This is a genomic window from Phenylobacterium sp. P4_E10 (genome assembly GCF_056401675.1).
In genome coordinates, this window is sequence record NZ_JBFUIW010000009.1 from 112,941 (window position 1) to 169,480 (window position 56,540).

Here is a 56,540-nt window from a genome sequence, read left to right on the forward strand (position 1 = left end):
CCCAGCGATCAAGGTCGACTACGAGAACGACGCCACGACCGGGCGCGTCAACGCCACCTGGTCGCCGGAGCTGAGCTTCACCGAGCAGTCGATGTTCTACGCCAGCTACTCGCGCGGCTATAAGGCGGGCGGCTTCAACACCCCCTGCGACACCACCACGCCAGGCTGCGGCGCAGTGACCAGCAGCTTCGATCCAGAACAGGTCGACGCCTTCGAAGTCGGCACGAAGAACACGCTGCTGAACGGCAGCCTGATCCTCAACCTGACCGGCTTCTACTACAATTATAAGGGCTATCAGATCTCCAAGATCGTGAATAAGTCCTCGCAGAACGAGAACGTCGACGCGAAGATCAAGGGCCTGGAACTGGAGTCCATCTGGGAACCGGTCACCAACCTGCGCTTCAACATGCAGGCCGGCTGGCTGGACACCGAGATCGAGACCGGAACATCGATCGACCTGCTCAACCGGACCCAAGGCGATCCCACCCTGACCTTGGTGAAGGCTTCGGACGGCTCCAATTGTGTCGCCAACACAGCCGGTGTCGCCGCGCTGCTGGTGGTGGCCCCGTCGGCGGTGCTGGGGATCTGCTCGGGCCTGCCGGCCGCTCTGGCCGGTCCGCTAGGCATTTACAACTACGGCGCCGGGGTCGAAACCGCCCCGGCCTTCGTGAACAACGCGCCGGGCGTAAACACCGTGGCCAATATCGGCCAGGGCCACGCGGTGTCGCTGGAAGGCAAGCAACTTCCGAACGCCCCGGAATGGACCTTCGCGTTCGGCGCCCAGTACACCTTCGAGTTCGACAACGGCTGGGAGGCGATCCTGCGCGGCGACTACTACCGCCAGGCCGACAGCTACTCCCGGATCTTCAACACCGAGAGCGACGAGCTTGAGGGCTATCAGAACATCAACGCGACCCTGACCTTCACCAACAAGGACTGGGACATGGATATTCAGATCTACGGCAAGAACCTCAGCGATGAGATGCCGATCACCGACCTCTACCTGACCGACGACTCGTCGGGCCTGTTCACCAACACCTTCACGACCGAGCCCCGCCAGTACGGGATCGGGATCACGAAGCGGTTCTAGTAGTAGCAGTACAGCCAGACGTACCCACTGAAAGGGGCGGCAGGATCACCTGCCGCCCCATTTTTGTGCGCGATCGTCAAAATCGCGGCCAAGATTTCTGCGGAGCCGGTATGACGGCGGCCAGCCGGCCCAACATTGGAAAACCCCTTATTTCATTTTGATTCACGATTGCGTCAAAGAACGCCGATCACTTTTGCGCCTTGAATTTGAAAACGCGGTATTTCCGCCACAGATGGCCGAAAGCTGGCGGCGTCCCGGGCGAGATCCCAAGACGTCACATTGACGGCGCGCCAGCGGACGCAGAGTTTCCGCCGCCTAGGCGCCTCCCCGCGCCCTGAACCCCTGCACATCATGCGGGCGGAGAGGACGCAGCGCCTCCCGTCCTGGAAGGATACTTGATGTCTACCAACGCACCGCGTCTGCGGACGCTGCTGGCGCTCAGCGCCTCGGTTCTGACGCTCTCGGCGATTTCCGCCCCGGCCGCCATGGCCCAGGAAGACGACGACTTCCAGATCGAAGAACTGGTCGTCACCGCCGAAAAGCGGGAACAGGCTCTGCAGGACGTGCCGGTGGCCGTCTCGGCCTACACGGCCGAGCAGCGCGACGTGCGCGGCATGACCGGCATCCAGGACTTCGTGAACTTCACGCCCGGAATGAACTATTCGGGCACCGACCGCGTGTCGCTGCGCGGCGCCGGCCGCAACACCTTCTACATCGGCAACGACCCGGGCGTAGCCGCCTACACCGATGGCTTCTACTCGGCCTCCTCGTCGGAACTCTTCAAGAGCTCGCTGTTCGTCGAGCGCACCGAGATCCTGCGCGGTCCGCAGGGCACCCTCTATGGCCGCAACGCCATGGGCGGCGCGCTGAACACCATCTCCAAGCGCCCCTCGCACGACTTCTCGGGCGAGATCCGCGCCGGCTGGGGCAACTTCGAACGCTCGAAGATCGAAGGCGCCGTCTCGATCCCGGTGACCGACAACCTGCGCTTCAAGGTCGGCGGCTCCCAGGACTGGCAGCGCGAAGGCTTCATCGACAACATCGGCGGGGCCAATGACGGCGGCACCATCAAGCGCACCTATTTCGAGGTCCAGGCCGAAGCCGAATTGGGCGACAATCTCGAGGTCTGGGCCCGCTACTCGCGCTCGAACTGGGATGACACCACGGGCGTGGGCGACCGCCTGGCCAACCTGATCACCCCCTACGACACGACCCGCACGTTCCAGCCGATCGGCGGCCTGGTTCCGAACCCGCAGTTCGGCATGCCGACCGCCAATCCGGGCGTTTCGGACCCCTACGTCCAGTCCACGAACCGCGACGGCTACGGCCAGCTGCGCGGCAACAACCTGTTCACGACCACGATCACTTACGACCTCGGCTGGGCTGATCTGAAGTACATCGGCGGTTTCCAGCAGTACAACTACCAGACTGGCGGAGACTACGACTCCACCAACCGCACCAACGCCTTCTTCGTGCCGGGCTCGTTTGTGCCTGTCTACGGCGACCAGACCACCGACTTCGACGAGCACAAGAAGTACTATTCGAACGAGATCAACCTGTCGTCGAATGGCGACGGGGCGCTGAGCTGGATCCTGGGTCTCTACCAGTACAAGGAACAGTACCGTCAGCGCATCCAGCTGGGCAGCCCGCAACAGACCCAGCTCGGCCTGCCGTCCTTCTATTACGGCTCGATCAACGGCGCGGCTCCCGCCGTCGCCAGCCTGGCCGCCGCGGGCCTGGCCTCGACCAACCCGTCGCGCGACTTCGCCGACAACCAGGCGGAGCTGGAATCCAAGGCTTGGGCGGTGTTCGGCCAGAGCACCTACAAGCTCAGCGACGCCTTCGCGCTGACCGCCGGCCTGCGCTACACCAAGGATGAGAAGGACGGCTACGAGTACCAGCGCCTGGTCCTCTTCAATCCGGCCGGCTCGTTCGGCCCTGCCGCGGTGGACGTCTCCAGCGACATGGACCCGACCCGAGCGGGCGTGCAGAACTTCCGCAACCTGTCGGACAGCTGGTCGGCCGTCACCGGCACGCTGAACCTGGACTGGACCCCGAACGACGACACCCTGGTCTACGCCAAGTACAGCCGCGGCTATAAGTCGGGCGGCTTCCTGCTCGGCACCCTGGCGCCGAAGCCGACCGCCGACGAGGAAACGGTCAACGCCTATGAAATCGGCCTGAAGGAGACCATCGGCGGGCGCCTGATCCTGAACGCCTCGGCCTTCTACAACGACTTCGGTGGCCTGCAGCTGAACCTGTCGCAGCTGAATGCGGCCGGCACCTCGGCCTCGAACAACTTCGTCAACGTCGACGCCGAAGCCTACGGCCTGGAACTGGAAGCCATGTGGCAACCGATCCAGCCGCTGCAGATCTCGGCCTCCTACGGCTACCTGCACACCGAGATCACCAAGGGTTGCTGCTTCTACGATCCGGCGGATCCGAGCGCGCTGAAGTCGACGGCCCGTCCGTCGGGCGGCACGGCGACGACCAACGGCGTGCTGCTGGTCTTCCAGGACCTGGCCGGTTCGAAGATCTACCAGTCGCCGGAGAACAAGTTCGCGCTCAACGCCAACTACACGTTCGACTTCTCCCCGGGCTCGCTGATCCTCTCGGGCAGCTACACCTGGACCGACGAGACTACCTACCAGCCCTTCGACAACCCCGACTTCGCGGTGCCGTCCTACGGCACGGCCGACCTGCGGGTGCTGTGGAAGGACGCGGGAGAGCGCTACTCGCTCATCGGCTACGTGAAGAACGTGACCGAGGAAGAGGGCTTCACCTCGACATCCTCGACCAACCCGACCGCGGTGTTCGCCAACCCGAACCCGGGCCTGGCGGTCGGCGGCACGACCTATCTGCGCCAGACCAGCACCGCGATCACCCGCGGCCTGATCCAGCCGCGCACATACGGCGTGGAACTGCAGTACCGCTTCTAAACCGGCGGCTACGACCTGGAAACGAAGGGCGGCGGAAGCGATTCCGCCGCCCTTTCGTGTTTGCGGGGGCCAGACGCGGCTTTTTCGCCAAATCGCCAGTTAGTGCGCACCCAGAGTGGAATTTAACGTCTCCGCAAGCGCTTAGGCCCATGCTGAGCATAAGTTCCCCCCAGGACGCCGGCGTTCATGTCTCTGCCCGAGTTCTTCTACGAGCGCGTAACGAGCGAAATCCATCAGCAGATGGAGGGCGTGCTCGCCTTGGCTGAACGACTGGCTCGCCAGCCGATGGGCGTAGACGCTCAGGCCTGCGTGGCCGGCGTCGCAGAAGCGGCCCGCGCCGTCCGTCAGATCCTTGCGTCCGCCGCCGACCTCAGGTCCGCCACCACCGACGGACTGTCCTTCGACCCGCACCCCAAGCGCGCCGCCGACCTGGCCGACGAGGTTCAGGCCCGCTGGCAGGAGCGCGCCACCGACAGCGGCGTCACCCTGCTGGTGTCGTATGACGGCGCCCCCGACGCCATGGTGATCGTGGATGGCGGCCGCATGCATCAGGTGTTCGACGCCTTCATCGCCCAGACCCTGGCCGGGGTGCGGCGCGGCGCGGTTGAAGCCACCTTGAAGGCGACCCGCCACGACGGCCTGACCCGCCTGGAAGGCCGAATTCGTGGTGGCGCCGACCGCGTCATCGGCGACCGCACCCTGGACATCCGCGAGATCGAGGCCCTGTTCGGGCTGGAGACCGCGCTGGGCGTGGCCCTGGGCCGCCGGATCGTCGACGCCATGGGCGGCGAGGTCCATTCGGAAGCCAATGTCGGCGCCGGCGAGACCCTGGTGTTCGCGATCGACGTACCGAGCGCCGAAGAGGAAGCTCCGGCCGAGGAAACCTTGGGCCAGGCGGAACGCGCCGCGCACATTCTGGTCGTCGACGACAACGCGACCAACCGCATGGTCGCCGAGACCCTCTGCGAGATGTTCGACTGCACGTCGGAATCGGCCACGGACGGCGTCGAGGCGGTCGAAGCCGCGCGCACCGGCCGCTTCGACCTGATCCTGATGGACATCAAGATGCCGCGGATGGACGGGGTCACCGCCACCCGCGAGATCCGCGCCCTGCCCGGCGCGGCCGGCCGCGTGCCGATCATCGCGCTGACCGCCAACGCCGATCCCGAAGACGCCGCCGGCTATCTGAAGGCCGGCATGAACGGCGTCGTCGAAAAGCCGATGAAGCCCGAGAACCTGCTGCGCGCCCTGCAGGAGAACCTGGGCAGCGGCGAGGACGAGTCCGCCGCGGCCTAGCTCGCGCACTAGCCGCGCGCCCCAGGCTGGGCCATCGTCGCGGCCATGGCCTCACTCTACGACCGTCTCATCCTGCCTCGGCTGCTGACCTGCGCCTGCGCCTCGCCGCCGATGATGAAGCAGCGCGCCAAGATCGTGCCGCTGGCCAGCGGCCGGGTGCTCGAACTGGGCGTCGGCATGGGCCTCAACCTCAGCTTCTATGACCTGGCGAAGGTGACCCGGGTCGATGGGGTCGATCCCTCGTTCGAACTGCGCGCGCAGGCCCAGGCGGCGCCGCACGACCCGCGATTGTCGGTGGAGATCCGCGAGGGAACAGCCGAGGCCCTGCCCTACGAGGACGCCTCCTTCGACACCGTGGTCTGCACCTTCACGCTTTGCTCGGTCCACACACCGACGGCTGCGCTGCAGGAGGCGAGGCGGGTGTTGAAGCCCAGCGGCCGGTTCCTCTTCTGCGAACACGGTCTGGCCCCGGACGCAGACGTCGCCAAATGGCAACGGCGCATCGAGCCGCTGTGGAAGCGGATCGCCGGCGGTTGCCATCTCAGCCGCCCCATCGCGCGCGCCATCGAGACGCAAGGTTTCGAGGTCGAATGGATGGACTCGATGTACCTGCCCGGAACGCCGCGGTTCGCGGGCTGGAACGAGTGGGGTGGGGCAAAACCCGCATAGGCGTCTAAGCAAACCCTAATTGGCCAGCGAAGCGCGCAGGCGTAGATTTTCCTCGTCGGGGGGCCGGATGGCCCCATGTTCGTCGAGCGTGACACCAGCCCGCTGTACTACCTGAACGCAGACGCACGTGGCGGCGTCGTCGGCGCTAAGAACAGCTATACGGTCGCTGAAGCGGCCAATCAGCTGATCCGGGGCGATCCCGGCTGGTCCGGCTCGCTCGGCGCGCCGGCGACCATCAGCTACGGATTCCGCGCCAACGCCCCCTCCCCCATGCCGGAGGACACCGCCGGCTTCTCGCGCTTCAACACCGCCCAAATCGTCCAGGCGGAGCTGGCCCTGGGCGGCTGGAGCGACGTGGCCAACATCAAGTTCCAGCGGGTCGGCTCCGGAACGTCCGGCGAGGGCGCCTATTCCGACCAGGCGACGATCCTGTTCTCGAACTATGCGGGCGGACAGGCGTCGGCCACCGCCTTCGCCTACTATCCCGGCTCGACCGCCAGCACCGCGCTCGCCGGCGACGTTTGGGTCAACGGCGCCCAGGGCACCAACGCCACCCCCGTCCAGGGCAATTACGGCGCCTCGGTGCTGCTGCACGAGATCGGCCACGCCATCGGCCTGGCCCATCCGGCCGACTATGACGCCAGCGGCGGCGCCAGCTACGCATCGAGCGCGATCTATTACGAGGACTCCCGCCAGTACACGGTGATGAGCTACTTCAACGAGTCCAACACGGGCGCCTATTTCGCCGGACGCTATTCGGCCTCGCCCCTGCTGGACGACATCGCGGCAGCGCAGCTGGCCTATGGGGCCAACATGTCGACCCGCCTGGGTGACACGACTTACGGCTACAACTCCACCGCCGGGCGGCCTTGGTTCGACGTGGTGGCTTCCGGCTCGCGGCTGATCTTCGCGGTGTGGGACGCCGGCGGAGTCGACACCTTCGATTTTTCCGGATTTGGCGTCAGCCAGAAGATCGACCTGCGGCCCGGCTTCTTCTCCGACGTCGGGGGCCTGACCGGCAATGTGGCGGTGGCGGTCGGCGCGATCATCGAGAACGCGATCGGCGGCGGCGCCAACGACACCATCAACGGCAACGACGCGGCGAACTCCCTCGCTGGAGCGGTCGGCGACGACGCCCTCTATGGCGGCGCGGGCGCCGACACGCTCACCGGCGCGGGCGGGCGCGACTTCATCCGCGGCGAGGCGGGCGACGATCTGCTGAACGGCGGCGCGGACTTCGACGACCTGCAGGGCAATATGGGTCGCGACACGGTCTATGGCGGCCAAGGCGACGACTGGGTGGTCGGCGGCCAGGACAACGACCAACTGTTCGGCGAGGACGGCGCCGACACCATGTACGGCAACATGGGCGACGATACGATTACCGCCAGCATCGGCGCTGACCTGATCCGCGGCGGCCAGCACAACGACATCATCCGTGGCGAGGATGGCGACGACTGGATCTCGGGCGACCGCGGCGACGACACCATTTGGGGCGGCGCTGGTGCAGACAGTTTCCACACCTGGGGTGACGCCGGGCGGGACCAGGTGATGGACTTTAACCGCGGCGAGGGCGACAGGGTGCTGGTGAGCGAAGGCGCGACCTGGAGCTTGGCCCAGACCGGAGCCGATACGGTGATAACGCTCAGCGGCGGCGCCCAGATGACCTTGATGGGCGTCAACGCAGGCGCCTTGAGCGCGGGCTGGATCATCGCGATCTAGGTCCGCGTTTCGCGCGCTCGCCCTCCAAGTCGCCCGATCGCGGCTGCAACGAGCGGGGCGAACTCCGTAATTCTTTCGCAAGCTTGCCGCCGGATATGTGAGCGGGCCAGGACGGCGTTGCTCGCCCCCTCCGCTGGCCTGCGATTTCCGTTGGGGCTTCCGGAAGAAGCGTATGCTTGCCGATCGCGACATCACTCCGCAGCACTTCCTGAATGCCGACGAACGCGGCGGCGTGGCCGGCTCCAAGACCAGCTACACGGTCGCGCAGGCCGCTGATCAGCTGATCCGGGGCGAGCCCGGCTGGTCCGGCTCACTCGGCGCGCCGGCGACCATCAGCTACGGCTTTCGGGCCAATGCGCCGCTGAGCATGCCCGACGACACCACCGGGTTCTCGCGCTTCAACGAAGCCCAGATCGCGCAGGCCGAATTGGCCCTGGCCGGCTGGAGCGACGTGGCCAACATCAAATTCATACGGGTAGGCTTCGCGACCTTCGGCGAAGGCGCCTATTCCGACCAGGCGACGATCCTGTTCGCCAACTATTCGGGCGGGCAGTCCTCGGCGAGCGCCTTCGCCTACTTCCCGGGCTCACAATCGAGCAATTCCCTGGCCGGCGACGTCTGGGTGAACGTCAGCCAGGGGACCAACGCCAACCCTTCCCAAGGCAATTATGGCGCGCAAGTCCTGGTCCACGAGATCGGCCACGCCATCGGCCTCGACCATCCGGCCGACTACGATTCCGACAGCGCCGCGACCTATGCGACCAGCGCGATCTACTACGAGGATTCCCGTCAGTTCACGGTGATGAGCTACTTCGGCGAGAGCAACACCGGCGGCTACTTCGGCGGGCGCTACGCCGCCGCGCCGATGCTCGACGACATAGCCGCCGCCCAGATGGAGTACGGGGCCAACATGTCGACCCGCACGGGCGACACGACCTACGGCTTCAATTCGACGGCTGCACGGCCCTGGTTCGACGTGGTCGCCTCGGGCTCGAAGCTGATCTTCGCGGTCTGGGACGCCGGCGGCGTCGATACGTTTGATTTTTCCGGCTTCTCGAACGACCAGCTAATCGACCTGCGGGCCGGCTACTTCTCCAATGTCGGCGGTTTGACCGGAAACGTGGCGGTGGCGGCCGGCGCGACCATTGAGAACGCCATCGGCGGCCTGGCTAACGACACCATCAACGGCAATGCAGCGGCCAACAGCCTGACCGGCGCGGTCGGCGACGACGATCTATATGGCGGCGCGGGCAATGACAGCGTGAACGGCGGCGACGGACAGGATTTCATCCGCGGCGAAGCCGGCGCCGACTACCTGGTCGGCGGCGCGGCCTTCGACGACATGCACGGCAACATGGGCGCGGACACGGTCTATGGCGGCCAGGGCGACGATTGGGTGGTCGGCGGTCAGGACAACGACCAGCTGTTCGGCGAGGACGGAGCCGACATCATGTACGGCAACATGGGCGACGACACGATGACGGCGTCCATCGGCGCCGACCTGATGCGCGGCGGCCAGCACAACGACATCATGTACGGTGACGCTGGCGACGACTGGATGTCCGGCGACCGCGGCGCCGACACCATGTGGGGCGGGACCGGCGCAGACAGCTTCCACACCTGGGGCGACGCCGAGCTCGACCGGGTGATGGATTTCGACCGTGCCGAGAGCGATCGTGTGCTGGTCAGCGAAGGCGCGACCTGGACGGTCGCCCAGGTCGGCGCGGACACGGTGATATCGCTCAGCGGCGGCGCCCAGATGGTTCTGGTCGGCGTCAGCGCGGCGTCTCTTGGCCCCGGCTGGATCGTCGCGATCTAACCGGGCGGCTCAAAAAGGCTAGAGCTGGTTGTACTCGCCGCAGCGGCACTTCACGACGACGTCGCGCATGGCGCCGTTATCCTTGCCAGTCATCACGACTTCTTCGCAGGCGCCGCAGAGAAAGGCCGAGCCGGGCTGATCGGCGTCGATCGCGGCGGTTTCCACCGCTTGAATCACTTCACGCCGTCCGATGAACAGGCTGGGGAAAACTCGAAGTGACGTCATGATCATCGGAACTGCCTCATTCTGACCCGCAGGGGCCGTACGCTACTGAGCACCTGCAAAAGCGACGTACCGTTATTCTGCTGCGGCGCAATGACGGAATGATGTCGCCCACTAGAAAAACACGCTGAGTGGCCCGCAAGCCGCCGGCGCCGTTTCCGAAGGCGGACCGGAACCCTCGGGCCGCGGCCTCGTTTCAAGGGTTCCATCCCAAGGAGACGTGGGCGCTGCGGCGCACCCCAACAGTGGAGAGCCAGATGACCAACGCCTATGGCACCAACGGCGAGGCCCGCGCGGCCGTGCGTGAAGCCGCCGATAGCTTCAAGGACGCCGCTGGCGACGTCCGCGACACCCGGCGGGCGGCCAAGGACGCGCGCAAGAGTGCGGTCGCAGCCTCCGGCGCCCTGGCCGAAGCCGCCACCAGCTTCGCCCGCGACGCCCGCTCGGTCGTGGAAGAAAAGGCGGCCCAGGCCCGCACCGAGGCCGAACGCCAGTACGGCAAGCTGAAGGTCCAAGCCAAGCAGCGCGCCGAAGAGGCCGACGTCTTCGTACATGAGCGTCCCTATGTGGCCCTCGGGGCGGCGGCGCTCGCCGGGTTCCTCATCGGCCACCTGATCAGCGCGAGCCGATCGAGCTACGTGGTGCTGCGCGAAGATCACTAGGGGCGTCCTGGCGCCGATCCTGCTCCCGGGGCGTCTATCGCTCCGGGTGAGGATCAAACATGGACACCCTCCTGCCGCCCTATGAACTGGACATCGCTCCGGACGGCGAGCGCTGGCGCTATCGCAAGCGCTGGACCAAGGGCCTGCGCCGCTTCCTCCCGGCGCTCTGGCACGCCACAGACGAGGCCGGCGTGCAGCTCTTGAAGCAGGACGCCGGCCACCTGGACCAGGCCCCGCACTAGGCCACGGCGCGGCTCGGCGCCATCGCGGTTCGGGATCGGATCGGTTCGTGATATGGTGCGGCGATTGACGACGCCCTGAATTGCGCCGCCGTCGACTGTTCCGGGTATGGCTTTCGCTCCGCGAGCCTCCGGTCACCTGGAAGGGCCGCCTGTGCCCGCCCGCCACATACTGCAGCCGATCGACCCCGGGCTGAGTCTGGCCTTAGCCATGGTCGCGGCCTCCGCTGCGCCGCTGCTCCTCATCGATGGCGACCTTAAGATCATCGCCGCGAGCGACTCATTCAGCCGCGCCTTTGGCGTCGACGCGCCGGTCGGCCGTCTGCTGACCGAGGTTGGGGCTGGGGAATGGCGCCTGCCCCAGCTGCAGATGCTGCTGGAGGCCACCGCCGACGGCATCGCCGCCATCGACGCCTACGAGATTGACCTGAAACGTCCAGGCCGGCCAGATCGCCGCCTGGTGATCAACGTCCAGAAGCTCGCCTACGGCGACCCGGACCAGCTGCGGCTGCTCGTGGCGATCGCCGATGTGACCGACGCCAGGCTGGCCACCAAGAAGGACCAGGACCAGTTGCAGGAAAGCGCCGCCCGTCACGAGGAGCTGGCCAACAAGAATGAGGCCCTGATGCAGGAGATCAGCCATCGGGTCGCCAACAGCCTGCAGATCATCGCCAGCGTGCTCATGCAGAACGCCCGCTCCGCCCAGTCGCCGGAAGCCCGCGACCACCTGCGCGACGCCCATGCCCGGGTGATGTCCATCGCCGACCTCCAGCAACAACTGGCGGGCGCCACCACGGGCTCGGTGGAACTGCGCGCCTATCTCACCAAGCTCTGCGCCACCATCGCCGCGTCTATGATCCCTGATCCCGCCAGGCTCGAACTGGAAGTGGTCGCCGACGAGGTCACCGTCGACGCTGGCGTGTCGGTCAGCATCGGTCTGGTCGTCACCGAACTGGTGATCAACGCCCTGAAACACGCCTTTCCCAGCAACCGAGCCGGCAAGATCACGGTCGACTATCAGACCGACGGGCCGATCTGGACGCTCTCGGTGGCCGACACCGGGATCGGCATGTCGAAGGACGCCCCCGCCTCCTCAGGCCTCGGCACAAGCATCATTCAGGCTCTCGCCCGCCAATTGAAGGCGCGGATAGATCTTGAGGACATGACCCCTGGGACCCGGGTCTCGCTCATCCATACGCCCGTCGCGTTGGCAACCGCCGATGATGTGGATCCGGTGACCGAAGAGGCTGCCTAGACCCCACGTGCCTGGCTGCGACGCCCGAGGTCGCGCAGCCCGCCCTCGGAACGGCCAGGGTATCCGCGCGTTCGAAATTCAACACGGTTCCTGTAACGCTCCAAATATAGAGCACCTGCCGTTGCGTTCGAGTCACCCAATTGATCTGGCTTTAGTGTAAGGCAATGCATAAGTCTTAATGTTTTGTAATTTGTGAGCCTTCCACTTCGCGCCAGGCATCGCCCAAGACCGCATCTCCGCTTGTCCGCGAGGCATCGATGACTGACGAAATCTCGACTCCTTCCCTTCACGCCTCGGCCTCAGACCCCTTGAAGCTGCCCCAAGCGAAGGACGATTGCATTGTCCTCTACGCCAGCGACGAGGTCCTGGGCGCGTTCCGGCTTGATAGTCTTCAGCTATTGGACAACGACCTCGGCGGAAACGCGAAGCACCTCGTCTCTGTCGACGGCCGTCAGGTCACGCTCAACGACAACGGCACGATCATCGTCGACAGCGACGCCTTCGCAGGTTCGGGGTCGTACGCCTTCGCCTACACCATCCAAATGGGGAACGGCGCTCTCAGCACGGCACGGGTCGATCTACACCTCCGCAACGACCTGAACCTGCTCGTAAACGGCTCCTTCGAAACGCCGGATCAGGGGGCCGCCCAGAACTGGTTCCAGCTTCCCGAAGCTACTGTACCGGGTTGGACCAACCTTGGCGGCAATAGCATCGAACTTTGGGCCAATGGCTACGGAGGCGTGACGGCGGCGGACGGCCACCAGGTCGCCGAACTGGACTGGGCAGGCGATGTCGACACGCTGACCCAGACAGTGGATGCGGTCGAGGGCGCGAAGTACGCGCTCAGGTTTTCGCTTGCGGCGCGCGCGGACGCTCCACTTCCGACCAGCACCGTCCTCGTGTTCTGGAACGGAACGCTGGTGGACACCATCGCGCCGCACAGCGTCGATTTCACAAATTACGTCCGCGAGGTGACCGGCGCGGCGGGCGCGGACGTGCTGACGTTTCGCGAGCTCGCGGCGGACAACGACGGCCAGGGCGCGCTAGTCGATCGGGTTTCGCTCAACGCCTTCGACTGGACCTACGCGGTCGAGGGCTGGACCTGCCCCCCTGAGGACCAGCACGGCAACGGCGGCCACGGCGGAATTCACGGATCAAGCGGCGACGACGACATCGTCTGCGGGCCAGGCGACCACTTCTTGCGGGGAGAACTTGGCAACGACGCCATCCGCGGCGGCGCCGGATTCGACGACATGAATGGCAACCAGGGCAACGACACGTTGTCTGGCGGCTCGGGAAACGACTGGGTGGTCGGAGGAAAGGACGCTGATCTGCTCAGCGGTGAGGCAGGCAACGACATCGTCTACGGGAACATCGGAAACGACACCCTCCATGGGGGCGACAACAACGACGTCATGCGGGGCGGCCAGGATGACGATTTCGTTTTCGGGGGACCAGGCGATGACTGGCTGGCTGGCGACAGGGGAAACGACACCCTGATGGGCGGCGCCGGCGCCGATATTTTCCATACGCATGGGGCCGCAGGACTAGATCTCGTGACCGACTTCCATCTAGCCGAGGGCGACAGGGTGAATGTTCTGTCCGGCGCACCTTACGCCGTCAGCCAGATCGAGGGCGACACCGTGATCGACATCAGCGGCGGCGGACGAATGATCCTGGTCGGAGTACAGATGTCGAGCCTCACCAGCGACTGGATCTTCAGCAGCTAGTCCGGGCGGCGTGCAGACTTCGCTATAGCGCGACCATGGTTGGGATGCGATGTCGGTCCCGGCCAACTGGCCGACTGCGACCGCGTCCCTTGAAGTGGTAGCTGGGGGCGGGATCGAACCGCCGACCTGTGGGTTATGAATCCACCGCTCTAACCATCTGAGCTACCCAGCCGCCGGGCCTTTCGGCGAGGCGCGGTTTATAGGGTGGGTTTTTCGCATCTTCAAGCGGGTTGGATGCGACGTCTCGACCAAAAGCGGATTCCGTTTTCGACCGGCCCACTCTAGGGTCTGGCCCGCATGAGCGTCCTGCATCTTCTCGGAACGGCCGGCGAAGGCGGCGCGGAGACCTACTTCCTCGACCTGGTCGCGGCTTTGGCCGGCGACGGGGTGAGGCAGTCGGCGGGCATCCGCGCCAATCCTAACCGCCAGGCGGCCTTGGATCGCCTGAACGTGCCGACCGGAATCTTCCGCTTCGGCGGCCCCATCGACCTGCTGACCAAGCCCAAGCTGAACGGCTTCGCCCAAAAGCACGACGTGAAGCTGGCCCTGGCCTGGATGAACCGCGCCGCGCGCCATACGCCGACGGGGCCCTGGGCGCGGGTCGGCCGGTTGGGGGGCTACTACAACCTCAAATACTACAAGGGTTTCGACGAGCTGGTCGCCAATACCGAGGACATCGCCGAGTGGGTGGTCGGCCAGGGTTGGCCGGCCGGCAAGGTCCGCTACATCCCCAATTTTGCGCTGGCGCCGCCCGACGCGGCCCCCGCCGACCGCGCCGCGCTGACCACGCCCGAGGACGTGCCGCTGCTGCTGGCCATGGGCCGGCTGCACGATTCGAAGGCGCATGACGTGGCGTTGGAAGCCCTGACCAAGGTCCCCGAGGCCTATCTGTGGATCGCTGGGGCCGGGGCGCTGGAGGGCAAGCTGCGGGCCATGGCCGACGCGCTCGGCGTTGGCCGTCGGGTGCGGTTCCTGGGCTGGCGCAACGATCCGTCCGCCCTCTATCGCGCGGCCGACATCTGCGTCTTCCCATCGCGCTACGAGCCGCTGGGCAATGTGGTGATCCAGTCCTGGGCCCATGGTCTGCCGGTAGTCGCCGCCGCCAGCCAAGGCCCCGCCGCCCTGATCAAGAACGAAGAGGACGGTTTGCTGGTCCCGATCGACGCGGCCGACGCTCTGGCCGAGGCGATCAACCGGCTGATCGCCGACCCGATGCTGTGCATCCGCATGGTGCAGAACGGTTCGGAACGGGTGGAGGCCGAGTTCTCGCCCAGCGCGGTGGTCGCCCAATGGCGCGAGTTGTTCGCCGACTACGGGGCCGGTTGATGTGCGGCATCGCGGGGATCCTCGGACCGGGCGGCTCGGCTCGGCCGATGATCGAGGCTCTGACCCATCGCGGGCCCAACGGCGTGTTCGTCGAGGAGGCGCCCGGCCGCTCGCTGGCCCATGCGCGGCTCTCGATCATCGATCTGGAAGGCGGCTGGCAGCCGCTGCACGGGGCCGGATCGACGGTGATCGGCAACGGCGAGATCTACAACTATGTCGAACTGGCCGAAGAATTCGGACTGAAGGACCAGCTCGGAACCGGCTCCGACTTCGAGCCGCTGCTGCACATCTACGCCAAGGAGGGCCACGCAGCGTTCGCACGGCTTCGGGGCATGTACGCCTTCTGCCTGGTCGGGACCGACGGCCGCACCTGGCTGGTGCGCGATCCGTTCGGGATCAAGCCGCTCTATCTGCTCGAGCATGATGGCCAGGTGGCCTTCGCTTCGGAACCGCGCGCCTTCCTGGCCGCAGGCCTGATCGGCGCTGAGCTGTCGGAAGACCGGGCGCGCGAGCTGCTGGCCTTCAACTACACCCTGACCGAGGAGACGATCTTCAAGGGCCTGCGCCGACTGGCGCCGGGCGAGATCGTCGAAGTGGTCGATGGCAAGATCACGCCGCGCGAGCACCGCCCGGCCATCGCCGCGCCCCCTGCCCGCAGCGGCGGTTCGGAAGACGAGCTCATCCGCCGCCTGGACGGGGTGTTGGAGGACAGCGTCAAGGTCCACCAGCGCTCGGACGTTCCCTACGGCCTATTCCTGTCCGGCGGCATCGACTCGGCGGCCATCGCCACCCTGATGGCGCGGCTGAACGCGCGGCCGGTGACCGCCTTCACCTGCGGTTTCGACGCGCCAGGCGCCCGTGACGAGCGGGCCGCGGCCGAAAAGGTGGCCAGCGCCCTGAAGCTCGACTGGCGCGAGACCAGCTTCGACGAGGCCGACTTCTGGCGGATCCTGCCACAGGTCGCCTGGGCGATGGACGATCCCACCGCCGACTACGCCACGCTGCCGACCTACAAGCTGGCCGAGGCCGCCAAGGGCACGCTGACCGTGGTGCTGACCGGCGAAGGCGGCGACGAGTTGTTCGGCGGTTATGGCCGCTACCGGCGCGCCCTGCGCCCGGCCTGGCTGGGCGGCCGTGCGGCCGAGCCGCGGACGCCCGATCAGGGCGTGGTGGAGCGCTGGCGCGCCGCCGCCAAGGCTCCGCCGGGCCTGACCCGGCTGCAACAGGCTCAGTGGGCCGACATCGCCACCTGGCTGCCCAACGACCTGCTGCTGAAGCTCGACCGCTGCCTGATGGCGCATGGGCTGGAAGGCCGCACGCCGTTCCTGGACCCGCAGGTCGCCGCCTTCGCCTTCCCGCTCCCCGACCGCATGAAGGTGCGCGGGCGCTACGGCAAATGGCTGCTGCGGACCTGGCTGGAGCGCGCCTGCCCCGCCGCCGAACCCTGGGCGCGGAAGAAGGGCTTCACCGTGCCGGTGGACGCCTGGATTGCGCCGCGCGCCGGCCAGATCGCCGAGCGGATCGGCAAGGTCGCGGCGGTGCGCCAATTGCTGGGGGCCGAAACCGCGGCCGCGGCGTTCACCTCCGAAACCTCCGGCCGCTGGCCGCTGCTGTTCTTCGCCGTCTGGGCGCTGATCCATCTGGAGGGCGCGGCTCCGGCCGAGGCCCTGACCGCCGTCGCCGGCCCCATCTGACCTTGGAGCACCACCCTATGCGCCGCCTACTTCTGACCACCGCCCTCGCCGCTCTGGTCGCCGCCTGCGGCGGGGCCGACGGCCAGGCCCAACCCGCGGGCCCCGGCGCCCCGGTCGCCACCAAGCCCGCCAACGCCCCCGACCAGCAGCCCGCCTTCGCCGGCCAGACCCGCGCGCCCGAGGAAAAGCTGGGCGTCGCCTACGAGGTGCAGACGGTGGCTGAGGGGCTGAACAAGCCCTGGGCCCTGGCCTTCCTGCCGGACGGACGGCTGCTGGTGACCGAGAAGCCCACCGGCCAACTGCGGATCGTGGCCAAGGACGGGACCTTGTCCGGACCGATCACCGGCCTGCCGGCGGTGGACGGGCGCAACCAGGGCGGCCTGCTAGGCCTGGCCATCGATCCGAACTTCGCCAAGAACGGCCTGGTCTACTGGAGCTATTCCGAAGCGGCGGAAGGCGGCGGCAACCACACCGCCGTGGCCCGCGGCAAGCTGGCCGGCGACAAGGTCACCGGCGTGCAGGTGATCTTCCGCCAGAGCCCGTCGCTGGAATCGACCCTGCACTTCGGCGGCCGCCTGGTCTTCGCCCGCGACGGCAAGCTGTTCATCACCACCGGCGAGCGTTCGATCCTGCCCGGTCGGGTCCAGGCCCAGCAGCTGGACGGCACGCTGGGCAAGGTGGTGCGGATCAACGCCGACGGCACGATCCCCAAGGATAACCCCTTCGTCGGCCAGGCCGGCGTGAAGCCTGAGATCTGGTCCTACGGCCACCGCAACATTCAGGCGGCGGCGCTGGATCCCAAGACCGGGGCGCTATGGGAAGTCGAGCACGGCGCACGCGGCGGCGACGAATTGAATCATCCGCAGGCCGGCAAGAACTACGGCTGGCCGACCATCACCTATGGCGTGGAGTATTCCGGCAAGCCGATCGGCGAAGGGATCACGGCCAAGGAAGGCTTGGAGCAGCCGGTCTACTACTGGGATCCGGTGATCGGCCCGTCGGGCATGGCCTTCTATGAGGCCGGTCTGTTCCCGGCCTGGAAAGGCAGCGTCTTCATCGGCGGTCTGGCTACAAAGAGCCTGGTCCGCCTGAGCCTGAAAGACGGCAAGGTGACTGGCGAGGAGCGCTTTGACCTTGGCGAGCGCATCCGCGACGTGATCGTCGGTCCCGACGGCGCCCTGTACCTGGTGACGGACAGCGACAAGGGTCGGGTGCTGAAGCTGGTCCCGAAGGCCTAGAGCCCCAGCCGCCCGGCCACCTCTTCGCCGATGGCTAGCGAAGAGGTCAGGCCGGGGCTTTCGATGCCGAACAGGGCGACAAGGCCTGGCAGGCCATGGACGTCCTGGCCGTCGATCTGGAAGTCCGGCTGCTGCTCGCCGGGGCCGTGCAGTTTCGGACGGATGCCGGCGTAGTCGGGCGCCAGAGCGCCGTCCGGCAGGCCCGGCCAGAACTTGCGGATGTACTGGTAGAACTCGCCGGCCAGGGCCGGATCGACGCTGTAGTCGATCTCCTCGACATAGTGCAGGTCGGGGCCGAACACCGCCTGGCCGCCGAGGTCGCGGCGATAGTGGGTGCCCAGCGCGCCCGGGATCGGCGGCGGATAGATCAGCCGCGCGAACGGCGCCCTGCCGCTGAGCCGGAAATAGACCCCCTTTCCGTAGCGGCCCTTTGGGATCACCTCCTTGGGGAAGCCCTCGATGGTCGCGGCGACGTCCTGGGCCGAAAGCCCCGGGGCCGTGACCAGCAGCCGGGCGGTCAGGGTGGTCGGCTCCTCGCCGCCGGCGCGAATGGAATAGCCTCCGCCGTCCAGCGGCGTCGCGCCCTCGAACGGGGTGGAGGTGACCACCGCGCCGCCGGCGGCCTCTATCTCGCCCCGCAGGGCCAGCATGTAGCTGTGGCTGTCGAACACCCCGCTCTGCGGCGAAATCAGCGCGCCTTCACAGTAGAGGTCGGGCTCCAGGGCCAGCGCCTGGGCCTTGGTCAGCCGCGCCATCTCCTCGACGTCGTTGGCCTGCGCCTGCTTAAGAATGCCGTCGAGGCGTTCCAGCTCGGCCGGGCCGGTAGCGACCACCAGCTTGCCGCAGCGGTCGTAGGCGACCTTGTGGCTGTCGAGGAATGCGTAGAGCGCGCGGCGCCCCTGGACGCACAACCGGGCCTTCAACGAACCGGTCGGATAGTAGAGCCCGCCGTGGATCACCTCGGAATTGCGAGCCGAGACACCCTCGCCGATGATCGGCCCCGCCTCCAGCACCGCCACCACCAGGCCGCGCCGCGACAGCGCATAGCCGCACGCCAAGCCTACGGCCCCGGCGCCCACCACGACTGCATCGAAATCGAAATCCGCCATGGCCAAGGCCTAGCTGAACGTCACGGCGATGCAAACCTTCACCGCCGGGGTGTGGCAGGCGCAGGCGGCCTTCGCCCAGGCCGTGCGGAAGACGGTGCGCTAGCCAGGCGAGAACAGCAGCCGCACCTGCTCGCGATAGAGCAGCAGCTGCTGGGCCATGACCCGTGGGTCGTCCAGGGTCTTGGAGATGGTCAGGGCCGAGGCGGTGATGCCGAACACCGCGTCGGCCATGGCGACCAGATCGGGTTCGCTCCGTGCCGGATAGGCCGCCGCGATGTCCTCCAGCCACGGCAGGAAGCGCCGTCGCCAGGCGTGCAGGCCCTCGACGTTCATCGCCGCCACCTGGCGATCGAAGGCCTGGTCCTGGAAGGTGATGATCGCGACGATGCAGCCGGGGTGCTGTACCACGGCCTCAACCATCGCCTCGGCGTAGAGCTTCAGGAAGATGAGGAAGCTGTGCAGCGGGTCGTCGGATAGCTCGCGCGCCCGAGCCTCGATCGCATCCTGGAACGCCCCGTTCTCGGCCTGGTAGCGCTCGAGCATCTGGCGGGCGAGATCGTTCTTGTCGCGGAAGTGGTAGAAGAAGCCGCTCTTGGTGATACCCGCCTCGGCCACCAATTCCTCGATCGAGGTTGCCGTGAAGCCTTTGCGGATCACCGAGTCATAGGCCAGGTCGAGCAGGCGCTCGCGGGTTCGAGCACCCTTTGACTGTACCTTCGGTGCGGTTTTCTCACTCAGCTGTTCCGGCATCCGCAGCATCCGCTGGGTTCGGGATCGCGCAACGCTTTCAGATAACACGGAAATCCAAGAGGCCGCAAAACCAACCGCGCGTCGGCTAGAGGCCGCGCCCGCGACGAAATACCCCTTACCGCCCGAAACAAGGAGATACCCGATGTCTCAACGAGACCGATCCGGGGCGGATCTGACCGGGGCCAGCCCCTTCGCCGCCGAAAAATACCAAACCGCGCTGGACGCCTACTACTGCTACGCCGGCGATCCGATCACCCCGCTGGAGGACGCACTCACCGACAGTCCTCAGTTCGTCATGGGCCACGCCCTGATGGCCTATCTGACCCTGATCGGGTCGAACGCGGAGGTGATGCAGCGGGGCCTTCAGGCCTATCAGGCGGCGCTTCCCCTCACCGCCAACGACCGTGAACGCGGCCACGTGCAGGCGATCGGCGCCTTGATCGACGGCGAGCCAAAAATGGCCGCTCGGATCCTGGAAGACGTGTCGATCGACAATCCGCGCGACACCCTGGCGCTACAGGCCGGCCAGTTGTTCGACTTCCTGGTCGGCGACAGCCGGATGCTGCGCGATCGCATCGGCCGCGCCCTGCCCTTCTGGTCGCGCCAGGCGCCGGACTATCACGCCGTGCTCGGCATGCATGCGTTCGGCCTGGAGGAGACCGCGCTCTACGATCGCGCCGAAGACACGGGACGCGAGGCGCTTGAGCTGGAGCCGCGCAACGGCTGGGCCCGGCACGCGGTGGCTCATGTGCTGGAGATGCAGGACCGCCGCCGCGACGGGATCGCCCTCTTCCGCGACGACCTGCGGGCCTGGACCGAGGACAGCTTCTTCCAGGTCCACAACTGGTGGCACTTGGCGCTCTTCCATCTGGGTCTGGGCGAGGTGGAAGAGGTGCTCTCGCTCTATGATGGCCCGATCTGGGGCGCGAAGTCCGACACGGCCCTCGACATGGTGGACGCGGCAGCGATCCTGTGGCGGCTCAGTCTCCGGGGCGTGCCAGTGGGCGCACGCTGGAATGACCTGGCCGATGCTTATGAGGCCAAGCCGGACAAGGGGGCCTACGCCTTCGACGACGCCCACGCGATGATGGCTTTCGTCGGCGCGGGCCGCCCCGACGCCGCCAAGGCCCTGCTGAAGCTGCAGGACATGGCCCTGGTTGGCCCTGGCGACAACGCCGGCTTCGTGCGCGAGGTCGGCTTGCCGCTGATGGAAGGGCTCAAGGCGTTCGGCGACGAGCGCTATGGCATCGCCATCGAGCGGCTACGGGACGTGCGCAACCGGGCCGCTCGTTTCGGCGGCAGCCACGCCCAGCGCGACCTGATCGACCTGACGCTGATCGAGGCGGCATCGCGCCACCGCGACCACGCCCTCGAACAGGCGCTGCTGGCCGAACGCGCCCAGGCCCTGCCGACCGCCAACCAGCCCGGCCGGCAGGCGGAGCGGGCCTGAGGATTGGGCCGCAGCTTAAGCTGCGGCCTGTTCCCACTTGGCCCAGAGTTTGGCCTCGTCGACCTTGGCGATCTTCACCGAGGCGTCCTTGATGTGGCCGAAGCCACGGATGCCTTGCGGGACCTGGGCGATCTGGGTCGCCAGCGGCAGGCGCTCGGCGTCGAGACCAACCAGCAGCTTGTCGAGGCCGGCCTCGTATTCCGCGATCAAGCCGCGCTCCATCTTCCGCTCTTCTGAGTAGCCGAAGATGTCCAGCGGACCGCCGCGCAGGCCCTTCATCTGAGCCAGCACCGGGAAGGCGGCGTCCAGCATCCAGCCCCCGAAGGCGATCTTCTTCGGCTTGCCGTCCGGGCCTTTGGGCGCGAGCAGCGGCGGGGAGAGCATGACCTTGGTCTTGCCGCCCTTGAAGGTCTTGGCGCGTTCGGCGGCGAAGCGGCCGTCGGTGTAGAGCCGCGCGACCTCGTACTCGTCCTTGTAGGCCATCAGCTTGTAGAGGTTGACGGCCACCGCGCGGGTCAGGAGCTGCGAACCGAACGGCCCCTCGGCGGCCGCCACCCGGGCCACCTTGTCGGCGTAGCGCTTGGCATAGCCGGCGTCCTGGTAGGCGGTCAGTTCGCGGGTCCGGTGAGCGATCAGCTCGTCCAGCGGCATGGTTTCCGGCGTCGGGGTCGCGTCCTCGGCCTCCCCGCGCTGGCTGGGATCATGCGCCACTCGACGGCCGAGCTCGAAGGCCTGGAGATTGGCTTCGGCCTGGACGCCGTTCAGGCGGATGGCGCGGTAGACGGCGCGGCTGGAGAGCGGGATCAGGCCCTTCTGCCAGGCGAAGCCGACCATGATCATGTTGGCGTAGATGGCGTCGCCGAAGTTGGTCTCGGCCAGATGGTGGGCCGGGCATTCGTCGTAGGCTTTGGCCGCGGCCTTGATCCGGCGTGACATCGAGCCGGAGTTGAAGCTGACATCGCGGTCGGTGACGAAATCGGCGGTGGGCGCGAAGTCCTCGTTGCCCACGGCCACCGTGCGGTCCTTGGCGTAGAGCGCCAGGGCGTCGGCGCCGGCCGCCGAGAGGATGTCGCAAGCGATCAGCACGTGAGCGCTGGCCGCGGGCACCCGCCCGCCGACCACCGTATCCTCGGTCTCGCCGATGCGGACGTGGGAGAACACCGCCCCGCCCTTCTGGGCGAGGCCGGTCATGTCGACCACCGAGGAGGCGCGGCCGTCGACGTGGGCAGCCATGGCCAGGATCGAGGCGACCGTGGTCACCCCGGTGCCGCCGATGCCGGTGAAGACGATGTTGCGCACACCTTCCAGCGGCTCGAAGGCCGGCAGCGGCGTGGAGTCGGCCGTGAGCGCCGGCATCGCCTTGGCGTGAGCGTTCTCGCCGCCTTCGATGGTGATGAAGGACGGGCAGAAGCCTTCCAGGCAGGAGTAGTCGGTGTTGCAGCTCGACTGGTTGATCTTCCGCTTGCGGCCGAACTCGGTGTTCAGCGGCTCGACGGAGACGCAGTTCGACTTCTTCGAGCAGTCGCCGCAGCCTTCGCAGACCAGCGGGTTGATGAAGACGCGCTTGGTGGCGACGTCCATCTTGCCGCGCTTGCGGCGGCGGCGCTTCTCGGTGGCGCAGACCTGATCGTAGAGCAGGACGGTGGTGCCGGGGGTCTCGCGCAGCATCATCTGCACGGCCATCAGTTCGGAGCGCGGCTTGACCTCGACACCGGGCGCCAGACCGCTGACGCCCTCGTAGCGGCTGGGATCATCGGCGACGATCACTGTCTTGGCGACGCCTTCAGAGGCGAGTTGGCGGGTGATCTGAGCCGGGGTGAAACCGCTCTCGGCCGCCTGCCCGCCGGTCATGGCGACCGCGTCGTTGAACAGCAGCTTGTAGGTGACGTGGCTCTCGGCCGCGACCGAAGCGCGGATCGCCAGCGAGCCAGAGTGGTTGTAGGTGCCGTCGCCCAGGTTCACGAACACATGCGGTTCGGTGGTGAACGGCGCCGAGCCGACCCAGGTCAGGCCCTCGCCGCCCATGTGGCTGTTGAGGTCGGTCTGCGGGTCAGAGAAGCTGGCCATGTAGTGGCAGCCGATGCCGGCCAGCGCACGGGTCCCTTCCGGCAGCCGGGTCGAGGTGTTGTGCGGGCAGCCCGAGCAGAAGAACGGCTTGCGCTGTTGCTCGGCGGCCAGGGTGACCGCAGCCATGGAGGCGGCCGAAACCCGGGCGAGGTAGTCGTTGACCCGCTCCATATGCGGGCCGGGGGGAAGTCGGTCGGCGATCGCCAGGGCGACCTCGGCCACCGACAGCGAGCCGAGCTCCGAGAGCAGCGGATGTCCCTGCTCGTCCACCTTGCCGACGATCTTCGGACGCGCATGGGCCGGCAGGTCGTAAAGGGCCGAGCGGGCCTGGGTTTCGATCAGCGGGCGCTTGTGCTCGATGACCATCATCGTCTCGAGGCCGGCGGCGAACGAACGCAGACCGGTCGGCTCGAGCGGCCAGGGCATGCCGACCTTGTAGATGGCGACGCCCAGGTCGGAGGCTTCCTTCTCGGAGATGCCCATGGCCGCGAAGGCCTCGATCACGTCCTTGTAGGCCTGGCCCTGACAGACGATGCCCAGGCGCGGGCGGTTCGAACCCAGCATCACCCGGTCGATACGGTTGGCGCGGGCGAATGCCAGAGCGGCCGGGATCTTGAAGTTGCGGAGCCGGCGCTCCTTTTCCAGCGGCTGGTCCTTCAGACGAATGCCCAGCCCGCCGGCCGGAATGTTGAAGTTGGTCGGGACCACGATCTGGTGGCGATCGATCGAGACGTCGATGGTGACGCCGCTGTCCATGGTGTCGGCCAGGGCGATCAGCCCGACCCAGACCCCGGAGAACCGCGACATGGCGATGCCCATCAGGCCGTAGTCGAGAACCTCCTGCACATCGGCCGGCGACAGCACCGGCATCTCGAAGTCCTGGAAGGCGAACTCGGACTGCGACGGCAAGGTCGAGGACTTGCAGTTATGGTCGTCGCCGGCCACGGCCAGAACGCCGCCCTTGGCCCAGGTCCCGGCGAAGTTGGCGTGCTTGAAGGCGTCGCCGGTGCGGTCCACACCAGGGGCCTTGCCGTACCACATGCCGGTCACGCCATCGAACTTGGCGCCCGGGAACAGATTGGCTTGCTGGCTGCCCCACACGGCGGTGGCGGCCAGATCTTCGTTGAGGCCTTCCTTGAAGACGACCTCGGCTTCCTTGAGGAACTTGCCGGCGCGATGCGCCTGCTGGTCCAGCCCGCCGAGCGGCGAACCCCGGTAGCCGGAGACGAACCCGGCGGTGTTCAGGCCCGCGGCCTTGTCCAGACGATGCTGGTCCATCATCACACGGAGCAGCGCCTGGACGCCCGTGATGAAAACCCGACCTTCCGTGAGCAGGAATTTGTCGTCGAGCGTCACGTCAGCGTGCCGCATAGCAATATCTTTCCTTTTCGGCTCCCCAATGCCTATAGAAGATCATATAAGATCGATGGAATTGCTTGCCAAAGGCGTGCCCCGCAAAGCCCATTTCGGGGCAAGAATGACGCTCATAAGCGCCGTTTAATGGAGGAAAAATTGTCCGAGGCCCTCGACGCGGTCGATGCCAAGATTCTCGACCTCATCCAGCATGACGCCGGATTGTCGGTCGCCGAGATCGCAGAGCGAGTAGGATTGTCCTCCAGCCCATGCTGGCGGCGGATCAAACGGCTCGAGGACACCGGGGTCATTCAACGCCGCGTGACCATTCTCGACCGCGACCTGCTGGGCCTCGGCTTCGAAGTCTATTGCACGGTCAAGCTCAGCCTGCCGACCAAGGACAACCTCGACGCCTTCGAGTCGGCGATCACCAAGCTGCCGGAAGTGGTGCAATGCGCCACGGTCACCGGCGCCGCCGACTATGAACTGCGGATCGTCACCCGCGACATGCACGCCTTCGACGACTTCCTGCGCGACAAGATCCTGTCGCTGGGCCTGGTCTCGAACATCGAGAGCCGGATCGTGATTCGCTCGGTGAAACACACCACCGCTGCGCCGCTCGGACTGGTCAGCCCCTATGTGAGCGCCCAGAGCTAGACGACGCGCCTGCGTCGCCTATTTGTCCGACATAGCCACGCGAGCACGAACCTATACTTGGGAACGACGTGAAGGCGTCGCTCCTCGCGCCTATAGTGGGTCGGAGCAGAGGAGCGACCCATGATCGAACTCGTCATCGACCAACGCCGGAAGGACCTCGGCGGGTTCGAGGTGGGCCGCGTCCTGCCGTTCGCCAAGCGGCGGATGATCGGCCCCTTCATCTTCTTCGACCACATGGGTCCGAAGACCTTCGAGCCCGGCTTCGGGCGCGAGGTCGACGTGCGGCCGCATCCGCACATCGGGTTGTCGACCCTGACCTATCTGTTCGAGGGCGAGATCACCCACCGCGACTCCGTGGGTGTCACCCAGCCGATCCATCCCGGCGAGGTGAACTGGATGATCGCCGGCAGCGGCATCACCCATTCCGAGCGCTTCGAGACCCTCCGCGCCCAAGGCGGAAAGATGAACGGCATTCAGGCCTGGATCGCCCTGCCGGTCGAGTTCGAGGAGACCGCGCCCTCGTTCCACCACCACGCGGCCGGCGACCTGCCGACCTATGAGAGCGACGACGGGCTGACCGCCCGCCTGATCGCCGGCAGCGGCTTTGGCGCCAAGTCGCCCGTGAAGACGCTCTCCCCGCTGTTCTATGTGCACTGGCAGTTCAAACCCGGCGCCAAGGGCCAACTGCCCGCCGAGTATCCGGAACGCGCCGCCTATGTCGCCGCCGGCGTGGTCGAGGTCGACGGCCGCGAGTTCCGCGAAGGCCAGATGCTGGTGTTCGAACCGGGCAAGCCGGTGCTGTTCACCGCGGTGACCGAGGCCATCGTCATGCTCCTGGGCGGCGAGCCGATCGGGCCGCGCCTCATCGAGTGGAACTTCGTCTCCTCGTCGAAGGACCGCCTGGAGCAGGCCAAGGCCGACTGGCGCGCGGGCCGCATGAAGCTGCCCGACGCCGACGACCAGGAGTTCATCCCCCTGCCCGAGCCGCCTCCCCCGCCAAGCCCAATGTGAGACCCGCTCACGGGCCGCCTCCGCTGTTCATTGCTCGGCGAAAATCGGCTTGATCACCCTCGCGTAAGCCTGCGCATCGTGCCGCCAACCAAGAAGTCCAGGGAGGACGGCATGAAACTCTATTCGTCGATGGGCCCCAATCCGGCCGTCGTGGCGATGTTCCTCGCCGAGAAGGGCGTCGAGATCCCGGTCGAGAAGGTCGACCTGATGGCCGGCGAGAACCGCCAGCCGCCCTATGTCGCCAAGAACCCGGCCGGCCAGCTGCCCTGCCTTGAGCTCGACGACGGCTCGCACCTGGCCGAGATAACCGCCATCTGCGAGTACCTGGACGAGAAGTTCCCGCAGAACACGCTGATCGGCTCGACGCCCGAGGAGCGGGCCGCGACCCGCATGTGGGTGCGCCGCATCGACCTCAACATCTGCGAGCCGATGACCAATGGCTTCCGGTTCGCCGAGGGCCTGCCGCTGTTCCAGAGCCGGGTGCGCACCATCCCGCACGCCGCCGGCGACCTGAAAGAACTGGCCCAGGAAAGGATCGCCTGGCTCGACGGCCTGATGAGCGGCAAGACCTGGGTGGCGGGCGATCGCTTCACCCTGGCCGACGTCATGCTGTTCTGCTTCCTGCAGTTCGGCGCCTCGGTCGGCCAGCCGATCAACCCGGACAACAAGAACATCGTCGCCTGGGTCGAGCGCGTGAAGGCCCGCGCCCCGCAGAAGGCGACCGCCTAGCCCCGAGCGCACCGATCTACAGCGTGCTCAGCGCCTTGCGGGTCTGTTCCCAGTACTGGGCGCCGGTGATCACCGTGACGATCGCCGCCGCCCACATCAGGGCGTGAGCCACCAGGGTCACCGGCTCGCGGATCGCCGGATCGGCGGGCAGGTCGAAGGCGCCCCAGGACGCGACCAGCAGCTCGGCCGTCAGGGCGGTCAGCTGCAGCGTTGTCTTCCACTTGGCCAGGCGGGTCACCGGCAGTTTGACGCCCTTGCCGGCCCCGACCTCGCGCAGAGCGCTGACCGTGAATTCGCGGAACAGCATCAGGCCAGCCGGCAGCACGACCGCGTTCTGGCCGCCCATGGCCAGCAGGCCGAGGATCGCACCGCAGACCAGCACCTTGTCGCCAATCGGATCGAGGATCGCGCCCCAGACGCTGACCGCGTCGAGCTTGCGGGCCAGCCAGCCGTCGAAGAAATCGGTCACCGCTGCGATGATGAACGACCAGAACGCCCAACGCTGAAGGGCGAATTGCGATTCCGGAGTCAGTTGCTCGCTGAAGAACGGCACGGCTCCCGCGGCCGCGGCCAGGGCGACGAACACGAACAGAGTCAGGACCAGCCGCAGCGAGGTCAGGATATTCGGCAGAGCTTTCATGGTCGTCCTAACGCGCAGGCTGTAACTAGGTGGCCGGCGTCAATTCGACCTTCTTCGACTATTTGCCATAGACGCAGATTCGCTTGTCCGCGCCTTCGCGCAGGACTGCAAGCCCGTAGGCTTCCGTACCGACCGGGTGAACCAGCACCTCCGGGTTCTTCATGCCTGTCTTCTGAGCCGCAGCCAGACAGGTGGCGCGGACATCTGCCTGGAACTGGGCCCAGGCGTCGGGCGAACTGGCCTGGCCAGCAGTCGGAGCCAGCAAGCCCAAGGCGGCGGCGACCAAGGCGACACGAACCATCAAGCGTCTCCACATCGGTTGAGAGGCAAGAGTAGCCTCGGGCTCAGCCCTTGCGGAAGAAATCGAAGATCCGCTGGGCCAGGGCCTCGCTGACCCCGTCGACCTTGGCCAGGTCGTCGACCGAGGCGCGGCTGACCCCGCGCGCCGAACCGAAGGCGTGCAGCAGGGCCCGCTTGCGGCCCGGCCCCACCCCGTCGATCTCGTCGAGCGGGTTCTTCTTGAGGTCCATCGAGCGGCGGGTCTGATGGCTGCCGTTGGCGAAGCGGTGGGCCTCGTCACGCAGGCGCTGCAGGTAGTAGAGCACCGGCGATTTCGGCTCGAGCATGAAGGGCGTCTTGCCCTCGATGAAGAACCGCTCAAGGCCCGCGTCACGGTCGGGTCCCTTGGCGACGCCGACCACCGAGATGTCGTCGACCCCGACGTCGGCCATCACCTCCAGCACCGCTGCCAGCTGCCCCGCGCCGCCATCGACCAGCACCAGGTCGGGCCGCGGCGGGTTCTCGCCGGCCTCCTCCTCCTTGACCATGCGCGAGAAGCGGCGGCGCATCACCTCCTTCATCATCGCGTAGTCGTCGCCGGGAGTGAGCTCGGTCCCCTTGATGTTGAACTTGCGGTACTGGCCCTTCTGGAAACCGTCCGGCCCGGCGACGATCATGCCGCCGACCGCGTTGGTCCCGGAGATGTGGGCGTTGTCGTAGACCTCGATCCGCTCGGGACTGGCTTCAAGCCCGAAGGCCTCGCAGACCCCGGCCAGCAGCTTGGACTGGGCCGAGCTCTCGGCCATCTTGCGCCCCAGGGCCTCGCGCGCGTTGGTGAGCGCGTGATCGACCAGCTGGGCCTTCTCGCCGCGCTTGGGCCGGTTGATCTCGACCTTGCGGCCCGCCTTCAGCGCGAACGCTTCCGATAGCAGCTCGCACTCGCTCGGCTCGATATTGGTCAGGATCAGCTTTGGGATCGGCTTGTCGTCGTAGAACTGGCCAAGGAAAGCGCTCATCACATCCGGATCCTCGTCGGTCTTGTCGACGCGGGGGAAGTAGGCCCGGTTGCCCCAGTTCTGGCCGGCGCGGAAGAAGAACACCTGCACGCAGGCCTGGCCGCCCTCGGCGTGGAGGGCGAAGACGTCGGCCTCTTCGAGCGTCTCCGGATTGATCTGCTGCTCCTGGGCCACCGAGGCCAGGGCGCGGATGCGGTCGCGGATCCGGGCCGCCCGCTCGAACTCCATCTCGTCCGAAGCGGCCTGCATCTCGGTAGACATCTTGGTCATCACCGCCCGGCTCCTGCCGCGCAGGAAATCCTCGGCCTGTTCGACCAGGCCGGCATAGTCCTCCAGGCTGATCAGGCCGGTGCACGGCGCGGCGCAGCGCTTGATCTGGTGCAGCATGCAGGGGCGCGTGCGGCTTTCGTAGACGCTGTCCGAACACGAGCGCAGCAGGAAGGCCTTCTGCAGGGTGTTCAGCGTCTTGGTCACCGAATGGGCCGAGGCGAACGGCCCGAAATAGTCGCCCTTGATCGTGTGGGCGCCGCGATGCTTGCGAAGCTGAGCCGCCTCATGATCGCGGCGGATGACGATCTCCGGGAAGCTCTTGTCGTCGCGCAGCAGCACGTTGAAGCGCGGCTTCAGCTGCTTGATCAGGTTGATTTCCAACAGCAGTGCGTCGGTCTCGGTGCGGACCGTGACGAACTCCATCGACCGGGTCAGGTCGACCATCAGCGCGATGCGCTGGGTGTGGAACCGGCCCTGCGCGTACTGCAGCACGCGCTTCTTCAGCGAGCGCGCCTTGCCGACGTAGAGCACCTCTCCGCCCTCTCCCATCATCCGGTAGACACCGGGCGCATCCGGAAGGCGGCGCACCTCATCCTTGATCAGTGCAGCCCCGATCAGGGGCGCTTCAGCGGTCGTTTCAGTCGGCATGCAGCCAATATAGGGCGAGTCCGCGCGAAGACGGAGCGGTGGCCCTCATAGTTGAGCTTCAGCCTATCGCGACTTTGGCGCATAGTGCGGCCGCTACGAGCGAGGGCTGCCTTGGATTTCCGGCGTTTCCTCAGTGCGTTGAAGGCCAGAAACGTCGTCCGTGTGGCCGGCGTCTACACCGTCTCGGCCTGGGGCGTATTCCAGGTGGCCAAGACGGTCTTCGAGACCTTTGAACTGGCCAAGTGGGTCTCGGCCCTGACGCTGTTGTTGCTCGTGCTGGGCCTGCCGATCGCCATGGCCCTGTCCTGGGCGTTCGAGCTGGGCCCCAACGGCGCCATCCGGCGCACGCTCAGCGACCCCGACCAGCCCAAGCGCAAGATGAACTGGATGGACTGGGGCGCGCTGGCCGCCATCGCCACGGTCTCGGTCGTGTTCGTGGCCACGGCGGTCGGCCTGGCCGGCTCGTTGCGTGAGGACGCCGCCGCCGGCCTGACCATGGGGGCGTCCAACAAATCGGTGGCGGTGCTGCCCTTCGCGAACTTCAGCAACGCCGCGGATTCCGAGTACTTCGCCGATGGTCTGACCGAGGAGGTGATCAACAGCCTGGCCCAGGTGCCCGAGCTCAAGGTCGCCGGACGCACCTCGACCTTCTATTTCAAGGGCAAGAACGAGGACATCCGTGAGATCGGCAAGAAGCTGAACGTCGCCCACGTGGTCGAGGGGAGCGTGCGGAGGTCGGGTGATCGTCTGCGAGTCACCTGCCAGTTGGTCAGCGTCAAGGATGGCTATCACCTGTGGTCCGAGACTTATGACCGGACCATGGACGACGCCTTCGCCATCCAGACCGAGATCGCCGACGGCGTGGCCGAGGCGCTCAAGGTCGAACTGCGCGCCGGCGGCGGCCAAGCCCAGGCCGCGCGCCGCAACCCCGAGGCCTATCGGCTGGAGGTGATCGCCAAGGGGCAGCTACGTCACAAGGGCAAGGCGCAGGTGCTGGCCGCCCAGGCGATCTACAAGCGGCTGATCGAGTTGGAGCCGGAGAACGCCCAGGTTCACGCCGACTACGCCTATACGACCGCCTATCTCGTCCAGAACCACCTGGAAGGCGAATTCCTGCCGGCGGTGCGCGACGCGGAGGCTGAGATCGCCAAGGCGCTGGAACTCGATCCGCGTTCGTCGGCCGCCTATGTCGCCAGGGGGATGGTCAACGCCATCCGCTTCATCCGCGAGGGACGGCAGGGCTCAGAGGCCGAGGCGGAAGCCGCCTACAAGCACGCCGTCGACCTGGCCCCGCGCGATCCCGAGGCCCTGAGCCTCTACGGCGACTACATCTCCGGCCGGCGACCGGCGGAGGCGACCACCTATCTGCGCCGCGCGCTAGAGATCGACCCGCTCGACCGCATCGCCAACAACGCCCTGGCCGGATCCCTCTTCGCCACCAACCAGCTGGCAGAGGCCGAGCAGCGCTACCGCGCCAATATCGAGCTGTTCCCTGAGTATGTGGATTCCAAGCAGCAACTCGCCGACCTGCTGGCCGAGCAGGGCAAACTCGATCAGGCTGCGGTCTGGCTTCGGATGGCGGCCGCGCCCCAGACTGATCCGGCCGCCTCGCTGCAGCTGGCGAACATCTACTATAATCTCGGCATGCGGCGGGAAGCCGAGACCACCATGGACGTCTGGCGCCGACACCCGGTGGTCGCCCCTATCGTCGATGCGCTCAAGCTGATCATCGCCGGGGACTATTCAGGGATGCTGCGCCTATCGCAGGCCAAGATGGCCGAGCCCGACGCCGATCCGCTCTGGCACAGCGCCATCGTCCTCGGCGCGAGCGCGCTTGGCCAATACGATCTGGCGCGGGAACAGCTGTTGATCACCTCGCCGGAATTGTTCGAGCCCAAGCCGGTGGTCTCACCGGGGCTGGCCCACGACGCCATGGTCGGCGCCTTCGCCATCGCCCAGACCGGCGACAACGGCCAGGCCCGGCGGATCGCGCTGGCGGTGCTGACGGCTACCGAGCCAAGGCCTGGCCTTCGCCAGATGAATGCTCGGCGGATCGCCCGCGCTCAGGCCTACGTCATGCTGGGAGACAAGGAACGCAGCTTGGCCGAGCTGCGCGCCGCCTATGACAACGGCTATCGCCAGCTCTACGACCTGGACAGCTTCATGCGGCTGGACGCCTATCCCATCCTGGCGCCGCTGCAGGCCGACCCGCGCTTCCGCGAGCTGATTGGCGCCATCGAGGCGGACAACAACCGGCTGCGGGAGGCCCTGCTCTCGAACAGTCAGCCGCCAGTGCAGGTCGCCGGAAAGCCGAGCTAGAGCTTCACCCCGCCAGCCATGATCTTGGCGTAGCCCGGCTTGGTCAGCCGCACATAGCCCTTGTTCGGATCCTTGTAGAACACCTGGCCCTTGATCCCCGCCGGGTCGAAGCCGTCGGCGACCAGGTCGAACTTGCGGTACTTGAAGGTCCCCGTGGTCTCGATGGCCGGCAGGATGCGGACGAACACCGGCTGGGCGTAGGACGGCAGATCGTTGGCCACCGTATCGCCGAACGCCTTGATGTCGAAGTCGGGCCCGACCACCAGCCCGGCCATGCCGGCGCGGCCGTCCGCGCCCTCGACGGTGACGCCGTAGACATTGGCCTCGACCACGCCAGGGATCGACTGCAGACGCTCGGCCACCTCGCCGGTCGAGACGTTTTCGCCCTTCCAGCGGAAGGTGTCGCCGATCCGATCGACGAAGTAGAAATAGCCGTCGGCGTCGGTCTTCATCAGGTCGCCGGTGCGGAACCAGGCGTCGCCTTTGGCGAACACGTCGCGCAGGATCTTCTTGTCGGACGCGGCTTTGTCGACATAGCCGGTGAACTCGCTGCGCGCGTCGCCGCCGATCTTGCCGATGCATTCGCCGATCTGGCCTGGCCCGGCTTCGATGCACAGGCCGTTGAGACCGCGGATCTCCTCTTCCTTCTCCACGTCGAACTGGACGAGGCGATAGTTGACCTTGTCCTTCATCCACTTGGGCGAACGGCCGATCGCCCCGACCCGGCCGTCGAAGTTGAACATCGACACGTTGCCTTCGGTGGAGCCGTAGAATTCCAGGACGTCGGGGATGCGGAAGCGGCGCTTCATCTCGGCCCAGACGTCGGCGCGCAGGCCGTTGCCGAAGGCCAGGCGGATCTTGTGCTGGCGCTCGGCCTCGACCTCTTCGTGATTGACCAGGTAGCGGCAGAGCTCGCCGATATAGACGAACATCGTGCAGTTCTCGGCCACCACGTCGTCCCAGAAGTGGCTGGCGGAGAACCTCTTTTTCAGCACCACAGAGCCGCCGTTCAGCAGCGCCGCGCCAAGCGCGCAGAGGCCGCCGGTCGCATGGTAGAGCGGCAGGGCGACGAAGATCCGGTCTCGGTCATTGGCGCCGGTCGAGCCTGCAAACCCGCGCATGTAGAGCTGGGCGCGCAGGTGAGTGATGCGGGCCGCCTTGGGCAGGCCGGTCGTGCCGCTGGTGTAGATGAACAGCGCCGTATCCTTGGCCGTCATGCCGTCGCGCACCGAGCGGTCGGGCGGCAGCTGGCTGCAGCTCTTCAGCGCTTGGCTGAGGTCGCGCTGGCCGCCATGGGCCTGGCCGCCGAGCACCCATTGCTGCATCGGCCGTTCCAGCAGGCCCTTGGCCTGCTCGAAGGCCGGCGAGGTGTCGGAATCGACAATCACGTGCGCGGCGCCGGAGATGTTCAGGCAGTGGGCCAGCGGCGCGCCGGTCAGCTGATTGTTGATCAGCGCGGTGACCGCGCCGATCTTGGTCAGGCCGTACCAGATCGGAAAATACTCAAGCCGGTTGGGCATGAAGAGCGCAACCACCTGGCCGCGCCGCACGCCGATCCCCTTGGCCCAGTGGGCGAAGCGGTTGGCGATGGCGTCCATCTCGCCATAGCTGACCGTCTTGTGCTCGAAGATTAGGGCCGGACGCTCGCGCCACTGCTCGACCGCCGCCTGGATGTCGTCGCAGATCAGGTTCGGCGATGTCGGCGCGATGCTCTTCACGCGCTTGAGTGTGCGATTCAGACTGCGAATGAACCGCCAGTCACGCTCGAGCCGGGCCTTAAGACGCATCAATTCCCTCCGACGCGGGACACCTTGGCGGCGCGTCGCCTCGGGGGTCAAGCTAACCAGACGTCGCCATTGGTCACACCCGCGTCAGGCGAGCCCAAACGTGGCGCCGAGGACTCACCTGGGCCTATGCTCGGCGCAATCGTTCAGTCGTCAGTTCGCCAGGGTGAATGACCGCTCCGGCGTTTCCTGGCAGTGGAATCTTCCATGTGCGACCTGCCCAAAGCGATTCTGTTCGACCTCGACGAAACCATCATCTCGTTCGGTTCACGCCGGCAGATCCTGCAGGAGGTGGTCGAGGAGTTCGCGGCGACCTTCGCGCCGATCTCGCCGCAGGAGGCGAGCCTGGCGCTGGAAGCCGGGTTCCGCGAATTCTGGTCCGACGAGACCCGCGCTGCGATCTGGCGCAAGAACCTGGCCGCGGGCCGGGTCATCGCCGTCGATACGGGCTTTGCTGAGATGCGGGCGCGAGCTCCCGCCCTCACTTCGGAGTTCGCCAAGACATTCGGCGAGCGGTTCCACGTCTACCGCGAAGAGCAGGCCAAGTTCTTCCCGGGCGCGGTGGAGACCATCGAGGCGTTCCGTGCGCTGGGGGTGAAGCTCGCCCTGGTCACCAACGGCGCAGCGGCGCCACAGCGCGCCAAGGTCGAGCGCTTCAAGCTCGCCCCGCTGTTCGATCACGTCCAGATCGAGGGCGAGGCCGGCTTCGGCAAACCCGAGGAAAAGGCCTATCTGCACGCCATGCAGGCGCTGGGCGTCGAGGCCCATGAGACCTGGATGGTCGGCGACAATCTCGAGTGGGAGGTGGCCGCGCCGCGGGGGCTGGGGATCTACGCCATCTGGCACGATCACCTGGGAGAGGGCCTGCCGATCGGCAGCTTGGTCAAGCCGGACCGCATCATTCGGACGATCGCAGAGCTGAACCCGAGCAAATAAGGCGATATAGCGGCAATCATGCCAATATCGCGTCAACATTCGCCTCATACGGCGAAACACAACGTGCGCTCGTGTGGAATATACACACCCATCGGCGGAATGCCGATCGCTTGATATGCCAACACATTCCTTAGGTCTCAGCCCATCTGTCGAGCCCGTTCCTATGGACATGCGGAACATGTGCCAACCACGACCGTTTCCCTAAGCAGAGAAACATCAGAGGTGTCACATGAGCACTGCGTACGACCCAGTCGCCCGCCCGACCTATACAGGCCTGACGCCCGACGAGCGTCGTCCGGCGCCCGGCGCCGCGACCGAGATCGACGAAGCTCCGGTCTTCGGCACGCCGATCTATGCCCGCACCGCCAAGAAGCGCTCAGGCCCGCCCGTCCCGGCGATCGCGGCCGGCGTCGCCGCCGCGGCTCTGCTGGCCGCCGCCGGCTATTACATGATGCAGCCGCGGCAGGAGCTGTTCGCCGAGCAGACTACCGCCCCGGCCGCAGCCCCGCCGGTCACCGAGATCGCCGCCACCACTCGGGAACCGGCGCCCGGCCCGATTGTGGCTGAGCAGCAGCCCATCACGCGGGTGAGCGAGAACCCGGTCGCTCGCGAGGCCCGTGCGACGCCCGAGCGCACCGCCCGCCCGCGCCCGGCGCCGGTCGCCGACAGCCCTGAGACCTGGGCCAGCGACACCAGCGCCCGCCTTCCGGACGCGCCGATCCCTTATTCGGCGCTCGCCCAGACCCCGGCTGGAGCGCCCGTGGCCCCGCCGGCGATCGCGCCGACAGATCCGAATGCAGCCGCGCCCGCGGCCCAGACGCCAGCTCCGGAGAGCCTAGGGGAGCCGACGCCGTAGGGGCCTGACCGAGGCAGACGGAGAAAGGCGGCCTTCCGTGGGAGGTCGCCTTTTTCGTGCATCCAGCTTGACCACACCCTCCCTTAACCTTCTTTGACGCAAGTGTCGGTTTCAGTTCTGCAAACGTGCGGAGTGAGGGCCGGGGGCGATGCGGCGCAATTCCGAGTTTAGGTTGTTGGCGCCGCTCCTGGCGTTGGCCCTGGGCGCGATGACGGTGTTTGTCGCCAGCCTGCTGATCTGGGCTGGCCAAGTCGACAAGGACGTGCGCCTGCGCGAAGAAGCGTTGGTCCGCGGCGGGGTCCTGACCAGCATCCACGAGATCGAGCGCTCGATCCTACCCGAGACCAACTGGGACGAGGCCGTCGTCAACCTGGACAACCGCTTCGATCCGGCCTGGGCCAAGGCCAACCTCAACGACTACTTCGCGCAGAACATCGACTTCGATCAGTTGTTCGTGCTGAACGGCGACAACCGCGCGATCTACGCGCGCAGCCACGCCCAGACCATTTCACCGAAGGCGTTCGAGCACTTCGAGGGCGCAGCGCCGCTGATCGCCAAGGTCCGCCGCGCCGAGGCCGAGCGCGGCCCGATCACCCGCCGCGCCCCCGGCTCCGACAAGGTGCTGGTCTCCCGAGCCATCCAGGCCAGCGACTTCGTCGCCCACGACGGTCAGGTCTATCTGGTCTCCGCCACACTCGTGCAGCCCGACTTCGCCACCGCCGTGCCGCGCACCCCGTTCGCGCCGGTCGTGGTCATGGCGCTGAAGATGGACGGCGGCTCGCTGGGCCGCCTGAAGGACCGCTTCCAGCTGCAGAATCTCCGCTCCACCCTTGGGCTGCCGCATATCGCGCCGGGCGACGCGCATATTGCGCTGCCGACCGGACCGGGGCAGCCGCCGCTGGTGCTGAGCTGGACGCCGCAGAAACCGGGCACGGAGATCGCCCGGGCCGCCGCCGCGCCTATCGCGCTGGTGTTGCTGGCGTTCGGCGTCGTCGGCGCCGTGATGATCATCCGCACCCGCTCCGCGGCGCTGCAGTTCGTGGCCAGCCACAAGAGCCAGGCCGACTTCCTGGCCAACATGAGCCACGAGATCCGCACGCCGCTGAACGGCGTCAACGCAATCGCCGCGGCCCTGCAGCGTACCTCGCTCTCCCCCGCCCAGGAGGAGATGGTCGGCATCATTCAGAGCTCCGGCCAGGCGCTTGAGCGCCTGCTGTCCGACGTGCTGGACCTGTCCCGGATCGAGACCGGAACCGTAAAGGTCGAGGCCCGCCCGTTCCACCTCGGCGACGCCGTGCGAGCGGTCGCCGCCCTGGCCCGCGAACGGGCCGACGAGAAGGCGCTGGACCTGATCATCGACATCGACCCGGCGGCCGAAGCCGTGGTCCACGCCGACGCGGTGCGCGTGAAGCAGGTGCTGATCAACCTGGTCTCCAACGCCGTGAAGTTCACCAGCGAAGGCTATGTGGCCATCGCCGTCCGGGCCGAAGGGCAGAACCGCTGGCGCATCGACGTGCAGGACACCGGCATCGGCTTCGATCCCGCCGACAAGGCCCGGCTGTTCGACCGCTTCCAGCAGGGCGACGGCTCCGCCACCCGCCAGTTCGGGGGCACTGGCCTTGGCCTGACCATCGCCCGCCAGCTGGTCACCCTGATGGGCGGCGAGATCGACGCCGCCGGCGCCCCCGGCGAGGGCGCAACCTTCACCGTGAGGTTGCCGATGGCGGTGACCACCGCGACCCCGGCGCCGGTTGTCGAGGATGATCCGGACGCCGTGCCCGATCGGCCGCTGCGCATCCTGCTGGCTGACGACCATCCGACCAACCGCAAGGTGGTGCAGGTGCTGTTCGCCGAGTTCGAGGTCGACTTGATCTGTGTCGAGAACGGCCAGGAAGCCTGTGACGCCTTCGCCAACCAGCGCTTCGACCTGGTGTTGATGGACATGCAGATGCCGGTAATGGACGGCCTGATTGCGGTGCGCGCCATCCGCGAGCGCGAACGCGGCCGGGGCATGATCCGCACGCCGATCGTCATGCTGACCGCCAACGCCTTGCCCGAGCACCAGGCCGCCAGCCTCGCGGCGGGCGCTGACCTGCACATGCCCAAGCCGATCGAGGCCGCCAAACTGTTCGGCGTGCTGCAGGCGGTGGCCGAGCGCCAGGCGATCGCGGCGGCCGCCTAGACTACGCGAAAGACCTCTGCGCCTACGGTCAAGCGACCGGATGCCACATTCCCGAACCGCGTTCTCTCTGGCTTATGACCAGCCGCAGGTCGGGATCCATTTGAGGACTTTCATGCTGAAGCTGTTGTTTTCGAGCTGGGGCGCCGAGTGGGGCACCGCGGCTCTCGTGTTTTTCGTCAGCGCCGCCGTTGGCCGTTTCGCCGCCTCGGGCATGAACACGCTTCAATGGTGCGGGGCGATCACCGCCATCCTGGCCTCGATCACCGCCGCCGTCGCCGTCCGGGTCTGGAAGGACGAGCCGGTCAAGGTCCGCGCCGAGCGCGACTGATCACTCGGCGTAGACGTCGAGCCCCATGGCGGTGAGCAGCCGGTGCTGCTGATCTGCCGCCACCTTCATCCCCGCAAGGCTGGCTAGTTCCGAAAGGTTCAGCCCGCTGACCTCGGCTCCCCGAAGGTCGGCGCGGGCGAGCTTGGCCCCCACCGTCAGGGCCTGGAAGAAATCGCATTCGCGCAGGTCGGCGCCCTCCAGGTCGGCGTCGACGAGCGCCGCCTCGCGAAAGCTCGAGCGGTTGAAGTCGCCTTCGGGCAACCGCAGCTGGGTCAGGTCGGCCAGTTCCAGATTGCAGCCTTTCAGCGCGCCGGCCCATTGCACGACATTGCGGCCGAAGGCGCGGCTGAAGTCGGCCCGGACAAAGGCCGCGCCCCGCAGATTGCAGGCCTCGATCTCGATCCCGTAGAGCGACGAGCGCTCGAACCGAGCGAACGACAAGTCACACTTGCGCACGCGCGCCTCCTCCATCCGGCAGAAGGCGAAGACGGCCCCGACATGGCCTTCGTCATCGGCGAAGCTGCAGTCCTCGAACACCGCCTCGCGCAGATCGCTCTGGGCGAAGCGCGGTCGGATCAGACGGCAAGCCTTGAACCGCGCGCCCTGCAGCACCGCGCCCTGGACCTGGACCTCGCGGATCGTGCAGCCATCGAACACCGCATCGGTGAGGTCAGCGTCGGTGAAGTCGAGGTCCGATAGGTCCCGGCCCGAGAATTGCGCGCCAGCCTTGAGTTCCATCCCAACCTCCGCTCACCCCGGCGAAAGCCGGGGCCCAAACTGAGTATGCCCGATCCACGTCGGAAGCGGTCGCAGCACGGATAGCTCGCTTGGCCGCGGGTGAGCGGTGCGGGCGGGTCAGCCCTCCGACTTGACGTAGATCTCCCCGCCCTCGGCGCGGAATTTCTCGCTCATCTCCGCCATACCGGCCTCGGCCACGTCGTTCTGCTTGGCGGCGGCGTCGCGGATGTCCTGGCTGATCTTCATCGAGCAGAACTTGGGGCCGCACATTGAGCAGAAGTGGGCGGTCTTCATCGCCTCCTTCGGCAGCGACTCGTCGTGGAATTCGCGTGCGGTCTCCGGGTCGAGGCCGAGGTTGAACTGATCCTCCCAGCGGAATTCGAAGCGGGCGCGGCTGAGCGCGTCGTCCCAGGCGCGCGCGGTGGGATGGCCCTTGGCCAGGTCGGCGGCGTGGGCGGCGATCTTGTAGGTGATCACTCCCTGCTTGACGTCCTCGCGATCGGGCAGGCCCAGGTGCTCCTTGGGCGTCACGTAGCAGAGCATGGCGGTGCCGAACCAACCGATCATCGCCGCCCCGATGGCGCTGGTGATGTGGTCGTAGCCGGGGGCCACGTCGGTGGTTAGCGGGCCGAGCGTGTAGAACGGCGCCTCGCCGCAGGTGGCCAGCTGCTTGTCCATGTTGGCCTTGATCTTGTGCATCGGCACGTGGCCGGGGCCCTCGATCATCACCTGCACGCCGTGCTTCCAGGCGATCGGCGTCAGCTCGCCCAGGGTCTCCAGCTCGGCGAACTGAGCTGCGTCGTTGGCGTCGGCGATCGAGCCCGGACGCAGGCCGTCGCCGAGCGAGAACGACACGTCGTAGGCGCGCATGATCTCGCAGATGTCTTCGAAGTGCTCGTAGAGGAAGTTCTCCTTGTGGTGCGCCAGGCACCACTTGGCCATGATCGAGCCGCCGCGCGAGACGATGCCGGTCACCCGCTTGGCGGTCAGCGGCACATAGGCCAGCCGCACGCCGGCATGGATGGTGAAGTAGTCGACGCCTTGCTCGGCCTGCTCGATCAGGGTGTCGCGGAAGACTTCCCAATTCAGGTCCTCGGCGATGCCGTTGACCTTCTCCAGCGCCTGGTAGATCGGCACGGTGCCGATCGGCACCGGGCTGTTGCGGATGATCCAGTCGCGGATGTTGTGGATGTTACGGCCGGTCGACAGGTCCATGACCGTGTCGGCGCCCCAGCGGATCGCCCAGACCATCTTGTCGACCTCGTCGGCGACAGTCGACAGCACCGCCGAGTTGCCGATGTTGGCGTTGATCTTGACCAGGAAGTTGCGGCCGATGGCCATCGGCTCGAGTTCGGTGTGGTTGATGTTGGCCGGGATGATCGCCCGACCGCGCGCCACCTCGTCACGCACGAACTCCGGCGTCACGAAGTCCGGGATCGAGGCCCCGAAATCCTCGCCGTCACGGATGAACGGGTCGCTCTCCTTGCGGCGCAGGTTCTCGCGGATGGCGACGTATTCCATCTCCGGCGTAATGATCCCGCGGCGGGCGTAGTCCAGCTGAGTGACGGCGCCGCCGCCCTTGGCGCGATAGATCCGGCGCGGGGCGTCGAACTGCGGGGCCAGGTGCTCGCCCTTGGCGAAGCCATTGTCCTCCGGCTTCACCTCGCGTGGATTGGCGACGATCTCGAGATCGCCGCGGGAGACGACCCAGGGCTCGCGCAGCCGTGACAGGCCCTGATCGATGTCGATCTTCACCTTGGGGTCGGTATAGGGGCCGGACGGGTCGTAGATGGTCACCGGCGGCTCGTTCGCCGACGGGTGAACCGCCACTTCACGGAACGGCACGCGGATGTCGGGCCAGAGCACGCCGGGCTGATAGACCTTGCGCGAGCCGGGGCGCTCACCGGTGGGAATGGCGTCTTTGACGGGCGTCTGGATGTTCACCGGCGCAAGCTCCTTCACGGCCAAGGGCCGCCGGCGAGCGGGAATCCGAGCATGCGCACGCTCGAAACGCCTTCCCTTCGCCGGCATGACCCGGATCAGGTTCTACGGGTCGCGGGCTCGCCCGCCTCTCAGCCGCCTAAGCGCGGCCCCCCGAGGACAAGCCCCACTCTTAGGCGCGAATGAACCGGATGGAAAGCGCCGCCGTCCAGCCGCAATCTGGTCCTTTGATCGCGGCCAAAGGAGGATCGCCATGCAACGCCTGCCCCTCGTCGCGGCCTTCGCCATGGTGGCTTTCGGCGCCGCCACGACCGCCGCCGCCCAACCGGCGGCCCAGCCAGCCCCTTCGACCAACCCGTGCTTCCGGATGAGCGAAATCCGCAACCACACCAAGGGCGACAACCAGACCCTCTACCTCGCGATCCGCAACAGCCGGGACGTCTTTCGGCTGGACATGGCGGGCAATTGCCTGGCCGGCGCCTCGACCAACGACCCGCTGGTATTGGAGCCGGTCAGCGGCAACGATTTGATCTGCCGGCCGCTGGACCTGAGCCTGAAGGTGCATGTCGGCCCCGGCGCGCTATCGCCCTGCATCATCAGGCAGATGACCCGGCTGACCCCAGACGAGATCGCCGCCCTGCCGCCGAAGGTCCGGCCCTAGCCGATCTGCAGGCCGCCCGCTTCCAGCACCGCGCGCAACGGGTCGAGGCCCTCGCCATATCGCCGCCAGCGGCCGATCGAGGATGAATAGAGCGGCTGTCGCACCTGCACCGAACTGGCGGTCGCCACCGGCGCGGCGTTCTGGTGGAAATCCAGGCAGCGCGGGTCCCAGTCCAGACCGCAGAACCCCAGCAGGCGGCGGGTCTCCCCTTCCTGATCGGTAACCAGATCCTCGTAGGCGACCTCGGTGAACCGGTCGCTCGGCAGGGTCGCGCGCCAGTGGGCGACCAAGCGCTCGAAGCCGAGATAGTAGCGACCGACGTCTTCAAGATCGTAGGCGTAGTTGTAGTACGAGAAGCCAGTGGCGAAGAGCTGGCGGTAGTTCGACAGGCAGGCGTCCATCGGATCGCGGCGCAGGCACACGATCCGGGCGTCCGGCAGGGCGGCGTGGATCAGCCCGGCATAGACAATGTTGAGCGGCATCTTGTCGACGAAGCGGGCCGCGCCCTTCCGGAGGGTGGCGACGCTGTCGAGATAGGCCCGGCCGACGGCGGCGAGGTCGAGGCCGGCAGCGGCCTGCAGGGTTTCCGGATCGAGCACCAGGTTTGAAGCGGTCGCCGCCGCCCGCTTCACGATCAGCGCGAAATTGGTCAGCTCGCCGGCCGAGACCACCTGCGGATGGCTCGACAGAATTCGGTCGACCAGGGTGGTGCCGGTGCGCGGCAGGCCGACGACGAAGATCGGCCCCTCGCCGCCTATGGCGCGACTGCGCGGCGGCGATCCCGCCGCCGCCTCGAACAGCGCCGCATCCGCGGCCGGGTCATAGGCCAGCGCCGCGCGTTTGGCGGCCTTGGCGCGGCCGAGCCAGCCCAGCGCCGCCGGCAGGTCGCCCAGGTCCTCGCAGGTCTTGGCCAGGGCGTGGCCCAGGTGCAGGGCGCGGTCGGGGTCCTCGGAAGGCTGCGCGATCAGCGCCGTCAGTTGCGGCAGGAAGTTCGCTTCCGGCGCCTGGCGGCGCAGCTGCACGCGCGATGACCAGGCGCGATAGAGGCCGGGATCCTGCTCCAGGGCCGCGCCATAGGCGCTCTCGGCCGCTTCGAAGCGCCCGGCGAACTGCCGGGCGGCGGCGAGATTGTACTGGAAGCTGGCGTTGCGCGGTTCGCGCGCGGCCGCCTGCTCGAAGAAGTCGATGGCCCGCTCGTGAAGGCCCGCGCGGGTGAAGACCACGCCGAGCGTGTCGAGGCTCAGCGCGTCCTGCGGATCCATGGCGGCGGCGCGCTCGGCCAGCTCCACCGCCTGCGCCTGGCGGTTCGTGGCGACCTTGCAACGGGCAAGCTGAACCAACGGCTCGGGGGCGGCGACATTGAGGCTTGCCGCTTTTTCCAGCAGTTCGATTGCGCGCGCGTAATTAGAATGATCAGCAGCCAATACTCCGAGGAGGAACCAGGCGCGCCATTGCGCCGGATCTACCTTGAGTACGGCTAAGCACTCCCTGTGCGCGGCCTGATAGTTTCGACTCGCCAACAACCCTTCTGCGTGGCGCAGCGCGCCTTCGATACTTTCCATTTCCAGCGTCGGTCGCGCCCTGTGCAGAATTAGATCACCGTCATGCTTTTCGCTCCGTCTTGCAACAAAGACGTTGAGATGGGCGCCTCCTCCGTACCAGCGTTCTTCAGGAACGCTTTTCGGGGGAAGAATCATGCCGGCCATCAAAGCCGGGCGCCGCACGCGACTGCTGGCGTCCATCAGCGCTGCCGCCCTGACCGCCGCGCCCGGGCTCGCCGCCGCCCAGGCCACCCAGGTCGAGGAGATCATCGTCACCGCCACCCGTCGTGACGCAGTGGTCCAGGACGTGCCGATCAACATCGCCGCGGTCAGCGGCGTGGCCATCGAGCGAGCCGGGATCAAGGACTTGACCGAGGTCGTGCGCGGGGTGCCCGGCATCCACGTGGTCGATCAGGGGGGCCGCGGCTCCAGCCGCATCGTGGTGCGCGGCCTCAACGCCGACCCGCTCGGCTCCAACGATGGCGACAACTCCGGCGGCAGCGGCACGGTGGCGACCTATCTTGGCGACATCCCCGTCTATATCGACCTGAAGCTCAACGACATGGATCGGGTCGAGGTGCTGCTCGGACCGCAGGGCACCCTCTACGGCTCCGGCACCCTGGGCGGGGCCATCCGCTACATCCCGCGGCGCGGCCAGTTCGGGGTGAACACGTTCGAGATCCGCGCGGACGGCTACCAGTACAGCGAGGCGGAAGATCCCTCGACCGACGTGGGGATCACCTTCAACTACTCGCCGAGCGACAACTTCGCGATCCGCGGCAATCTCGACGTGCTGACCGACAGCGGCTTCATCGACTACAAGTACGTCGTGCGCACCCCCGGGGTGTCGGACGCCGACCCTGACTTCACCGACCCCGCCGACGTCGAGCGGAACCTGCGCAGCGTCAAGGACGCCAACAGCGAGGACACCACCTCCGGCCGGCTCGGTTTCCGGTTCCAGCCCGCCGAGTGGCTGGACATGAACCTGACCTACTACTTCCAGTTCCAGGACGTCGGCGCGCGGCAGGTCTCCTCCAAGCACCTGACCAACTTCCCGGTGGCGATTGGCGAGTACGAGTCGGCGCTGCGCTACGAGGAGCCGAACGAGCGCGACAACCAGCTGCTGGCGCTGGAGATGACCGCCGACCTCGGGTTCGCGGACCTAACCTCGGCCACGGCGCTCTCGCAGTACGACGAGAAGGGCCAGCGCGATCAGACCGACCTGCTGATCACCCTGGAATACTCCTATGAGGCGTTCCCGACCTTTTCGGCCTTCACCGCCGAGAAGGGCAAGGAGGAGACCTTCAACCAGGAGCTCCGGCTGGTCTCCAATAGCGAGGGCCCGCTCGGCTGGATCGTCGGAGCCTTCTACAACAGCTTCGAATCCTGGAACCAGAGCGCCGAGTACACCCCCGGTTACGCGGCCTTCATCGGCGTCGATCGCCCGGACGACCTGGAATACTTCTCGGTCAACGTCAGCGAGCTGAAGGAAATGGCCGCCTATGGCGAGCTGACCTACGACATCACCGACGCCTGGTCGATGAGCCTGGGCGCGCGCTACTACAAGTACGACCTGAAGACCAAGTCGGCCGTGGACTTCCCGCTGTTCAACGGCACGCCCGATCAGGTGTTCCTGGACTACGAGGACGGCGGCCAGGAGGACGATGGCTGGCTGGGCAAGTTCAACACCTCCTACAAGTTCACCGACGACGCGATGGCCTATTTCACGGTCAGCCAGGGCTACCGGATCGGCAATTCCAACGGCGTTGGCCCCTGCCCCGACCCGATCCCGCAGAACCAGCAGCTGGCCTGCGCCCTGCCCAACGAGATGCAGTACCTGCCGGACAAGACGCTGAACTACGAGCTGGGGGCCAAGACCCAGTGGTTCGACAAGCGCCTGACCCTGAACGGCTCGCTGTTCTACATCCAGTGGGAGGACATCCAGGTCTCCTCGGCCACCGTGAACGGGGCCATCCCGATCACCAAGAACGGCCAGGGGGCGGAGAGCTCGGGCGTGGAACTGAACTTCAGCGCCGACGTCACCGAGGGCCTCACCATCCAGGGCAGCTACTCCTACACCAAGGCCGAGCTGACCGACCTGGCGCCGGCGCTGGTGCGCACCATCGTACCGCCCGGGTTCTCGTCAGACCCGGCGGTGTTCCTCGACGGCGAACCCGGCGACCGCCTGCCTGGATCGCCCGAGCAGCAGGGCAGCTTCGCGGTCATCTACGACACCCAGGTGTTCGACGGGCTGGACCTTGAGCTGGCCTGGAACGTCACTGCGACCGGCGACATCCTCACGCGCACCGGAGGCCGCGGCGGCGGCTACACGCTCGACGGCTACACGATGCACAACGCCCGCATCGCGCTGACCGACCCGGACGCCGTCTGGACGGTGACGCTCTACGCCAACAACCTGTTCGACGAATACGTAGAGACCAACGCCCGCAACACGCCGCTCTACAACCAGACCCTGACCGACGCCGACGGCGGCCCGGTCTATGTCCGGTCATTCTATGTGGATGTTGCGCCGCCGCGTCAGATCGGGCTGCGTTTCAGCAAGAAATGGGGCGGCTAGAGCGTGACAGCTTCAAGTGGAAGCCGGTTGAAGCGACCGTCACACTCTAAACTTTTGAAGATAGACCCTTTTTTCCAGATTCAGGTGATTCCACCTGAACCGAAAAGGGACTAGCAGCCGGTGGCGGGGAACCTTGGCCGCGTGCTACGCAGGCGGCCAAGGAGTACCCCATGCATCTGGCCAAGTTCCCGCGCGCGCGTTTCGCCCACCTGCCAACCCCGCTCGAAGCCGCCCCGCGGCTGGCGCAGGCCTTGGGTCTCAAGCAGCTCTACATCAAGCGGGACGACTGCACGGGCCTGGCGGGCGGCGGCAACAAGACCCGCAAGCTGGAGTTCCTGGTCGGCGAGGCGCTGGCCCAGGGCGCCGACACACTGATCACTCAAGGCGCCGTCCAATCGAACCACGTGCGCCAGACCGCGGCCGCGGCCGCCCGGTTCGGCCTGGCCTGCGAGGTCATCCTGGAGGAGCGCACCGGCTCCAAGGCCATCGACTACAACGGCTCGGGCAACGTGCTGCTCGACCGGTTGCTGGGCGCCTCGATCCGCAACGTCCCCGGCGGGACCGACATGAACGCCGAGTTGGCCAAGAGCGCCGAGGCCGTCCGGGCCCGCGGCGGCAAGCCCTACGTGATCCCCGGCGGCGGCTCCAACACCATCGGCGCGCTCGGCTATGTCGACTGCGCCCTGGAACTGGTGCGCCAAGCCGATCAGCAGGGACTCGTCATCGACCGTCTGGTCACCGCCACTGGCAGCGCCGGCACCCATGCCGGCCTGGTCGCGGGCCTGGCCCTGGCCGGCGCCGACATCCCGATCCTCGGCATCGGCGTGCGCGCGCCCAAGGAAACCCAGGAGGCCAACGTCCATAAGCTGGCGGTCGAGACCGCTGCGCTGCTCGGCCACGAAGAGCGGGTGGCCCGCGAGATGACAGTCGCCAACTGCGATTATGTCGGGGCCGGCTATGGCCTGATCGACGAGGCGGTGATCGACGCCCTGAAGCTGGCGGCCCGCACCGAGGGCCTGCTGCTGGATCCCGTCTACAGCGGCAAGGCGATGAAGGGCTTGATCGACCTCGCCCGCAAGGGGACGTTCGGCGACGAGACCGTGGTCTTCCTGCACACCGGCGGCGCGCAGGGTCTGTTCGGCTATCACGGCGAACTGGAAGGATCCCTGCAATGATCCTGGTGCTGGGCGTGCTCGGCGGCATGGGGCCGGCCGCCACCCTGGACTTCCTGACCAAGCTGCAGGCCCTGACCCCCGCCGAGCGCGACCAGGACCACATCCGCACCCTGGTGGACATCAATCCGCAGGTGCCCGACCGCAACGACCCCCTGAACAAGCCGGGCCCGGTGCTGGCGGAGATGGCCGGCGCCCTGCGCGGCGCGGGGGCCGACGTGCTGGCCATCGCCTGCAACACCGCCCACGCCTATGCCGACGTGATCGTCCGCGCCTCGGGCCTGCCGCTGATCGACATGATCGGCACCGCGTCGGTCGCCGCGCGCGACACCGGCGCGCGCCGAGCCGGCGTGCTGGGCACCCGTCAGGCCCTGAAGCTCTATCGTGAGTACCTGGCCGCGCAGGGCATGGGCATCGTCACCCTGGAGCCGGCGCGCCAGGAGCAGTTCATGGACCTGATCTATCGGATCAAGCGCGGCGAGCGCTCGGCCGAGGTGCGCAGCCAGATGGCCGAACTGACCGCGGACCTGATCGCGGGCGGCGCCGAGGTGATCATCGCCGGCTGCACCGAGGTGCCGCTGGTCTACGAGGCCGGCTCCGGACGCGTGCCGTTCATCGACGCCGGCGAGGCGCTGGCCCGCCGCTGCGTGGCGGTGTGCCTTGGCCTGGAGCCCGCTCCGACGATCTAGAGCCGCGCGGCCCGGAAGGTGTCGCAGGACTCGGGATCCCCGGTCTGCACGCCGGTCCGGAACCACCGCATCCGCTGCTCGCTGGTCCCGTGGGTGAAAGCGTCGGGCATGACCCGGCCTTGGGTCTGCTTCTGGATCGCATCGTCGCCCACCGCGGCGGCGGCGCGGATGCCGTCTTCGATGTCGGCCGGATCAAGCGCCACCTGACCGCTCGACGCATCCGGCGCATGGGCGACCCAGACCCCGGCATAGCAATCGGCCTGCAATTCCAACCGGACCGCGGCCGAGGAGGCGCCGCTGGAGCCGCGTTGCACCTGGCGCGTGGCGCCGGTCAGGTTCTGGACGTGATGGCCGATTTCATGGGCGATGACATAGGCCCGTGCCGCTTCGCCCTTGGCCCCGAACCGGGTCTCCAGTTCCTGCCAGAACGCAAGGTCGAGATAGACCTTCTGGTCGGCCGGGCAATAGAACGGCCCCATCGCCGATTGGCCCATGCCGCAGCCTGTGCCGGTGGCCTGATCATAGATCACCACGGCGGCCGGGCGCTGGTAGGACTGGCCTTCGGCGGCGAAGATCTTGCTCCAGACGTCCGTGGTCGATTGTTCGACGACATCGACGAACTGACCGCCCTCGTCCTGGGTCGTGCCCCGAACCCCTTCCTGCTGCGAGGCTTGGCCGCCGGCGCCTTCGACCGCGGACATGGTGGTCGTCGGGTCGATGCCGAACACGAAATAGCCGATCAGCGCCAGCACGACGCCGCCGATGCCTAGGCCACCGACGCCCACCGCGCCCATGCCCCGACGATCTTCAACATTGCCGCCGCGGCGACCGCCCTGCCAACGCATGCTGTGTTCCCTTCCCGAAACGCCGATTTCTCAACGCACAAGCCTGACCAGAGGATGCGTGCCGGCGAGCGGCCTGTCAGCGCCTGTTTTGCGAAGCTTCCCGCACACGGGCGTTGGACGCGGCGAGCGCCGCGTCGGGAATCGAGGCGTAGCCGGCCATGCCGCTGTCGGGCTGTCGGGGCTTGTCGTCGATCTTGCTGTACGCCAACGGCGCACGCTGCGAGTGCAGGTCGCCGATCCGCTGCTCGGTCTGGGTCCTGGCCTCCAGCGTGTTGAGCCGATTCTCCAGCGCTACGGCCCGCTGCTGATCGAACCGCTGCTGCACTTGGAATTCCAGATCCGTCGACTGGCCGAACGCCGCAGCGGCCGGCAACAGGGCGAGGACCAGGACTGGCACAGTGAAACGCATGACTGCAAAACGCTCCGGGAGCGCGCTGGCTCCCTATCGCCGCGAGACCGAGAAGCGGGTCAGCTGCTCACGCGGCGCCCCCCAATCCGGGGCTATCTCGACCGCCTTCTGATAGTCGAAATAGGCGGCCTTGGCGTCCTCCAGCCCCTCATAGGCCAGGGCGCGGTTGTAGTAGGCCTTGGCCGGCTCGGTGACTCCCAGCTCCAGCCCGCGATTGATGTCCGGCAGGCTCTCGGCATAGCGCCGCTGCCCGATCGAGGCCGCGCCGCGGTTCACATAGGCCTCGCCCATGTCCGGCTGGATGCGCACCGCCTGGTCGAAGTCGCGGGTGGCGTCGGTGAAAGAGGCGCGGCGCAACTTCAGCACGCCGCGATTGACATAGGTGCCGGCCCGGTCGCGCGGCTTCATCAGTTCAGTGTCCAAGGCCAGGGTGCAGACCTCCTGGAACTTCAGGTCGTCCTCGCCGCTGATCGCGGCCTGGGAGCAAGCCTGGGCCAGCCCGCCGCCAATCACGGTCACCGCGCCTTCCGCGGCGGTGGCGATGGCCAGCGTCGCTACAGCGATCCCCGCGAGCAGAATTGCCTTGGACATGGCTGCGCCTCCTGCGCCCTGTGGTCGGGCGCGCGCCAGGCTGCGAAGGGACCCGACGCACGTCCGCCCCAACACTTGCAGAATCTTCCCGGAACGCAGTTCTGTCAATGCACGGGTTTGTTGAGCGCGGCTGGTCAAACCCTTGTCGGGACAGTGGAAATCCCCCGTCCCGGCCTAGGTCGGCGGGTTGTGCGTCTCCAGGAACTGGATGGTCGTCTGCAGCATCTTCAGCCGGGTGTCGCTGCTCGACAGCCAGTGATCCTCGCCCGGCAAAGTGATCAGCTCGACCGGCTTGCCCGCCTGCTGAAGCGCCTCGGCCATGACCCGGCTCTGCTCATACGCCACCACGGTGTCGTCCTTGCCGTGGATCAGCAGGATCGGGGCGCCGGCCTTCGCCGCCAGCTTCGCCGGCGAGAACTTGTCGAGCACCTCTTCACCGGTGCGCTCCGCGCCCATGAACTGTCGCCAGTAGCGCAGGCTGGAAAACTCGCCGCCGCCCCGGGAACGCAGCCAAACCAGCATGCGGCGCAGGTCCGAGACCCCCGCCACCGAGACCGCGCACCGATAGAGCCCCTGCTCCAGGGTGACGCCGGCCAGGGCTGCATAGCCGCCGTAACTGGCGCCGACGATGCAGACGCGCTGGGGATCGACCGTGCCGTCGGCGATAAGCTTGCGTACGCCGTCGGAGACGTCCGACTGCATCTTGCGGCCCCACTCCCCGTGCCCGGCCTCGGTGAAGGCCACGCCATAGCCCGAAGATCCGCGGAAGTTCGGCTGCAAGACGGCGTAGCCGCGGGCAGCCAGGGCCTGCGACCACCAATCGAAGCTGAGGTCGTCGTGCGCTTCCGGTCCGCCGTGCGGCAGAACAACCAGGGGCAGGCCCTTGGCCGGCTTGCCGTTGGGCAGGGTCAGCACCGCCTGGATGCTGGCGCCGTCGGCCGCCTTGTAATCGTACCACTTGGCGGTCGAGATTTCGGCTGGTCCCAGGCCGGTATAGACGTCGTCGACGATCGAGGCGCTGCCGGCCTTGAGGTCCACCAGGGCGTAGGCGTTGCCGGTCCTCGGCCCTTGCACCCGCACGACCACCGCCTTGCGGTCGTCCGACCAGCTTTCGAGGGTGACCAGTTCGCCGGGAAAGGCGCGGGTAAGCCGGTCCCATCCGGCCTGGTCCTTGGGATCGAAGAAGTGAGCCTTGCGGGATTCGCTTTCGACATAGCCGATCAGCCGGCGGGTCGTGGCGTCGCTGAGGAAGCCAACCGGCCCTTCGACCTGAATCTTTTCGCCCTGCGACCCATCGAACAGACGAACGCGTTGGTATTCGGTCTCGTCATCCTTGCCCCGGGCGGCGAGCACGACATAGCCCGACTCGGGGGCCAGGCCGATTAGACTCGGGGGATCGAAGGCGTAGGTTCCGGTCACGATCGGCCGCCACCGGCCATCCGGCTTGGCCATCAACCGCCATGCGCCGGTCTTGGATTCGTACTCCGTCTTGGCCACGGCGTTGCCGGCCTCGTCGAGAATCCAGTTGGTGCTGGCGTCGAGGCGAGTCCCCTGCTCCACCGCCCGGGTCAGGGTGGTGACCGGGTCCACCCGGAACACAGTCTCATAGGCCTCGCCGCCGACCACCCGCATGCCCTCCACGAAGACGTTCGGGACGCCGTTGAAGTTGCGCACGTCCGGCAGGCCGAAGATGTAGTTGCTGGCGCCGCCTTCCTTCCCGAGGACCTCGTGGAACTCCCGCTTGCTGATGTCGTAGATCCGCGCCTGGAGGGTCTCCTGCTTATAGTAGAAGATCAGTTGCTCGCCGGTTGGCACCGCAGTCTGCGAGGTGGTGATCACCAGATGGCCGGGGCCGGCCCAGGCCACGTCCCGCAGCTTCTTCTCTCCCAGGTCCACGCCGGCCAATATCTTCTGGCTGGCGAGGTCCTGGACCAGGATCGAGCGGCCGTCGCCGCGCGGGCGCACATAGGCGAGCTTCGTGCCGTCGGGCGAAACCACGACCTGCTCAAGCGTCGGCAGGCGACCGAAGGTCTCCAAGGGAACAGCGGCTTCTGCGGGAGAGAAGCTCAGGGCGGCGGCGGCGAGAATCGCGGATAGGTACAGTCGCATGAGGCGAACTCTACCCTGGGGCGCAGGTTTATAGTCAAGCTTGTTTGCGCACGCGAAAGCGTCGGGTCTCGCGCAGCAGGATGTAGACGCCGCTGGCGGCCACCACCATGGCCCCTGCGATGGTCGCGGCGCGGGGGATCTCGTCCCAGACCAGGAAGCCGATGATCGAGGCCCAGACCAGCTGGGTGTAGTCAAATGGCGCGACTACCGCGACCGGCGCCCGGCGCAGGGCCTCGGTCAGGAAGAGCTGGCCCGTGCCGCCCAGCAGGCCAGTGCCGATCAGCATGACCAGGGTGGTCGTGTCAGGAACTGTCCAGCCGCCAAACGGAAGGCTGGTCAGCCCCACCAGCATGCCGGCGAGGGTGAAATAGAAGACGATGGTCGGGCCCGGCTCGGTGCGGCCGATCTCGCGGATGGCGATCATCGCCCCGGCTGCGCCCATGGCGCCCATCAGGGCGAAGACCGTGCCGAGCGTGGCCATGTGGCCTGGGTCAGGGCGCACCATAATCAGCACGCCCAGGAAGCCGACCACCACGGCGCCCCAGCGGTGGACGCCGACCGGCTCCTTGAGGATCACGGCCGACAGCGCGGTCATGAACAGCGGCGAGGCGAAGGACAGCGCCGTCGACTCGGTCAGTGGGAGCATGGAGACCGCGGTGAAGCCGCAGAACATGCCGACCAGGCCGACCGTGGCTCGCGCCGCATGACCGCCGGGACGCTGGGTCTTCAGCACGCTGAAGCCCGCGGTCTTCCAGACGTAGAGCAGCACCGGCACAAAGGCGAAGGCGTTGCGGAAGAAGATGATCTCGAGCACCGGGGCGCCGCGCTCGGAGCAGGCCTTCACCAGCGCCGCCAGTCCGGCCATGCAGGCCATGGCGGCGATGCGCAGCACGATACCCAGGCCATTGCGCTGGACCACGGCGTGGGACGGGGTGTCGGCGGGCAATGGGCGCTCCTTCGGCGCAGTGCATAGAGGCGCAGCTGCGCCGACGCCATAGCTTCGCGGCCGCTGCGGCCCCAGGTAGCGGGAACGTCCACTCTGCGACTGGCGCTGATGACTGACCTTGGGGCAGGCTCGTCACAGTGCAGCTGACACCAACGGATTCGCACAGAGCGTGAGAGCCGGTTGAAGCCGCCATCACGCTCTGAACTTTGAAAATAGACCCCTGGGGGACAGTCAATGACGATCGGTTTGATGATGGCCGCGTGGACCCTGGTCCTGGCCTTTGCCCAGATCCTGCTCTTCGACATCGCTCGCACCGGCCAGTACGGGCTGCAGTGGAACACCGGGCCGCGCGACGGCGAGATGCCGCCGTTGAGCGATCGGGCCCAGCGCCTGAAACGCGCCCAGGACAACCTGTTCGAGACCCTGCCCCTGTTCCTCGGCGCGGTGCTGATCGCGCATGTCGCTGGCAAGGAAAACGAGACCACCGCGCTCGGCGCGCAGATCTACTTCTGGGCCCGGGTCGCCTATGTGCCGCTCTATGCCTGGGGCGTGCGTCAGGTGCGCTCCCTGGTCTGGTTGGTCAGCATCGTCGGCCTCGGCATGGTCGCCCAAGCGATCCTGCTGCCCTGACAACAGGGACATGATGGCGGCGTCCAGCGAGGCCTGGACCCGTCCGGATGGGGCGGAACCACCGTCTCGCGCGGAGTGTTTGCCCCTGTGGGACGGGCATCTTGCGAGGACGCGATGAAGATAACCTTCAAGTTCGCCGCAGTCGGCGCCACCCTCTTGCTCACCGCCTGCGGCACCACCACGACGGAACGCGCGGCGACCGGCGGCCTGGCTGGCGCGGCGCTTGGCGCGGCCGTCGACAGTTCATGGACGGGGGCCCTGGTCGGCGGGGCGGCCGGCGCGGCGCTCGGCGCAGCCACCACCCCCAAGCACTCCAGCGACATCAACCGGCGCCAGTACTATGACGAGCGCGCGGGCCGTTACTATTACTACGATCCGGGCAACGGCCGGTACTATTGGGAAGACGGCAGCGCTCGCCGCTAACGACCTTTCAAGCGGCGACCTTGTAGCCCGCGGCCTCAATGGCGGCGGCGAGGTCCTCGCGGCGATCGCTACCTCGAATGGTGACGCTAGCTGCAGCCAGATCGACCTCGACGTCTGCCTTCACCTCGACCGCGTGCACGGCCTTGGTCACGGCCTGGACGCAGTGGTCGCAGGACATGCCTTCCACCTGAAAACGAAGCATCGGGTCCTCCTCAACTGATACCCGAGACCCTCGATGCACCTTTCCACCATGGGAAGGTCAAGTGGGATCGTGGGGCCTTGACCCTCCCATCATGGGAAGGTCCACTTGGGCCGCGCGTCGTCAGTTCCAGGAGCCCGCCATGTCGCAAACCGCGCTGAAACCGCTGGAGATTCCCGTGGTCGGTATGACCTGCGCCAGCTGCGTGGGCCGGGTCGAGAAGGCGATCGCTGCAACCCCCGGGGTCGCCAGCGCCAGCGTCAACCTGGCCGCCGAGCGGGCGCATGTCCAGCTGACGCCGGAAGGCGATCCCGCCGCGGTAGTCGAGGCGATCCGCCGGGCCGGATACGAGCCGCTGGACAGGACCGTGGAGCTCAAGATCGGCGGCATGACTTGCGCCTCCTGCGTCTCGCGGGTCGAGCGGGCGCTGAAGTCGGTTCCCGGGGTGCTGGAGGCCGAGGTCAATCTGGCCACTGAGCGGGCGCAGGTCCGGGCGCTGGCCGGGGCCGCCGAGGCGCCAGAGCTGGTCGCCGCGGTCGCCGCCGCCGGCTACAGCGCCGAACCGCTCGATGCCGCCGCGCCCGACCTGACCGACCGCGAGCAGGAGGCGCGCGAGGCCGAGATCGCCTCCCTGAGGCGCGCGGTGCTGGTGGCCACGGCCGGCGCCCTGCCCCTGTTCGTCATCGAGATGGGCCGCCACTTCATCCCGGGCGCCCACCACTGGCTGGCGGCGACTATCGGCGAGCAGCCCTGGCGGCTGGCCAGTTTCGTGCTGGCCGCGATCGTGCTGTTCGGCCCCGGCCTGCGGTTCTTCCGCAAGGGCGTGCCGAACCTGATCCGCCGCACGCCGGACATGAACTCTCTGGTGGTGCTCGGGACCACGGCGGCCTTTGCCTATTCGAGCGTTTCGACCTTCGCGCCGTGGCTGTTGCCGGCCGGCGCCGACCACGTCTATTACGAGGCCGCCGCGGTCATCGTGGCGCTGATCCTGCTCGGCCGGCTGTTCGAAGCCCAGGCCAAGGGCCGCACCAGCCAGGCCATCAAGCGGCTGATGACCTTGCAGGCCAAGACCGCGCGGGTTTTGCGCGACGGTCGGGAGCTTGAGCTGCCGATCGCCGAGGTCATGGTCGGCGACATGATCAGCGTGCGTCCGGGCGAGCGGGTCGCCGTCGACGGACAGGTTGTTGAGGGGGCCTCGTTCGTCGACGAGTCGATGATCACCGGCGAACCGGTTCCAGTCGAGAAGACCGCCGGCGCGGCTGTGGTCGGCGGCACGGTCAACACCTCCGGGGCTTTCAGCTTCCGGGCCAACAAGGTCGGCGCCGAGACCATGCTGGCCCAGATCGTCAGGATGGTGGAAGCCGCGCAGGGCTCGAAGCTGCCGATCCAGGCCAGCGTCGACAAGGTGACGGCCTGGTTCGTGCCGGCGGTGATCGCCGCCGCCTTGCTGACCTTCGCCGCCTGGATGCTGCTGGGACCGAGCCCAGCCCTCGCCTTCGCTCTGGTCAATGCGGTGGCGGTGCTGATCATCGCCTGTCCCTGCGCCATGGGCCTGGCGACCCCGACCTCGATCATGGTGGGGACGGGCAAGGCCGCCGAGCTGGGCGTGCTGTTCCGCAAGGGCGAGGCCCTGCAGGCGCTGCGCGACGTCAAGGTCGTAGCCTTCGACAAGACCGGCACCCTCACCATCGGCCGCCCGACCCTGACCGACTTCCAGGTCGCAGGCGGCTTTGCCGAGGACGACGTCCTGGCCCTGACAGCCGCCGTGGAGAGCCGCTCCGAGCACCCGATCGCGCAGGCGATCGTCGAGGCCGCCAACGCTCGCGCGCTGCCCCTGCACAAGCCCCAGGACTTCGAGTCCATCGCCGGCTACGGCGCCCAGGCCCGCGTCGAGGGCCGTCTGGTGCAGGTCGGCGCCGACCGCTTCATGCGCAAGCTGGGCCTGGACGTGGCGCCGTTCGCGGCGCAGGCCGAGCGGCTGGGCGCCGAGGCCAAGTCCCCGCTCTATGTCGCCATCGACGACCGACTGGCGGCCATCGTCGCGGTCGCCGACCCGATCAAGCCGACCACCGCCGAGGCGCTGAAGACGCTGCACGCCATGGGCCTGAAGGTGGCGATGATCACCGGCGACAACGCCCGCACGGCGCACGCGGTGGCAGCCCAGCTGGGCCTGGACGAAGTCGAGGCCGAGGTTCTGCCGGGCGGCAAGGTCGCGGCGATCAAGGCCCTGCGCGCGCGCTTCGGCCCCATCGCCTTCGTCGGCGACGGCGTCAACGACGCGCCCGCCCTGGCCGCCGCCGACGTCGGGCTTGCCATGGACGCGGGCGCCGACATCGCCATCGAGAGCGCCGACGTGGTGCTGATGCGCGGCGACCTGCGGACCGTGGCCACCGCGGTCGCGCTCAGCCGGGCGGTGATGGCCAATATCGGTCAAAACCTGATCTGGGCGTTCGGCTACAACGTGGTGCTGATCCCTGTCGCCGCAGGCGTGCTCTATCCGGCCTTCGGCGTCCTGCTCTCGCCCATGGTTGCGGCCGGCGCCATGGCGCTGTCCAGCGTCAGCGTCCTTACCAACGCCCTGCGGCTGAAGGCCTTCCGCCCGGCCTCTGAAGGAACCGCCCCATGAACATCGGACAGGCTTCCCGCGCCTCGGGCGTCACCACCAAGATGATCCGCTACTACGACGAGATCGGCCTGGTGCGTCCCTCGGCGCGCACCGACGCCAACTACCGCGAATACGACGAGCGCGAGATCAACGAGCTGCGCTTCATCCGCAGAGCCCG

At 67.2% G+C, this 56,540-nt stretch carries 47 protein-coding genes, 1 tRNA gene and 1 riboswitch (2 of these 49 cut by a window edge); of the genes, 30 read left to right on the top strand and 18 right to left on the bottom strand.

Going from position 1 to position 56,540, the window contains the following annotated elements:
• The 6 genes from AC1DQJ_RS12460 to AC1DQJ_RS12485 all read left to right on the top strand — a co-directional run.
• Positions 1-1,090: the 3' portion of a TonB-dependent receptor gene (locus AC1DQJ_RS12460; RefSeq protein WP_477603697.1), read on the top strand. 1,733 nt of this gene lie to the left of the window's left edge; the window shows 1,090 of its 2,823 coding nt (coding positions 1,734-2,823); its start codon lies beyond the left edge, outside the window; the stop codon is at positions 1,088-1,090.
• 398 nt (positions 1,091-1,488) lie between these two features.
• Entirely contained in the window at positions 1,489-4,029 is a 2,541-nt protein-coding gene (locus tag AC1DQJ_RS12465) for a TonB-dependent receptor (protein ID WP_477603699.1), read from the top strand.
• A 186-nt stretch (positions 4,030-4,215) separates the two neighbouring features.
• A complete protein-coding gene (locus tag AC1DQJ_RS12470; protein WP_477603701.1) occupies positions 4,216-5,325 on the top strand; it encodes a response regulator in 1,110 nt (369 codons plus the stop codon).
• A gap of 45 nt (positions 5,326-5,370) precedes the next feature.
• A complete protein-coding gene (locus tag AC1DQJ_RS12475) occupies positions 5,371-5,994 on the top strand; it encodes a class I SAM-dependent methyltransferase (RefSeq protein WP_477603703.1) in 624 nt (207 codons plus the stop codon).
• Positions 5,995-6,069: 75 nt separating this feature from the next.
• Positions 6,070-7,716: a M10 family metallopeptidase C-terminal domain-containing protein gene (locus tag AC1DQJ_RS12480; RefSeq protein ID WP_477603705.1), complete on the top strand. Its 1,647-nt coding sequence runs from the start codon at positions 6,070-6,072 to the stop codon at positions 7,714-7,716.
• Between the two features lie 172 nt (positions 7,717-7,888).
• A complete protein-coding gene (locus AC1DQJ_RS12485; RefSeq protein WP_477603707.1) occupies positions 7,889-9,535 on the top strand; it encodes a M10 family metallopeptidase C-terminal domain-containing protein in 1,647 nt (548 codons plus the stop codon).
• Between the two features lie 18 nt (positions 9,536-9,553).
• On the opposite strand, the gene AC1DQJ_RS12490 is transcribed toward AC1DQJ_RS12485, so the two are convergent.
• On the bottom strand, positions 9,554-9,766 hold the full coding sequence (locus AC1DQJ_RS12490; RefSeq protein WP_477603709.1) for a hypothetical protein: 213 nt from the start codon (positions 9,764-9,766) through the stop codon (positions 9,554-9,556).
• Between the two features lie 248 nt (positions 9,767-10,014).
• On the opposite strand from AC1DQJ_RS12490, the gene AC1DQJ_RS12495 reads away from it, so the two are divergent.
• From AC1DQJ_RS12495 to AC1DQJ_RS12510, 4 genes are all read left to right on the top strand, one after another.
• A complete protein-coding gene (locus AC1DQJ_RS12495) occupies positions 10,015-10,419 on the top strand; it encodes a glycine zipper domain-containing protein (protein WP_477603711.1) in 405 nt (134 codons plus the stop codon).
• A gap of 59 nt (positions 10,420-10,478) precedes the next feature.
• Positions 10,479-10,661, top strand: a complete 183-nt coding sequence (locus tag AC1DQJ_RS12500; protein WP_477603713.1) for a hypothetical protein — start codon at positions 10,479-10,481, stop codon at positions 10,659-10,661.
• A 151-nt stretch (positions 10,662-10,812) separates the two neighbouring features.
• Positions 10,813-11,913, top strand: a complete 1,101-nt coding sequence (locus AC1DQJ_RS12505) for a sensor histidine kinase (RefSeq protein ID WP_477603715.1) — start codon at positions 10,813-10,815, stop codon at positions 11,911-11,913.
• Positions 11,914-12,170: 257 nt separating this feature from the next.
• The gene (locus AC1DQJ_RS12510) at positions 12,171-13,643 is read left to right on the top strand and encodes a hypothetical protein (protein ID WP_477603717.1); all 1,473 of its coding nucleotides are present in this window, start codon (positions 12,171-12,173) and stop codon (positions 13,641-13,643) included.
• Between the two features lie 95 nt (positions 13,644-13,738).
• Here AC1DQJ_RS12510 and AC1DQJ_RS12515 read toward each other — a convergent pair.
• A tRNA-Met gene (locus AC1DQJ_RS12515) sits at positions 13,739-13,815 on the bottom strand.
• A gap of 125 nt (positions 13,816-13,940) precedes the next feature.
• Between AC1DQJ_RS12515 and AC1DQJ_RS12520 the strand changes: the two genes are divergently transcribed.
• Genes AC1DQJ_RS12520 through AC1DQJ_RS12530 form a run of 3 tightly spaced genes read left to right on the top strand, consistent with a single transcriptional unit; the run spans position 13,941 to position 17,901 of the window.
• Complete coding sequence (locus AC1DQJ_RS12520; RefSeq protein WP_477603719.1) at positions 13,941-14,969, top strand: glycosyltransferase; 1,029 nt, start codon at positions 13,941-13,943, stop codon at positions 14,967-14,969.
• The gene (asnB, locus tag AC1DQJ_RS12525) at positions 14,969-16,663 is read left to right on the top strand and encodes an asparagine synthase (glutamine-hydrolyzing) (protein WP_477603721.1); all 1,695 of its coding nucleotides are present in this window, start codon (positions 14,969-14,971) and stop codon (positions 16,661-16,663) included. Before AC1DQJ_RS12520 ends, asnB begins: the two co-directional genes overlap by 1 nt.
• 17 nt (positions 16,664-16,680) lie before the next feature.
• Positions 16,681-17,901, top strand: a complete 1,221-nt coding sequence (locus AC1DQJ_RS12530) for a PQQ-dependent sugar dehydrogenase (protein ID WP_477603723.1) — start codon at positions 16,681-16,683, stop codon at positions 17,899-17,901.
• Here AC1DQJ_RS12530 and AC1DQJ_RS12535 read toward each other — a convergent pair.
• On the bottom strand, positions 17,898-19,010 hold the full coding sequence (locus AC1DQJ_RS12535) for an NAD(P)/FAD-dependent oxidoreductase (RefSeq protein WP_477603725.1): 1,113 nt from the start codon (positions 19,008-19,010) through the stop codon (positions 17,898-17,900). The two genes, AC1DQJ_RS12530 and AC1DQJ_RS12535, sit on opposite strands and share 4 nt — an antisense overlap.
• 99 nt (positions 19,011-19,109) lie before the next feature.
• Positions 19,110-19,760, bottom strand: a complete 651-nt coding sequence (locus AC1DQJ_RS12540; RefSeq protein WP_477603727.1) for a TetR/AcrR family transcriptional regulator — start codon at positions 19,758-19,760, stop codon at positions 19,110-19,112.
• Positions 19,761-19,902: 142 nt separating this feature from the next.
• Here AC1DQJ_RS12540 and AC1DQJ_RS12545 point away from each other — a divergent pair, with 142 nt between their 5' ends.
• A complete protein-coding gene (locus AC1DQJ_RS12545) occupies positions 19,903-21,210 on the top strand; it encodes a tetratricopeptide repeat protein (RefSeq protein WP_477603729.1) in 1,308 nt (435 codons plus the stop codon).
• A gap of 15 nt (positions 21,211-21,225) precedes the next feature.
• Here the strand turns inward: AC1DQJ_RS12545 and AC1DQJ_RS12550 are convergent, their stop codons facing one another.
• Positions 21,226-24,648, bottom strand: coding sequence for an indolepyruvate ferredoxin oxidoreductase family protein (locus AC1DQJ_RS12550; protein WP_477603731.1), 3,423 nt, complete (start codon positions 24,646-24,648; stop codon positions 21,226-21,228).
• Between the two features lie 141 nt (positions 24,649-24,789).
• Between AC1DQJ_RS12550 and AC1DQJ_RS12555 the strand changes: the two genes are divergently transcribed.
• From AC1DQJ_RS12555 to AC1DQJ_RS12565, 3 genes are all read left to right on the top strand, one after another.
• Positions 24,790-25,287 carry an Lrp/AsnC family transcriptional regulator gene (locus tag AC1DQJ_RS12555; protein ID WP_477603733.1) on the top strand — a complete coding sequence of 166 codons (498 nt, stop codon included), beginning with the start codon at positions 24,790-24,792 and terminating at the stop codon, positions 25,285-25,287.
• 120 nt (positions 25,288-25,407) lie between these two features.
• On the top strand, positions 25,408-26,298 hold the full coding sequence (locus AC1DQJ_RS12560) for a pirin family protein (protein WP_477603735.1): 891 nt from the start codon (positions 25,408-25,410) through the stop codon (positions 26,296-26,298).
• Between the two features lie 111 nt (positions 26,299-26,409).
• A complete protein-coding gene (locus tag AC1DQJ_RS12565; protein WP_477603737.1) occupies positions 26,410-27,027 on the top strand; it encodes a glutathione S-transferase family protein in 618 nt (205 codons plus the stop codon).
• A gap of 16 nt (positions 27,028-27,043) precedes the next feature.
• On the opposite strand, the gene pgsA is transcribed toward AC1DQJ_RS12565, so the two are convergent.
• The 3 genes from pgsA to uvrC are packed head-to-tail and all read right to left on the bottom strand — an operon-like array spanning position 27,044 to position 29,880.
• Positions 27,044-27,667 (bottom strand): CDP-diacylglycerol--glycerol-3-phosphate 3-phosphatidyltransferase, encoded by a 624-nt coding sequence (gene pgsA / locus AC1DQJ_RS12570; protein ID WP_477603739.1) that lies wholly within the window; start codon positions 27,665-27,667, stop codon positions 27,044-27,046.
• A 58-nt stretch (positions 27,668-27,725) separates the two neighbouring features.
• On the bottom strand, positions 27,726-27,968 hold the full coding sequence (locus tag AC1DQJ_RS12575) for a hypothetical protein (protein ID WP_477603741.1): 243 nt from the start codon (positions 27,966-27,968) through the stop codon (positions 27,726-27,728).
• 43 nt (positions 27,969-28,011) lie between these two features.
• Positions 28,012-29,880: an excinuclease ABC subunit UvrC gene (gene uvrC, locus AC1DQJ_RS12580; RefSeq protein ID WP_477603743.1), complete on the bottom strand. Its 1,869-nt coding sequence runs from the start codon at positions 29,878-29,880 to the stop codon at positions 28,012-28,014.
• Positions 29,881-29,991: 111 nt separating this feature from the next.
• On the opposite strand from uvrC, the gene AC1DQJ_RS12585 reads away from it, so the two are divergent.
• Positions 29,992-32,199, top strand: coding sequence for a hypothetical protein (locus tag AC1DQJ_RS12585; RefSeq protein WP_477603745.1), 2,208 nt, complete (start codon positions 29,992-29,994; stop codon positions 32,197-32,199).
• On the opposite strand, the gene AC1DQJ_RS12590 is transcribed toward AC1DQJ_RS12585, so the two are convergent.
• A complete protein-coding gene (locus AC1DQJ_RS12590; protein ID WP_477603747.1) occupies positions 32,196-33,986 on the bottom strand; it encodes a long-chain-acyl-CoA synthetase in 1,791 nt (596 codons plus the stop codon). The genes AC1DQJ_RS12585 and AC1DQJ_RS12590 overlap by 4 nt on opposite strands.
• Positions 33,987-34,190: 204 nt before the next feature.
• On the opposite strand from AC1DQJ_RS12590, the gene AC1DQJ_RS12595 reads away from it, so the two are divergent.
• From AC1DQJ_RS12595 to AC1DQJ_RS12610, 4 genes are all read left to right on the top strand, one after another.
• Positions 34,191-34,919, top strand: coding sequence for an HAD family hydrolase (locus AC1DQJ_RS12595; protein WP_477603749.1), 729 nt, complete (start codon positions 34,191-34,193; stop codon positions 34,917-34,919).
• Between the two features lie 229 nt (positions 34,920-35,148).
• Positions 35,149-35,775, top strand: coding sequence for a hypothetical protein (locus tag AC1DQJ_RS12600; protein WP_477603751.1), 627 nt, complete (start codon positions 35,149-35,151; stop codon positions 35,773-35,775).
• A 148-nt stretch (positions 35,776-35,923) separates the two neighbouring features.
• Complete coding sequence (locus tag AC1DQJ_RS12605) at positions 35,924-37,957, top strand: hybrid sensor histidine kinase/response regulator (RefSeq protein ID WP_477603753.1); 2,034 nt, start codon at positions 35,924-35,926, stop codon at positions 37,955-37,957.
• Positions 37,958-38,069: 112 nt separating this feature from the next.
• Entirely contained in the window at positions 38,070-38,285 is a 216-nt protein-coding gene (locus AC1DQJ_RS12610) for a hypothetical protein (RefSeq protein ID WP_477603755.1), read from the top strand.
• On the opposite strand, the gene AC1DQJ_RS12615 is transcribed toward AC1DQJ_RS12610, so the two are convergent.
• A complete protein-coding gene (locus AC1DQJ_RS12615) occupies positions 38,286-39,023 on the bottom strand; it encodes a pentapeptide repeat-containing protein (protein ID WP_477603757.1) in 738 nt (245 codons plus the stop codon).
• Between the two features lie 117 nt (positions 39,024-39,140).
• Positions 39,141-40,967: a phosphomethylpyrimidine synthase ThiC gene (gene thiC / locus AC1DQJ_RS12620; protein ID WP_477603821.1), complete on the bottom strand. Its 1,827-nt coding sequence runs from the start codon at positions 40,965-40,967 to the stop codon at positions 39,141-39,143.
• A 55-nt stretch (positions 40,968-41,022) separates the two neighbouring features.
• Positions 41,023-41,130: riboswitch (TPP riboswitch) on the bottom strand.
• Between the two features lie 87 nt (positions 41,131-41,217).
• On the opposite strand from thiC, the gene AC1DQJ_RS12625 reads away from it, so the two are divergent.
• A complete protein-coding gene (locus AC1DQJ_RS12625; RefSeq protein WP_477603759.1) occupies positions 41,218-41,625 on the top strand; it encodes a hypothetical protein in 408 nt (135 codons plus the stop codon).
• On the opposite strand, the gene AC1DQJ_RS12630 is transcribed toward AC1DQJ_RS12625, so the two are convergent.
• Positions 41,622-43,436 (bottom strand): tetratricopeptide repeat-containing sulfotransferase family protein, encoded by a 1,815-nt coding sequence (locus AC1DQJ_RS12630; RefSeq protein WP_477603761.1) that lies wholly within the window; start codon positions 43,434-43,436, stop codon positions 41,622-41,624. The two genes, AC1DQJ_RS12625 and AC1DQJ_RS12630, sit on opposite strands and share 4 nt — an antisense overlap.
• On the opposite strand from AC1DQJ_RS12630, the gene AC1DQJ_RS12635 reads away from it, so the two are divergent.
• From AC1DQJ_RS12635 to cuyB, 3 genes are all read left to right on the top strand, one after another.
• Entirely contained in the window at positions 43,321-45,744 is a 2,424-nt protein-coding gene (locus AC1DQJ_RS12635) for a TonB-dependent receptor (RefSeq protein ID WP_477603763.1), read from the top strand. The two genes, AC1DQJ_RS12630 and AC1DQJ_RS12635, sit on opposite strands and share 116 nt — an antisense overlap.
• A gap of 170 nt (positions 45,745-45,914) precedes the next feature.
• Entirely contained in the window at positions 45,915-46,919 is a 1,005-nt protein-coding gene (gene cuyA / locus AC1DQJ_RS12640) for a D-cysteate sulfo-lyase (protein WP_477603765.1), read from the top strand.
• Positions 46,916-47,605 carry a cysteate racemase gene (gene cuyB / locus AC1DQJ_RS12645; protein ID WP_477603767.1) on the top strand — a complete coding sequence of 230 codons (690 nt, stop codon included), beginning with the start codon at positions 46,916-46,918 and terminating at the stop codon, positions 47,603-47,605. Before cuyA ends, cuyB begins: the two co-directional genes overlap by 4 nt.
• Here the strand turns inward: cuyB and ypfJ are convergent.
• The 5 genes from ypfJ to AC1DQJ_RS12670 form a co-directional block, all read right to left on the bottom strand.
• Positions 47,602-48,450, bottom strand: a complete 849-nt coding sequence (gene ypfJ, locus AC1DQJ_RS12650) for a KPN_02809 family neutral zinc metallopeptidase (RefSeq protein ID WP_477603769.1) — start codon at positions 48,448-48,450, stop codon at positions 47,602-47,604. The two genes, cuyB and ypfJ, sit on opposite strands and share 4 nt — an antisense overlap.
• 76 nt (positions 48,451-48,526) lie before the next feature.
• Positions 48,527-48,859, bottom strand: coding sequence for a hypothetical protein (locus tag AC1DQJ_RS12655; protein ID WP_477603770.1), 333 nt, complete (start codon positions 48,857-48,859; stop codon positions 48,527-48,529).
• Between the two features lie 33 nt (positions 48,860-48,892).
• Positions 48,893-49,450 (bottom strand): tetratricopeptide repeat protein, encoded by a 558-nt coding sequence (locus AC1DQJ_RS12660; RefSeq protein ID WP_477603772.1) that lies wholly within the window; start codon positions 49,448-49,450, stop codon positions 48,893-48,895.
• A 174-nt stretch (positions 49,451-49,624) separates the two neighbouring features.
• Positions 49,625-51,559 (bottom strand): alpha/beta hydrolase family protein, encoded by a 1,935-nt coding sequence (locus AC1DQJ_RS12665; RefSeq protein WP_477603774.1) that lies wholly within the window; start codon positions 51,557-51,559, stop codon positions 49,625-49,627.
• A gap of 34 nt (positions 51,560-51,593) precedes the next feature.
• A complete protein-coding gene (locus tag AC1DQJ_RS12670; protein ID WP_477603776.1) occupies positions 51,594-52,505 on the bottom strand; it encodes a DMT family transporter in 912 nt (303 codons plus the stop codon).
• A 234-nt stretch (positions 52,506-52,739) separates the two neighbouring features.
• Between AC1DQJ_RS12670 and AC1DQJ_RS12675 the strand changes: the two genes are divergently transcribed.
• Together AC1DQJ_RS12675 and AC1DQJ_RS12680 are read left to right on the top strand one after the other, a co-directional pair.
• The gene (locus AC1DQJ_RS12675; protein ID WP_477603777.1) at positions 52,740-53,135 is read left to right on the top strand and encodes an MAPEG family protein; all 396 of its coding nucleotides are present in this window, start codon (positions 52,740-52,742) and stop codon (positions 53,133-53,135) included.
• A gap of 114 nt (positions 53,136-53,249) precedes the next feature.
• Positions 53,250-53,558, top strand: a complete 309-nt coding sequence (locus AC1DQJ_RS12680) for a YMGG-like glycine zipper-containing protein (protein ID WP_477603779.1) — start codon at positions 53,250-53,252, stop codon at positions 53,556-53,558.
• 7 nt (positions 53,559-53,565) lie between these two features.
• On the opposite strand, the gene AC1DQJ_RS12685 is transcribed toward AC1DQJ_RS12680, so the two are convergent.
• Positions 53,566-53,760 (bottom strand): heavy-metal-associated domain-containing protein, encoded by a 195-nt coding sequence (locus AC1DQJ_RS12685; protein ID WP_477603781.1) that lies wholly within the window; start codon positions 53,758-53,760, stop codon positions 53,566-53,568.
• Positions 53,761-53,899: 139 nt separating this feature from the next.
• Between AC1DQJ_RS12685 and AC1DQJ_RS12690 the strand changes: the two genes are divergently transcribed.
• Both AC1DQJ_RS12690 and cueR read left to right on the top strand, forming a co-directional pair.
• Positions 53,900-56,383, top strand: a complete 2,484-nt coding sequence (locus tag AC1DQJ_RS12690) for a heavy metal translocating P-type ATPase (protein WP_477603783.1) — start codon at positions 53,900-53,902, stop codon at positions 56,381-56,383.
• On the top strand, positions 56,380-56,540 hold the start of the coding sequence (cueR, locus tag AC1DQJ_RS12695) for a Cu(I)-responsive transcriptional regulator (RefSeq protein WP_477603785.1). 259 nt of this gene lie beyond the right edge of the window; the window shows 161 of its 420 coding nt (coding positions 1-161); its start codon is at positions 56,380-56,382; its stop codon lies off the right edge, out of view. Before AC1DQJ_RS12690 ends, cueR begins: the two co-directional genes overlap by 4 nt.

Coding starts and splice junctions, on each gene's coding strand:
- AC1DQJ_RS12465 (WP_477603699.1), top strand. CDS start 1,489: ATGTCTACCAACGCACCGCGTCTGCGGACGCTGCTGGCGCTCAGCGCC.
- AC1DQJ_RS12470 (WP_477603701.1), top strand. CDS start 4,216: ATGTCTCTGCCCGAGTTCTTCTACGAGCGCGTAACGAGCGAAATCCAT.
- AC1DQJ_RS12475 (WP_477603703.1), top strand. CDS start 5,371: ATGGCCTCACTCTACGACCGTCTCATCCTGCCTCGGCTGCTGACCTGC.
- AC1DQJ_RS12480 (WP_477603705.1), top strand. CDS start 6,070: ATGTTCGTCGAGCGTGACACCAGCCCGCTGTACTACCTGAACGCAGAC.
- AC1DQJ_RS12485 (WP_477603707.1), top strand. CDS start 7,889: ATGCTTGCCGATCGCGACATCACTCCGCAGCACTTCCTGAATGCCGAC.
- AC1DQJ_RS12490 (WP_477603709.1), bottom strand. CDS start 9,766: ATGATCATGACGTCACTTCGAGTTTTCCCCAGCCTGTTCATCGGACGG.
- AC1DQJ_RS12495 (WP_477603711.1), top strand. CDS start 10,015: ATGACCAACGCCTATGGCACCAACGGCGAGGCCCGCGCGGCCGTGCGT.
- AC1DQJ_RS12500 (WP_477603713.1), top strand. CDS start 10,479: ATGGACACCCTCCTGCCGCCCTATGAACTGGACATCGCTCCGGACGGC.
- AC1DQJ_RS12510 (WP_477603717.1), top strand. CDS start 12,171: ATGACTGACGAAATCTCGACTCCTTCCCTTCACGCCTCGGCCTCAGAC.
- AC1DQJ_RS12520 (WP_477603719.1), top strand. CDS start 13,941: ATGAGCGTCCTGCATCTTCTCGGAACGGCCGGCGAAGGCGGCGCGGAG.
- asnB (WP_477603721.1), top strand. CDS start 14,969: ATGTGCGGCATCGCGGGGATCCTCGGACCGGGCGGCTCGGCTCGGCCG.
- AC1DQJ_RS12530 (WP_477603723.1), top strand. CDS start 16,681: ATGCGCCGCCTACTTCTGACCACCGCCCTCGCCGCTCTGGTCGCCGCC.
- AC1DQJ_RS12535 (WP_477603725.1), bottom strand. CDS start 19,010: ATGGCGGATTTCGATTTCGATGCAGTCGTGGTGGGCGCCGGGGCCGTA.
- AC1DQJ_RS12540 (WP_477603727.1), bottom strand. CDS start 19,760: ATGCCGGAACAGCTGAGTGAGAAAACCGCACCGAAGGTACAGTCAAAG.
- AC1DQJ_RS12545 (WP_477603729.1), top strand. CDS start 19,903: ATGTCTCAACGAGACCGATCCGGGGCGGATCTGACCGGGGCCAGCCCC.
- AC1DQJ_RS12550 (WP_477603731.1), bottom strand. CDS start 24,648: ATGCGGCACGCTGACGTGACGCTCGACGACAAATTCCTGCTCACGGAA.
- AC1DQJ_RS12560 (WP_477603735.1), top strand. CDS start 25,408: ATGATCGAACTCGTCATCGACCAACGCCGGAAGGACCTCGGCGGGTTC.
- AC1DQJ_RS12565 (WP_477603737.1), top strand. CDS start 26,410: ATGAAACTCTATTCGTCGATGGGCCCCAATCCGGCCGTCGTGGCGATG.
- pgsA (WP_477603739.1), bottom strand. CDS start 27,667: ATGAAAGCTCTGCCGAATATCCTGACCTCGCTGCGGCTGGTCCTGACT.
- AC1DQJ_RS12575 (WP_477603741.1), bottom strand. CDS start 27,968: ATGGTTCGTGTCGCCTTGGTCGCCGCCGCCTTGGGCTTGCTGGCTCCG.
- uvrC (WP_477603743.1), bottom strand. CDS start 29,880: ATGCCGACTGAAACGACCGCTGAAGCGCCCCTGATCGGGGCTGCACTG.
- AC1DQJ_RS12590 (WP_477603747.1), bottom strand. CDS start 33,986: ATGCGTCTTAAGGCCCGGCTCGAGCGTGACTGGCGGTTCATTCGCAGT.
- AC1DQJ_RS12595 (WP_477603749.1), top strand. CDS start 34,191: ATGTGCGACCTGCCCAAAGCGATTCTGTTCGACCTCGACGAAACCATC.
- AC1DQJ_RS12600 (WP_477603751.1), top strand. CDS start 35,149: ATGAGCACTGCGTACGACCCAGTCGCCCGCCCGACCTATACAGGCCTG.
- AC1DQJ_RS12605 (WP_477603753.1), top strand. CDS start 35,924: ATGCGGCGCAATTCCGAGTTTAGGTTGTTGGCGCCGCTCCTGGCGTTG.
- AC1DQJ_RS12610 (WP_477603755.1), top strand. CDS start 38,070: ATGCTGAAGCTGTTGTTTTCGAGCTGGGGCGCCGAGTGGGGCACCGCG.
- AC1DQJ_RS12615 (WP_477603757.1), bottom strand. CDS start 39,023: ATGGAACTCAAGGCTGGCGCGCAATTCTCGGGCCGGGACCTATCGGAC.
- AC1DQJ_RS12625 (WP_477603759.1), top strand. CDS start 41,218: ATGCAACGCCTGCCCCTCGTCGCGGCCTTCGCCATGGTGGCTTTCGGC.
- AC1DQJ_RS12635 (WP_477603763.1), top strand. CDS start 43,321: ATGCCGGCCATCAAAGCCGGGCGCCGCACGCGACTGCTGGCGTCCATC.
- AC1DQJ_RS12630 (WP_477603761.1), bottom strand. CDS start 43,436: ATGATCTCCTCGACCTGGGTGGCCTGGGCGGCGGCGAGCCCGGGCGCG.
- cuyA (WP_477603765.1), top strand. CDS start 45,915: ATGCATCTGGCCAAGTTCCCGCGCGCGCGTTTCGCCCACCTGCCAACC.
- cuyB (WP_477603767.1), top strand. CDS start 46,916: ATGATCCTGGTGCTGGGCGTGCTCGGCGGCATGGGGCCGGCCGCCACC.
- ypfJ (WP_477603769.1), bottom strand. CDS start 48,450: ATGCGTTGGCAGGGCGGTCGCCGCGGCGGCAATGTTGAAGATCGTCGG.
- AC1DQJ_RS12655 (WP_477603770.1), bottom strand. CDS start 48,859: ATGCGTTTCACTGTGCCAGTCCTGGTCCTCGCCCTGTTGCCGGCCGCT.
- AC1DQJ_RS12660 (WP_477603772.1), bottom strand. CDS start 49,450: ATGTCCAAGGCAATTCTGCTCGCGGGGATCGCTGTAGCGACGCTGGCC.
- AC1DQJ_RS12665 (WP_477603774.1), bottom strand. CDS start 51,559: ATGCGACTGTACCTATCCGCGATTCTCGCCGCCGCCGCCCTGAGCTTC.
- AC1DQJ_RS12675 (WP_477603777.1), top strand. CDS start 52,740: ATGACGATCGGTTTGATGATGGCCGCGTGGACCCTGGTCCTGGCCTTT.
- AC1DQJ_RS12680 (WP_477603779.1), top strand. CDS start 53,250: ATGAAGATAACCTTCAAGTTCGCCGCAGTCGGCGCCACCCTCTTGCTC.
- AC1DQJ_RS12685 (WP_477603781.1), bottom strand. CDS start 53,760: ATGCTTCGTTTTCAGGTGGAAGGCATGTCCTGCGACCACTGCGTCCAG.
- AC1DQJ_RS12690 (WP_477603783.1), top strand. CDS start 53,900: ATGTCGCAAACCGCGCTGAAACCGCTGGAGATTCCCGTGGTCGGTATG.